Here is a 57671-nt window from a genome sequence, read left to right on the forward strand (position 1 = left end):
GTGTTGGTGTTGGTGTTGGTGTTGGTGTTGGTGTTGGTGTTGGTGTTGGTGTTGGTGTTGGTGTTGGTGTTGGTGTTGGTGTTGGTGTTGGTGTTGGTGTTGCCGTTGGTGTTGGTGTTGGTGTTGGTGTTGGTGTTGGTGTTGGTGTTGGTGTTGCCGTTGGTGTTGGTGTTGGTGTTGGTGTTGGTTTCGGTGTAGGTGTTGCTGTTTCGGTTGGTGTAGTAGTTGCTGTAGCTGTTGCTTCAGGTGTAGAGGTTGGCGTTGGTATTGGACCTCCATTACCAGAACTGCTTGAGGCTGAAGTTGCTACTGGCAGTGTCGTTTTACTAGTGTTTCCTTTCTTTAATGGCGAGCCGCCAATCGTTACTCCATCGGCTTTGTTATCTATTGAGGTTACGCTACCGCTACCTTGAATCGCTGTGCCTCCAGCGCTCGCAGTCAGGATTAACGCGGCCACCTGTGCATTGTTCTCCAGAGTCAATTGCGTTGAGCTGCCCACCGTAAGACTGGCAACAGTTCCTGAGATTCTTAGCAAAGAACCGCTGACTGCTGAGTCTGCCGAGCGAACCGCCGCAAATATCCCACGAAGTGAGATAATATGAGGAACGACGTTCATCTCAACATCCCCAAAGCCTACTCCCGTAAGATCGCTACTCTCTTCCAAGATAGCTCCGGATTGCAGCTGCACAGTACCCACAGCTGTTGAACCGCTGGCATAAATTCGAACCTTCCCGTTAGGTTTGGCTACTTGAAGCGGCCCAAGAGAAGTATTGTGTAAGCCAATACTCTGCTCACCGCCACCTCGTACAAACGTAGTCCCTGTTACCTTTACACCTTCAAGCTTCGCATTCCCTTCGGCAATCCCCTCCGTTAAATAAAGATTGCCTTGGATGACAGTATCTTTAAGAACCACATCGGCATGATTAATGATTACATTGCCCTTTACTGTTCCAAGCGAAGTCTCTCCAGATTTTAAGATGAGTCCCGAAACCATTCGATCAGCAAGCTGAGCAAGCTCTGCACGTGTAATTCCGCCCTCAGGCTTAAACAAACCTCCAGGATAACCTTTAATAAAGCCAGCACTCGATAGGGCTGCTATCGCTTTCGCAGTTTCATCACTGACTCCGTTCAAATCAGTGAATGCTGATGTGCTACTTTTGTCCGTATTGAAACGAAACACTTTCTCCAAGGATAGTGCCGCCTCAGCACGCGAAAGCGCATGTGAAGGATAAATATTGTTATTCTTATCACTGCTTAAATATCCAGCTGTAATCCCTTTGGCAATTTCACTCTTATACCAGTCTGTAGCCAGCACATCCGCTGGAAGCTTATCCGATTGCTCCTGATAATTAAATATACGATTCATAATAGCTGCGAACTCTGCTTTTGTGACTTCCTTACCCGGTCGAAACGACCCATCGTCATATCCACTTATAATCCCATTTGCGCTCCAACGCTGTAATGGACCTGCAGCCCAATGGCTTGGAGATACATCCGTAAACGCTTTCAATACATCGATTGTTTCATTTTCCACTTTCGTTGCCGCTGAATCAGGTGAGTTTCCCTTTAATGGCTCTGCCGCTGAAGCATTCATGCTCCCAACCGGTGATAGCAGCCCGGTGACAAGGAGCATAGCAGCTATTGCTGCCGTGAAATTCCTCTTCATCCTAAACATCACTCCTCGAATTTCGTAATATTCGTAATTCAAGCGAAGAATCGAAATCGGTTTCGACAATGTTATTGTTGCTTAGATTTCCATATTTGTAAAGATATAATTTTGAATTTTTTTACATTATTTTTTTTGGAATATATCTCAGTATTAAAATATCCGTTTGACTTGTTTCGGCAATAAGAATAGACTTAAAACAACTGTTTTACTCTTCACTCCATTCAAAAAAACTCATAAATAACCGCTCTACTACAGTCTTTCCCCCATATTCCAACTATTAAGCGGAGGGTGGCTTATACTACATATGAATATCAAAATGATTGCCGAAATGGCAGGCGTTTCTGTCTCGACCGTTTCGAAAATTATGAATAATTATAGCGATGTTTCGGAAAAGACCAAGAAAAGAGTCCTGGAGATCATCGAGCAAACTGGATATTCACCATCCAACTCCGCCAAGACACTTGCAACCAAAAAATCGAATCTGATCGGTGTGATTTTTGCGGGTGAGCTTAATGTAGAATTTACGCACCCTTTTTTCGTTGAGGTATTAAACTCCTTCAAGAAACAAATGGGTGTACTGGGATACGATCTCATCTTCTTTTCGAACGAAAAATTTATTAGCAGCGGAGATTACTTCGCGCGCGCTGTTCATTTTAATGTGGATGGCTGTGTCATTATATCTGGACAGAAGATGGAGCCAACGATCCACGATCTGGACATGAGCAGTATCCCTTGTATCGGGGTAGATCTCGAACTAAAAGGGAAGAAGTCAGGCTTTGTTATGTCAGATAACTTCCAAATATCCTCTAAGGTCGTAGAGCATTTTTACCTTCTTGGTTATAGGGAGCTTGGTTTTATAGGAAGTGCCGCGGATTCAGAAATATCCAATCTACGGGAAGCAGGATATACCAAAGCTATCGAAAGTTTCGGTCTCCCTTTGAACCGGCGTTGGTTTGTACATGGCGACGATTTCTTTGAGTCCAGCGGGTATACGGCTATGCAACAATTAATTCAAAGCGGCAGTTTACCAAAGGCCATTTTTGCTGCCTCTGATTTGCTGGCTTTAGGAGCCATCCGTGCATTAAAAGAACATGACCTCCGGGTCCCTGAGGATATCGCCATCATCGGCTGTGATGACATCGAAGCCTGCAAATATACTACACCAAGACTGTCTACCATCCGTCAGAACAAACAACGACTTGGTATCCTCGCTGCCCATATGCTCTATGACTTGATTAACAATCAGTCAGGTGGTGGTTCATTTGTTGTGGAGCCCGTACTTGTTGTGCGCGAGTCCTGCGGAAGCCAATTGAAATTTTAAGGTATAACATAAATAAATCCCCTCAAAGTTTACAACGTCTCAGACCTCGATAAGATGTCTAAGCATTGTCTAAATTGAGGGGATTTTTCATGTAGGGAACTTACAATTTCATTTTAGAATTTCGCAAGTAGATTTGAAATACTTTGAGCTGCCTCGGCACGGGTTGTCATCGATTGCGGAAGGAAGTTACCATCCTGATGACCCGTCAGAAGCTTAGCTTCTAGCGCACCTTGTACATAGGTTACTGCCCAAGAACTAACTTTAGAGCTGTCATTAGTCGCATGGAATGAGCTTGCTTCCGGCTTAACGCCCGTACGATATGCATAGGCTCTTACCAGCATAGCTGCCATTTCCTCACGGGTAATCTGTTGATTAGGGTCAAAACGATCCTCGGATACGCCTTGAATAATACCTGCTTCAAAGGTTGCATTGACCGCCTCTTCGTACCACGATCCAGCGGCTACATCTTGGAATGAAGTCGGACTATTCGCAGTTAAGGAAAGCGCTCTGCTGAGGAGAGCTGCATATTCTGCTCTTGTGATGGAACCCGATGGGTTAAACATAGCGTCAGATTGTCCCTTCACAATTTGTTTAGCAGATAGTTCCTGAATAGTCTTGTATGCCCAGTGACTTTCAGGTACATCTCGATAGCTGCTTTGGAACGAAAGAACAACGTATTGGCTAAAATGATTTAAATCTACGGTAAGACTGGTTTTGGATGGATTCATCGTCCCCCCTAGATAGGTAAAGCTTCCATTTTCCTCAATACGATAAATACCCGCTAGAGCTGGATTGGTTCCATTTAGAATCGGTAGTGTTATCTTCACGGGTACAGGGAATTGCTTCAGTGAATATTTATTACCGGACTCATCTGACATGAGTAATGAGAAGTCCATGATGTCACTAACCCGTGAATACGGTGGAGTTATTGTAAGTTGACTCGATTGAATGGCTTTCATCTTCAAAAGTATTGTTGCTGTCTTCGCAGTTGATGGCAGAAGCTTACGAAGCTCATTCAATACTTTGGAGGACATAACGGCACGAACCCCATTCACTTGAATCTCTAAATCCCTATTGCCGATCTGATCGAGTTGATCGATCGGAATCATAACTTGATTCTTATCCGCTTGAAGCTGCAAAATGATGTTTCCTTCAGCACTCTTCGTTAAGAGTTCATCTGGGATAACAACCACCCCTGCAGGCAGCTCCGGCTTCACTACCACTGGCGGCGTAACGCTTGATCCTGGGTTCCCCCCCCCCGTTGGTGGTGTTGTCGAGGTATCATTTTCGCGCATAACAGAAATAGTGTACATCTGTTTGGTTCCATCTTGAGCTGTCACAGTTACGGTGATCATATTAGTGCCGACATGTAAATCTCCACTGCCTGTTATCGATACAGTAGCCATAGCATCCGCTGCTCTATAGGTTACTCGCGTAACGGTTGTTGAGTAAGGTACAGTCAGTTCGTAGTTGTATTGCCCAGAGGCAAATCCACGAATCGTAGTTCCATTAACGCGAAGATCTACCAGATCTGCATTGCTTGAAGACTCCGCTTCAGGCTGACGCGTAATGATGATCGTATAAATATTTTGTAATCCGTCTTGAGCTGTCACGGTAACCTTCACGACGTTCCTACCAACCTCAAGGGCTCCACTACCCGTAATCTTAACTACGCTAGTCGGATCGTATGCCGTATAAGTAATATCCGTTACCGACGTACTATAGGGAACCGTTACGTTATAGTTCAACGTACTAGGTGCAAAAGCTGGTAGAGTTTCCCCATTCATTCGTAGATCGGACAGCAGAATTTGGTTAGGTAAGGATTCTGACTCACGGATGACGATAATGGTATACACATTCGAGCTGCCGTCTGGAGCTTGGACATGCACTTCCACCAGATTCTCGCCTACTTGCAGAGATTTACCACCTATGACATGAACGCTTAGTAAAGGATCTGCTACCTTATAAGTGACCTCTGCGACCGAAACATTATTCGGTACACGAATCGCATAGTTCATTTGATCCGGTGTGAAGCCGATCAACGATTGACCGTTTACCTGAAGATCTACTAGTGTTGCCTGAGAGATCTGTACTTCTTTAGTTGCAGTGGTCAAATTCGGCATCGTTTCATGCCCTTTCGCATCTGCAATCATCGCTTGCGTAATTTGTACAGCAGTAGCCTTTTCTTGTGGTGATACTCGTAGCTTAAGAATCGGAGCATCTGCTTGAATGCCATTCGTTGAGGTTAGAATGATTCTTGTCATTCCATTAACCGTCTCTTTGCGCACAATCTTAACGCCAGGTTGAGCCGGTTCAATCGATGAGAAGATGAGACTGCTGGAGTCTACATTCAAATCGATGGCTGTCACATCTGAAGTCGCATTGTTGATTGATACTTCATAACCGTTAACCTTTTGTGTAGCAGCATCAACTAATTTTGTGAATCGCAAGTCCGCAGCACCCGATTGTTTCTGTTCGGTTTGAGGTATGAACATACCGTCAATGACATGAGAATCTCCAATGGATGGGTTCAGGCCAAGTGCAGTTAGAACTGTTGCAGCCAAGTCTCTTGTATTCCCACCTTGCAATAATTTCTCCTTCCCGTCTTCGGTGGCTACTGTTCTACCATTCGCCGCGAAGAAGATTGTGGTGGCAAGGGGCTCATCTTGCCCATGACTTGTTGCCATGCCCAAAGTTCCGTCTGCATTCTCTTTACCCCCACCATGGTCAGGCAGCATGAGGATGAGCGTGTCTTCCAACAAATGATTGTTCTTTAAAGCATCATAGATGGTCTGGATGTTCTTATCCGTCTTCTTTATTTGCTCATAATACGACTTCGTATAGAATCCATCACCATGGCCCGCCCCATCCATATCATCCAATTGGAAGAAAATTAACGAGGTATCTTTCGCTTTGCCGCTAGCAGCGTATTGCGTGAACGCCGCTACATCAGCTTCATCTCCTAGGGAATAACCTTCGACACCAACAGAAGGTTCAATATGCCCCTGAACGATGTTGCTCCAGGTGGAGAATACCGTTTGTTTAGTAGCAGGCAATGCCTCCCTAATTTTTTTGAATACCGTTGGGTAGTCCCATGATTCACTGTATGTGTAGGCTGCGGTATCATCATTATATAGACCATGCTTTTCATAACCAACACCATTAATCATCGAACCCCAGTTTGGAGATGAGCTGGAAGGTAAAGTAGTTTTAGCCGTATAGCTAATAGCTCCATGCTCGATAATGTTCCGAATGGCTGGAATTTGCAGGCGATCGCCTACCTTTTCTTTCTTGGAGCTAGGCGTCTCCCAATAAGGCGCATCCTTGGAGACCGCTACACCCCCACCATCAATCCCGATGACAACTACACGTTTATAGGGCTGGTATTGGGCTTGGGTTGCCATATCTGCCAGCTCTTCATCCGAAATGCCTTTCGCAAGTGCAAGGTCACCTATCGTAACATAACCATCTGCATTAAGATCTTCGGAAGCTTTAGCATGGATCTGAATAACGGCAGGCGCCGAATCAAATGCCTTAATCGTTAGTTTTGTTGATCCAGTATAGAAATCCGCATGCTTAACTTCAATGATGCCTTGGCCGGAAGCACCAAGCGTATTGAATTTGAGCTCCGAGATTCTGGACTTTGCATACTCCAGCGGATTCTCGATGTTATAGACATTACCTCCTGGCAGTTCTAGTCTAACGATACCAGGGATCGAAGCGTCTGTCTTCGTTGCGCGAGATGCGCTGACAAATTCGAACTGTTCTGGATCATAGGCTATCTCAACGACAGCTTTGTCCACTTTAGTCGTCATATCAGGCGTACGCAAATCTAGATTATATCGGAATTGCGTACCTTGAACCGTGTGCTTAGCTCCAATCAGATTTAATGAACCTGAAAAATCCTCAATGGAAGCAAGCGGTGGAGCACTGTTATACATATTAGAAACTTCCTGCGCGGTTAATGTTCTTCCATACATATGAAGCTCATCAAGCTGTACTTGCAGCGCATTGCTGTAATTGCCTGTACCATCATTTCCGATCATGGTTGACAATCCTGTATCCAGCGTACCCGTTCGACCTGCAATGGTCATGGTGCTTGCTATACCCTGATAGTTCGTGCCATTAACTTTGGTCACATTTACAGGAACACCATCTTTATAAAAATCAACTCGCCCTGAAGCACGATCATGCGATATGGCGATATGATGCCAGGTGCCATCTACAACATTTGGAATTTGGGCATCTGCACGCGATTCGCCGGATGTATTAAAGTTCCATTGGAGTGCACTTCCCTTCAGCGCTAAGGCATAACCTACATTTGCACCGGAATCCCAATTTTTGTTGGATAGAATCGCAGGGTCTCCTGAGACAGAAGGCGATTTAACCCAAAATGCGAACGAGAAGTTCTTGTCCTTGCCGAATTGCAGACTTGTTGGCTTGCCAAGATCAACATATTGCAGCGCTGAGCTCTTGGAATCGATACTCAAGGCTTGTCCGACGCGACCTTTCACGAACTGTGGATCTTTAACCGGTGTTGCCGGTATAGCATTTACAGATTGATCCTCCAAATTATTCTCGAAGGACATCTGTAGAAGTGTATCCGCAGAGAGCACTGAGCTACCAGTAAAATCGATTTCACTCATACTGGTGAATAAAGCGGTTGGGTTATAGGTGCTCGTGACAACAAATTTCACATATCTACCTTGTATCGCTTTATCCAAAATATTGAAGTCTTGATAGCTCGTGCCTTTCCAGGTTTTCTGGAATGTGCCGATCGCTTTATTCGCCGGATTGCTCAGGTACGCCGGATCGGTCAAATCCGATAATTGATCCGAGGCGTAGAGTTCAAAATCCTTTGGAAATTCCAGAGCCGTCTGACTTAAGCGGCTAGTGCGCCCAATACCAGTTAAGTTCTTACTACCCTTCATGTCGATAATCACCCAATGTGGAAATGAGGCTGCAGGCTCCTGCCATTTGGAATGCCAAATCGTAGCGGTATCGTTATCTAGGATGTTCGCAGCATTGGCATTTTCATTGTCCGCATAAGAACTAAAGGAGTTGATAGTGAATGCGTTCTTAGGAATAAAGGAATATATTGCTGCCTGTTGTATTTTTTTATAGACCCACTGAAGCTCGACATAAGCAAGGTCAATTTCGGTTGGGCTATTACTTGCCGTCAGTAGTCTGGCTTTCTGAATTTGCTTCGCAAGCTCGTCTAGCTGTTCTTTCGGGTAAGATACACCACTGACTTTATCGCTGATCATTTGGAAGGAAGCAGCATCATGAATTAATGTGGTGAGCTGTTCAAAGGTAAAGAGCTGAACACCCTTATAGGAATCCGACAAAGCTTTGTTTTCCGTGGCAGTGAGCGATCTCTTCCAGATTCTCAGATCATCTATGGTAATCGTTGCTCCGCCATTTCCTTTGTTGCCATCCACACCAATCAGCGTGTTAAAGGTTGTATCTACACTTTGAGTACCAAGCGAGGCAATACTCCCCGATGCCTTCTCCGTCCCATCTACATAAACTTTTGCTAAGTTGTTTGTTCTGTCCGCTGTAATGGTAAAGAGATGCCACTCCGTTCCTACACTTGATGCTGTAATATCCGCTCTTTTCGTTCCATCACTAATATTTAAGGTCATACCATTGGTGGAGGCAGGTCCAATATACCAACCTAGATTACCGCCACTATTCCAGTTCTTATTGGAAAGGATAGTCTGATCCCCGGAAAGATTGCCTTTGTGCCAGAAAGACACGGTGAAGCTTCCTGCTCCGAATTTCAAATCATCACGCTTGCCCAAATCAATATTATTACTATTACCCGCTGCAATGAGCGCAGCTTTATTGGATTTACCATCGACATACGTTACATTGCCTGCTAGACTTGCAAGCCCTGTCACATCTTTAGCTTCATCGGATAGGTTACCATCCAATCTCATATCGACCACTAGGTCCTTCCACATGGTCGATGGATCAATTGGCGTCAGTTCAGGTGCTTCATTGCCGGCTGTGAACGATTGCTCTAGCGTTGCAGAGCGATTCCCGTAGGCATCAACAGCTGTCACTTGAACAATGTATGAAGTTTGAGGTGCAAGTCCTTCGAGTGGAATATTCATTGCATTCGGAACCGGGGAAAAGTAATAGTCAGAGAATACATTCACAGATTTGCTGCTAACTCCAGACCTTTTATCGATAACATTGATTTCATAATGATGCATAGATTGATCATCTTTCGCTTGCTTAAAGGAAAGTAAAGGTACCGTATCCTGATTCGTTATGTCGAGTTCACTATTGAATATAGGAGCAACCTTATTACGGTTAGCCGTAGTGTACTTGAAATTGCTCTTAATCGCTTCATTCGTTGAGCCTTTTAGCTGAATGACCCACTTGTCTCCAGCAACTGTACCCGCACTGTTGAATGGAGGCTGCGGCTCAGCCGTCCATTTACCGTCTGTGTAGATATCTCCAGGATCTGCGTTAAACGCAATCCGATCCACCTCAACCCGATCCGCATATACCTCAACGAAGTCGGCCTGACTGACAGGAAATTCAAAACGTCCTTCAAGTCCCTTCTTAGTCACTTGGGAGTAACCGCGATCGGATTCAATGTAAGACATGGAGCCAAGGTTAACTGAAGTGAAATCCTTCTGGTAAATGGAGCGATCATCACTAATATTCAGATGGGAATGTCCGGAGAAGGTAATCACTTGAGGATAGTCTTTGAGATCCGTATATAGATTAGGATTCGATGCCTGTTGCCCATCCATTACCGTATTCGATATAGGTTGGTGCACATTCACGAAGATGGGGGTATTCTGATTCTTCGGATCAGCTGTGAGCTCTGCAAGTCTACCCTTTAGCCAATTACGCTGACCTGTATCTGAGTTGTAGTTGTTCCCGTTTAAAAATAAGAAATGATAGCCACCGATTTCAGATTCATAATAGCCATTCGGCTGGCTTGTGAACCAGTCCGTGGGATAATGTTCGTTGACTTTAGCAACGGTGGAATCGTGGTTACCTATAGCCATTCGGATCTGGGTGTTATTCCACTGCTTTCTAGCTAAATTTTGCTCAAAAATTTCCCGAACCATCACATGGTCATTAGGCTTGTCGTTCCCATTATCATTAATCATATCGCCAACGACGAGTATCGCATCCGGGTTCGGAAAAATCGACCCTATCGTATCAAAGAATTGGGTATAACGTGCATCTGCTGAAGCATGCGAGCCCACATGTACGTCTGACATCGCTACAAACTGGAGTAATGGCTTTTCTTTGGTCTTGATGATATAAGAGAAGGTTACTCCTTTACTAGCTACACCATCTTTGATCGTAATGGCAGACAAATTCGTTGTTTTGGAAATCGAGATCGGCGCGTTATATTTTAAACTATGAACATCCGGAAGTGTGCCGTCGAGTGTATAGTAAATGTCAGCATTCTGCGTTGCAGTTGTGAGGTGGATCGTCTGTGCTTCTTCATATCGGCCGGTGGGTACAGAAGTCGTTGGTTGATCTACAGATAGAATCTCAGATTCTTCAGCTGCAAACACAGGGGTGATATTCGGCATAGTGGAACAAATCACTGTGAGTGCCAGTAATAATGCAACAAATTTCCTACCTTTTCTGAACAAAATCATCTCTCCCAAGCATTATTTTATAGTTTTGAATCCCATAAGAACTCTCCATCGACAAAAGAGCTAACTACCCTTATCTCGGATATATTCGATAACTCCTCCTTTCTTCATCCTATTCAAAGTACATACCATACTATTTTTTTTGGTAGACTGGGGTCTGCTGTGTTTATTGTAGGTATGGATTATTTGCCTAGCATTAAATATCTGTAAACTTCAAAAGATGCATCCAAAGGCTGTGATATGGGTCAAAACGCCTAACTCAATACCAAAAGATGCCTAATAAACGAATAACATCTGCATATCATTAGCCGAATATGATCACAATAGTAGCCTAATACATGCATAATATATGCCCAAAAATACTTTTAGTAATGAAACAAAAACGACCGTTCCTCGAAAAAATACCGAGAAACGGTCGTTGCTTTAACAAAGTTTTATTATTTATGTTTACCTGAACAACTCACAATAAAGTTGGCTCCCCTACTTGCTCATCCAAGTTCAGCTCTACCAGTTGACCGGCCTGCGTCAGCCCCGCACCAAAGCCATACATCAGAATCTTGTGCCCGTTCTTTACTTTGCCTTCACGAATGCCCAAATCAAGAGCTAAGGGAATTGTTGCGGCAGAAGTATTGCCAAAATTCACAAGACTATGCAGCACTTGCTCCATCGGATAGTTCATACGCTCGCAAATCGGCTCAATCATTCTCATATTTGCGCTGTGTGGAATAAACCAATCGATTTGCTCCAGACCCACTTCTGCTTTTTCAAGCAGCTGCTGTACACCGAGAGGAACGGTTCTGACCGCCCAACGAAATACCTCGCGTCCGTTCTGTACGAGCATCTGTGTATCTACCAGTTCAATATTATTCACCGTATGGGCTAGACCCGTGCGATACACATGATGCGCGCCGCTGCCATCACTAGCTAGCTGAAAGCCTAGAAATCCCGTCGATTGCTTATCACTCTCCACAAGCACTGCACCAGCCCCATCACCAAAAAGGATACATGTACTGCGATCAGTATAATCTGTAATCTTGGAGATCGTATCCGCACCAATCACTAGAACCTTACGGTGCATCCCTGAAGCAACATAGCTATGAGCTGTATGAAGTGCATATACAAAACCCGCACAGGCTGCGCTCAAATCTATAGCTCCTGCAGTCTGCGGAATATTTAAGCGGTCTTGAATCAAAGAAGCTACTGAGGGAAAGGAAAAATCAGGTGTACTAGTAGCTACAAGGACCATATCCACATCCTCAACGTTTTTTCCATAACGTTTCATTAGATCCTGTACTGCCGATACACATAAATCGCTTGTGTATTCATCCTGCCGACTAATTCTGCGTTCACGAATTCCAGTCCGCCCCACAATCCACTCATTATCAGTATCCACCATCTGCTCAAGATCGGCATTCGTCAGTCTTTTTTCCGGGACATAAGTTCCGATAGCTGTAATTTTTGCACCTGTCATTCCAATCACCTCTTCATTTAGTATCTGATATTAGTACTTGGTACTAATTATAACTCTACACCTGCTATAAAGTAAAGAAAGCCGGTAAAGCAGCATGGCTTCCCGGCACTATCAATACATATCTCGAACCATTTAAGCACGATTTGCTTTACGGTGTTTTCTTTTTCTGACGAAAAATAGAATCGCAGCAATGATCACCACCACTAGGATGATTAACACGATCACTATGTTCCATACATTTGGCACATAAAGCTGCATTTTGATCGGCTCCGTATCCCCCAGCGTAACATTCCAGGTAAGTGTTCTGCCTTCATCAACAGCTGCATTATTATCACCAATTAGATCTATTGGCAACGTTAGTTTAAAATCAAATGCAAAGTTTTTCAACACCGCCCGAATAATCGGCTTTGATAAACTCAATGTCCCCATGTTATCCATAATAGTATCCACATAGCTATTAAATTGAGGCTGTGCCTCAACATCATACGTGGTATATAACAAATTCTTTTTAGTAACGAGCTGTAGATCCACAATATCCAGCCCCATAGAGGTTGAACCTATATCCTCAAATGAAGCGTAATTTTTCTGGATTTCATAGACTGTAGACTTACCTTCTTGTCTTTTCTCTAGCTGAATTCCTTCCTCCTTCAGTTTGTCTGTCAGACTCTTCTCCATCTTATCGCTGATCAATGCTTCTGTTCGGGAATCCAATTTCACATTCATTGCTAAATCTACGCTTTGATTCTTATTCACCGTGACGTGAACGGTACCATTAGAACATCCCGATATTAGTATCATCATTAAGAGCAGTGTTAGGATCGTCAAGCCTCTCCATTTTAACGGCATTTTCCTCAAACCCTTCAGTAGTATGTATTCATAAAACAGGTACCCATGCTCTAAAGGCTAACTCATTTATATCATAGAATCAAATTCTATATGAATGAATAATCAAATTTCAGAACCATCAAACTTAAATTTTATACTCGCACAAAAAAGAGGCTAACCCTTAAGTAATTATTTACTCATGGGTAGCCTCTCTCCGAAAACATCCCCAAACACCCACAGCTCGGTGGGCGATTGCGCAGCAGATGGGGATTAGTGCTTGGCGCACTTAGGGTGCTCAGTGGTGCTTGGAATGCTTGATGTTTGTTGTCGCTCGATGTTACTTGCAGTTCTCAAACTTTCTATTGGACTCCAGAGTCGCTATTTTCGAAAAAACGGCTCTTTTGGGCAACTATCGGACCCCAGAGACACTATTGGTGCAAAAAGACATCATTAGACTCCATTGCCCACCATGGTCGGCTTATAGAGTCCCGCTCATATAGTTAACGAAGTACTTCTTTTCCCGGCTCCATGTAGTGAGGCATTCCCTTCACTCAAACCAATATCCGCCTGACGGATAACTTTCCTCCCTCTCCAGCGCATTAGAACAAGCATCCCCCGCACAAATTCATCAGCAATCATACAGCAGTAGATCCCTGTGAGCCCCCAGCCTAAGCTGATTCCAAACCAGTAAGAACATCCCACTCCAATAATGGACATAGACACGATGGAAGTATACATCGTATAACGGGTATCGCCGATGGCGTTCAGCGCATTACCCATGCCCATATTCAACATTTTGCAAGGTTGCAGTAGGAGATTTAGGGCCAGTAGGGAAATCCCAATCGCAATAATCCGCGGGTCGGAAGTAAAATAACCTAGTAGATTCCTGCCGAAAAGAAATAGCAGTAACATGTTCGCTGATACAATAGCCAAGCCGATATACAGCGTGCGATAGGCACTACGATAAGCCTCTTTCAGCTTCCCTGCCCCGAACAAATGCGCGATCTGTATCTGTCCAGCCAGCGCGATTGCATACCCTAACGTGAAGCAAAAGGACTCTAAGGTATTGAGATAAGTCCGTGCGGCTAACGCTTCTGCGCCCAGTGCGGCTAGAAAGGAATAGACAATCAACTGAGAGAACACCCAGCAGGAAGAATTAATCCCTAGAGGCCAAGCAATCCTTATAATTTCCTTGAATAGCTTGCCGTTGAATATACGGAAATCCCTAAGTCTAATCTTAATCTCGAAGGAACCTCTAAACATGGTATACAGCATGATCACACCGACCAGTCTACTGATAATACTTGAGATTGCGATTCCCGCAAGCCCTAGCTGTGGCAGACCGAACATCCCGAATATAAAGGTATAGTTCAGAATAATGTGAATGACATTTATGATGACCCCTGTGTACATTGGTCCTCTGGTGTTCCCTGTATTACGAATCGCTGTTCCAAGGGAAGCAATCATCCCCACCAAAAACAGACCGCCACCGACATACGAGATATAGATATTGGACAGTGATAATAGCTCAGGCGATATATTTAGAATCCCCGCTATTGGACCCGCATAGAAGAACAGGATGATACTCACGACAATACCAAGAATGAGACTAACCGATACGCCCATAATTGCAATCGTACGCGCTTCGCTGAAACGTTTTGAACCCATTCTTTGCGCGATCAGGATCCCCGCTCCGCCCGCAAAGGTGGTAAAAAGTGTGGTCAACGCACCAAACAATTGATTGGAAATGCCGACTACGGCGACTGCATCGTCTGAAATACGGCTGACCATGAGCGTATCCACCGTACCTAGCAGGGTCTGTAGAAACACCTCTATAAATATAGGCCAAGCCAATACCCATAGTCCAAAGCCCTGTCTTTCTTTTTTCACTAAATAAACCTCCCCTTAAACCAAACATGCATACTGGACCTAAGAAACAGCATATTTTTTCTTTAGGTCAGACTAAATTATAGATGATATACTTTTGGTGATGGTACAGATTTCAAACCAATAATTTCATTATTTCAACCTCATAAAAGGAGATCTCTCCATGAACATTATTAATTTTACCGTCCCGCCAATGCCCTATTATATCGTAAGTGGATTGCACACCTTCTCACCAGGGCATTACCACATGAGCCGCCACAATATCAAGGTTTTTGACTTACTTGTAGTCAAGCAGGGCTGCCTATATATGAATGAAGGAGGTCTCACCTTTCAGGTACGTGCAGGTCAGGCACTGCTTCTTCGTCCAGATAGCCATCATTTCAGTACGGACAGCTGCAAGGAACACACCTCTTATTATTGGCTGCATTTTCAGACAGTGGGCGATTGGAATATTTCCGAGGCTACAGCTTCAACACCAGAGACAGAACACACCAGAGTGGAGCATCCTCTTCATTCAGACGAATTTAATATACGCACTTTTACCTTACAGCTGCCCCAATATACCTCTCTGCTGCAACCGTCCAAGATGGAGGAACTGCTCTCGCAGCTGAATCAACTAGCGCCTAATTCCCATTTGAGCGATACTCCATTTCAGCAGCAGCTGCTATTCCAAGAGGTTCTCCAGCAATTATCTGCCTCTCTGCGTCATGAGCGTCCCTCTCCCTCCAAAATATGTGCAGAGCAAGCTGCCTCCTATTTGCGCAGTCATTTCCGTGAGCGCATTACAGCACAGCAGCTAGGGGAGAACCTGAACTTTCATCCTGTATATATCGCTCGTTGCATGAAAAAGGAATACGGCTGTGCACCTATGGATTACCTGCTGCACTACCGAATTCAGCAGAGTAAGCTATTGCTGATGCAGACCAGTTACACGATTGCCCGGATCGCCGAGGAGGTCGGCTTCAATCAAGCGCCTTACTTCAGCTCCAGCTTCGTCCGCATTGAGGGAACCACTCCGCGGGAATTCCGCCAGCGCTTCTCGTAGTCTCCTAGAATACAAAAAAAGGGATATTCCCCCGCCTTTATGGCTTAAGGAACATCCCTTGCTCTTCTTTATTACAAACCCTTTTCCTGTACGTAAGCATTCCATTGCTTGATATATTCCGCCTGAATTTTCTCAAGGCCGGCTTGTTTAGCCTTCTCCATGAAGGTAGCTAGACCCGCATCAACATCCTCTACCAATCCGGCTTGCAGCGGATACAGGTATTGCTTTTCTACCTGTTCCAGCGCCGCTTTTTCAGCCTGATAAGAGGTGTAATCTTCAGCAAATCCTGTGAAGATATCCGGCTTCTGAATCTTATCAAGCTCAGCGAAAATCTCTTTGACGCCATCATAGGATTTGTCGAATAACATAAATTCCGGGTTCCGCCATGCCCAGCCGTTCATCCCTTCACGAGTGAAGCCGTTCGTAGAAGCATCTCCAATAAGCTCATAATAGCCGTTTGCATCAACCTTATAATTTTTTCCCTCAACACCGTATTGTGTCAGCTGGTTATAACGTTTATCCAAAACCATCTTCTCATAAAAGGCTAATGCACGTTCCGGGTTCTTGCTGCCCTTCGGAATAGCAAATCCATTATGAATAGGATGCACCGGTGTTGCGTAACCGATCGTTTGACCATAAGGATAGTAACCCAACTCCCAATCTGGATGAGCTGCTTTAACTTTCATCAGCGTATCGTTGAAGCGAGTCGGGTTATCACCGAAGATGGATGCCGCTTTACCCGCAATAACCGGAGCCTGAAGAGTGTCCTTCACGTTCAATACATTTTTGGAGATTAGGCCTTTTTCCTGCCAACGTCTCATGGTCAGCAGTTCTTCTTTATGTTCCTCCGAGCCCCAGTAAAGATAAGCCTTCGAAGGATCGCTGTACTTGATTCCGATACCATAAGGCAGCGGACTTCCGACCATCGCGGTAAGTGTAGTGTAGACATCATGCAGATTGCCCCTCACATCACTGTTAAAGGATGCCGGCGACATCTTCGGTTCATTCTTCTTGATCCCTTCCATATAAGCCTCATAGCTGGCCAGATCTGTTGGCTCAGGCAGATTGTATTTCTTACGCAGATCCTCACGCCATACGAAACCGTTAGTTACATATTCCTTATAGGTCGCGGGTACAGTGTAAATCTTGCCATCAATCTTAACTGCATCCCACATATCCTGCGGTACAAATTGCTGGAGCGCTGGAGCAGCCGTCGGCAGCAAATCATCTATAGCCAAAAAAGCTCCTTTTTTAGCATAAGCTTGATACTGTGTCCAATCCGCAGTAAAAATCAAATCAATCGATTGTCCAGAAGATAGTAGCAATTTGTACTTCTGATCCCAGTCTGTCCAAGTCGTATAGTTGAATTTAACGGTTGCATTCAGATCTTCTTCAGCCATCTTGTTAATTTGCGATTCAATACTTGAAAGATCTTTCGGGGCATCGCCCAGCATATAAAACTGCAGCTCTACCTTCTTCGATGTATCCAGCCCCGACTTCTCCTCAGTCTCAGCATTGGTGCTCTGAGCCGTATTCCCGCCGCTATTACTCTCTTTTACCGCTGCATTTTCCCCGTTCGTGGAACTAGAATTCCCCCCACAGCCTGCCAGTAGAGCCAAGCTCAGTACTGACGTGAGCAGAATAGACATGCTCTTGCCCCGTAGCTTATTCATCTGAATCCTCCCTTTTCACTATGCTTCTATGTTAGCCGACTTTACCTAAACCCGGGTAGGGGTAAGGTTACGGTTCTAACCTTTTACAGCTCCGATGGTCAACCCTTTGACGAAGTAACGCTGAACGAATGGATACAGAAATAGAATTGGTCCAGTCACAACAATCGCCATGGCCATTTTGGTAGACTCAGCAGGGACTTCTGTAGCCAGAGACACCCCAGTTCCAGCGCCCATCTGTGCAATGAACTGCGCTGAATTGATAACATTGTACAGATAGAACTGCAGTTGATATTTATGGGTATCATTAATGAACAGTGAAGATGTGAACCAGTCATTCCAGTAATACAATGCAAGGAACAATCCGACTGTAGCAATCCCTGGCATGGAGAGCTTGAGGACGATCTGCCAGTAGATTCTGAAATCACCGGCCCCATCGATTTTCCCAGAATCAAATAGCTCCTCAGGGACTGCTGATTTAACGAAATTCTTCATTAAAATAATTAAGAACGGTGTCATCAGGCCTGGTAGCACCAATACAGCATAGGAATCCAGCAGACCGAGGTATTTAGTAATCATGATGTACCAAGGAACAAGTCCTCCACCAAACAAGGTCGTAAAGTATATATAGAAGGAAAAGGTATTGCGGTATTTGAAATCCTTGCGGGCCAGCACGTAACCAGCCATCGTCATGAAGAAGAGTCCTAATGTCGTTCCCACTACAGTGGTGACGATGGTGACCGTGTAAGCACGCAGTACTTCATCCGGGAAAATGAACACCGTCTTGTAGCCTTCAAGAGAGAACTCACCAGGAATCAGATGATAGCCATCCCGGATAATAGATTCATTGCTGGTTAATGATGCGGATATAATTAGCAGAAAGGGCAGCAGGCAAGCAACCGACAGTCCAATGATGACCACATAGGCGATTGCATGAAGCATCCGTGTATATTTATCCTTTTGAATTTTCATTTCTTGTCCTCCTAGAACAGGGCGTAGTCATCATTTATTTTGCGAATAATATAGTTAACCGTCATGATGAGGACAAAACCGAACAAGGACTGATAGACCCCGGCAGCAGTAGCCATGCCCACATCAAACGTTACTTTAAGCGAGCGATACACGTAGGTATCTAGAATATCCGTCGTATTATAGAGAAGCCCGTTGTTTCCTATTAATTGATAGAACAGATCAAACTGCCCTTTCATAATACTTCCGAGCGCAAAGAGCAGCAGCACCACAAAGGTTGATTTCAGCATTGGCACTGTAATATACCAAATCCGTTGAAAAATATTAGCGCCATCGATCTTAGCCGCTTCATAATATTCATCACTGATCCCTGTAATCGCTGCTAGATAGATAACCATGCTATAACCGAGATTCTTCCATAGATAGAAGATAATAATTAGAAAAATCCAAGCCCAGGGTTTGCTGTAAACATCCACCGGATCAAGCCCAAATTGTGTAAGCATTGTATTTAAGAAACCGCTGTCATAATTGAACAGGTTGTAGACAATAACACTTAGAATGACGAAGGATACGAAATATGGTAGAAACATTATCGATTGGCTAATCTTTTTAAACCATTTCCCATTCAGTTCACTTAAGAGAATCGCACAAGCAATCGCCAGCACATTCCCAAGTACAATAAAAGCGATGTTGTAACCTATCGTGTTCATCGTCAGCTTCACCAGTGTGCCGGATCTCCAGAGAAACTCGAAATTCTGCAAGCCGACGAACTTGGAATTAAACATACTGCTGTTGAAGTCAAATTGAGTGAACGCATAATAGATACCTACCATTGGAAAATAAGAATTTACTAAGAAAAAGATCAAGGTGGGCAGCAGCATCAGAAACATCATCCGATTGTGTATCAGTTCATAAATAAATCCCTTCTTCTTTCTTGTCGTCCGTAAGCGTGCTCTTCCATCGGCCTGGATGCCAAGTTCGACGGTTGAGATTCCTTTGGATGAGGTTTGGCTCAAGGTCTCTCACTCCCTTTAATGTAGAAACTGCATAATTCCACTATAGGGTGGTTCTTTTGAACACAGAAGTGAAGCTTCATAGCTTTCCTGCACAAACTGGAGAAACCGCTAATGAACAATAAGGATGTTTATGAAGCAGCGATGAATCGTGTTAATGCCAGTGTACATAGGGGAGTGCACTCGAATATCCCGAAAATAATGATGATATGTGCACAAATATTTATTTTCTTCACAGCTATATATTGGTAAAATACAACATTCTAGTGTTACTCCACTGTTCTGTTCACTCTAGGGCAATTATAATAAGAGGACTTCATATCTAGAGTTCATCCAGAGCCTTATCCAATAAGCCGCATACATTTTGGGGGAGGGCTATTATGAAGAATAATGATATACGGAGAAAAAGACTGCTGTATGGCAAGCTGCTAACAACGATTACACTATGTATTTCGTTAACTCTTCTGGTCTCTACAATCGTGTACTATACATACTACATCGGCGTCGAGAAGACTCAGACCTTCCGTTCCGATCTAAGAGATCTAACTCAGACTGGCAAAAAAGTAGTCAACATGGCTGAAGTCGCTCAAACGCTTTCATTTCAGCTGTACAGAACCTCCACTATTTCCCATCTGTTGTTCTACAACAAACCTTCCATTTATGAGGTTACGGCTGCAATGTCGGATCTCGGAAACTATCTGAACTCGATGCCATACATTGAATCCATCTATGTTTATAATCCGAATAATGACACTATATATATCTCAGCGGCGCAAGGGCAGAATGGTGTGTACTCCACAGGAGAGTTAGAGGACACTGAAATCATACAGATGTTGAATCATTATCAGGATTACAAAACATTCACTCCGATCCCACGCACCTATTCCATCGGCGAACCCAAATCAGAAGCTATCGCTGTCTATACTTATCTCTGCTATGATGCGATCAACTGGGACCGCGCCATCAATTCTGCAGTTATTGTTAATATATCAGCAGCTTGGATAAACAAGGAGTTGGCTAACAGCAATACCGCCGGTAGTGGTAACACTTATCTTCTTGATGACCAAGATCGGTTTCTATCGGGGAACAAGCTGACATTGGAGAAGCTCTCAGGGGATGAAAGCAGCTGGGTAGAGCATAAAGTTAAAGACCGCTCCGCAGGTTATTTCACAGCTCCTTTTAAAGGCCAGAAATCACTAGTGTCCTATACTTCACCAGATTCTCTTGGTTGGCAGTATGTTCGCATTACTCCATATAATGTGATCACAGAACAGACCAACCAAATCCGTAATACAACACTACTGATTTCTTTGATTATTTTAATATTCGGACTTATCATTTCTAGAATGCTATCCAAACGCCTCTACCTTCCTATTGATTCCATTGTAAGCCGAATGAATAGCCTTGAAGCTGACAAGCGCAACAGTATGTTTACGATTAGACAGAATTCTTTACGTAATCTTGTTCTCGGTATTAAATCACCCCACAGCAGCCGGCCAAGTGATTTGGAGCAGCTGAGTATTGCCTTCGGCTTAAACGAGAGCTATCGGCTAGTATTGCTGCGTATTGATGAATACAATACCCTGCGACAAGAGCGAGGTGCTTATCTACTTGCATACAAGTTCGCGATCATGAATATTGCTTCGGAAATTTGCGGTCAGACTTATCAAGTGGAAAGCGTAGATATGAACGACGACAGCGTAGTTATGTTACTTAGCAGTATGTCGTCCGCTGAATCTCTCGATACAGAATTGATCGAAGTGCTGCTGCGACAAATCCGTGTGGCTTGCTGCGATTATCTGAAAATAGGATTATCGCTAGTGTACAGTCCCGTTAGTGATAATCCAGATCGATTGAACCACCTATATAGCCAGGCCAAAGAAGCTTCTAAACATAGACTTTTTTATGGGCATGGCTGCCTAATCAACGCAGAGAAGATTAACGAATTGCAGAATAACCTATACTCTTACCCTGCGGATAACGAGAAAAAGCTGGTCGATGCCCTCACCAGTGGTAGAACAGACGAAGCCCGTAGCTATTTCTCTGACATCGTGCGCGAATTGGACCAATACCCCTACTATATACTAGAACTAACGCTATCCAGGGTGACGCTAACAATTAAGAGAATCATCGATAATATCAAAAAGCTCAGCTCTACATCTGTGGAAGATATCCTCAAGATACCTTCACTTGAGAATTACGAGACGATGAAGGAGCTTGAAGAAGCTTTTCACCAACTCTTCGATGATATTCAGGAATTACAGGCCGATAAACGTAGCTCTAAGCAAAGTGATCTGATCCGTCAAATTAACCAAAAAATCAATCAATCTTATATGGACCCCAGCCTGAGCCTGAACCAGATTGCTGATGAGCTTAACCTCTCACCTATATATGTCAGCCGTCTTTATAAGCAGCAAACAATGACAGCTATTGTGGATGTCATCATGGATGTACGAATGCAGGAAGTATGTCGCCTCTTGAAAGAGAGCGATCTGTCCGTATCGGATATTGCTGAAATGACCGGTTTCACGAGCAGTTCTTATCTCCATCGGATGTTCAAACGCAACTTCAGCATCACGCCGATGGAATACAGGCGTTCTAATACTCGTTCATAAAACTGAAGGCTGAGTGAGAATCCGAACGGAGTACAGATCAATAACACTACTAAACTACTCTATCAAAAAAAGACAGGCTACTGTATTAGCGGTGGCTTGCCTTTTTAATGTAGGTTCATGTGTATTGACTTCCAGAGCGATTACTGTAACAACTTCAGCTTCTCTGAATATGCTGATTGGGCAGGTTCCCAATTTTTAAAGGTATGAAAAGGAGAAGCTCAAGGAGGAGATACAGAAGCATGTCGGATCATTATCATAGACCATTTAAAGGTGACGCTATCCTAAACAAACAAGGAAGAATAAGCAGTCCTGTCAGAAAAAGAGAGTGTGCTGCACTATTAAAAATAGTCACAGAGCTTGCTACAGTGGTACCTCCCGCACTTACGAATCCCACTACACTTCATATTTCCAATCTTCAAAGAGTGTTAAGAGAGCTCATGGAATTCTTGCATGAGGCTAGGATATGCAGCCCTTTTAGAACGGAGCTTCTTTCTGTAGTAGAAATAACCATTGTATCTACTGAGGTCAGTCCCTTCTCCGTCGTGAGCGTGGGTACTAATCTTCAACAGCTGTTAGCCGAGTTATTATCTTTTATCCTCGCCACGAAAATAGACTCTCATTGCAAAGATCAGTTGGTAATTCAAATCAGACATATTCAAGCTTCTATTTCACAAGCGCTCGGCTTACCTATTAAGTGTGCGACGGGGCCACAAGGTCCTCAGGGACCCCAAGGAACTCAAGGAACTCAAGGGCCTCAAGGACCTCAAGGAGCCACTGGTGCAGGGCTGCAAGGTATTGTAGTCTTTAATCCGGCACAAAGCCCATTGTATCCAGCGGGTCAAGTAGTAACCTTTAATGGCAGCACTTATATAGCTACTGTTGCCGGACCCAAAGGAACACCAGGTAGTTCGTCAGATTATTTACTAATTGCTGGTGGAGCGACAGGCGCGACTGGAGCGCAAGGACCTCAAGGGGCGCAGGGTCCTCAAGGTCTTCAAGGACTTCAAGGACTCCAAGGACTCCAAGGTCCTCAAGGTCCTCAGGGTCCTCAAGGCGCGCAAGGAATACAGGGACCGACAGGACCTGGAGCAGGGGCAACTGGACCGACAGGGGCTACAGGCATCGCCGGGCTTGCTGGTCCGACAGGGGCTACAGGCATCGCCGGGCTTGCGGGGCCGACTGGTGCGACGGGTACTGCCGGGCTTGCGGGGCCGACGGGTGCTACAGGCACCGCCGGGCTTGCGGGGCCGACAGGGGCTACGGGTACTGCCGGGCTTGCTGGACCAACAGGGGCTACGGGTACTGCCGGGCTTGCGGGGCCGACTGGTGCGACGGGTACTGCCGGGCTTGCTGGAGCTACGGGGGCTACGGGTACTGCCGGGCTTGCTGGAGCTACGGGGGCTACGGGTACTGCCGGGCTTGCTGGAGCTACGGGGGCTACGGGTACTGCCGGGCTTGCGGGGCCGACGGGGGCTACGGGTACTGCCGGGCTTGCTGGAGCTACGGGGGCTACGGGTACTGCCGGGCTTGCGGGGCCGACAGGGGCTACGGGTACTGCTGGGCTTGCTGGAGCTACGGGGGCTACGGGTACTGCCGGGCTTGCTGGAGCTACGGGGGTTACCGGAGTTACAGGAGTTACTGGGGCAACCGGTGATGGCGCAATCATTCCACTGGCATCTGGTGGACCAATTATTATGACCACGGTTTTAGGTGGTTTGGTGGGAACAACAAGCCTTATAGGCTTCGGAAGTTCAGCCACAGGCATTTCTCTTGTTAGTGGAAATATAGATTTGACAGGTACTGTTCTTGGACCTCTTATCAACTTTGCAATGTCCGTTCCTCGTTCAGGAGTGATAACATCTATTGCTGCATACTTCAGTAATACCATTGCTTTATCGCTTCTTGGTACTACGATAAATGTAACAGCGCAATTGTACCAATCGGCCACACCAAATAACACATTTACTCCTATTCCAGGTGCAATAGTACCACTTCCATCTATCACTGGTACTATTAATTTAGGAACTTTTGTCAGCGGAATTACGAATGGTATCAATTTTGCTATAACACCGCAGACACGTCTTCTTATGGTATTCTCAGCCACTGCTACAGGTCTTACCCTTGTAAATACAGTCACTGGTTATGCAAGTGCAGGCTTTACTATTGTATAATCACTAACACAAACAAAAGCATCTTCCCTCCCTACTAAAGGAGTAACAGATGCTTTTGTTATAATATTCGATTAAAATTTCTTAATCTTTCGATCCGGAGAGACGCTATTGAGCAAACTTAGCTATCCCTGGCAATCCACTCACAACAAATACTCTTTCAGCTTACCGATAACCTCATCGATCTCCGCTTTAGTCGTATACCGTCCCACACTAAAACGAACCGCTCCCTGCCCAATACTTGCTGAGACATTCATTGCCTTTAGAACAGGTGAAATCAATGTTTCTCCAGAATGACAAGCTGAGCCTGTTGAGGCAGCCACATCTTCCAGCGAAGCAATCACTTCGTGACCCACCGCTCCAAGAAAACTAACGTTAAGCGTGTTGGGCAATCGCTTATGCCTATGACCATTCAGGTGAATTCTGTCGCCAAACGCCTTCTGCAATCTATCGTAGAAATAATCCGCTACTTCTTTCACACGCTCTCTGGATGGAGAGTCCGAAGCAAGCTCACAGGCTTTTCCTAATCCAATAATATAAGGGGTGTTTTCCGTTCCGGCACGTCTCCCCTGCTCATGACCCGCTCCGTGAATTAATGGCTCGATGTGAATGCCCTCTCGGATGTACAATGCTCCAATCCCTTTTGGCGCATATAATTTATGGCCTGCCAGCGTTAGAAAATCCACCCCTAACTCAGCCACATCAAGCTCTACTTTTCCAGCGGACTGCGAAGCATCGGTATGTACAAGGACACCCCGTTCATGGCAGACCTCAGCTATTTCTTTGATCGGCTGAATCGTGCCCGTTTCGTTGTTAGAGTGCATAATGGAGACTAGTATAGTTTGGTCTGTAAGCTGATTTTTCACATCATCTACCTGCACCATTCCATACGCGTCAACAGGTACATAAGTAATCGTGTAGCCCAACTGCTCCAGATACTGACACGGTTTAATTACCGCAGGATGCTCCACAGCAGACACAATAATGTGATTGCCTTTATGTCGATACGTTTGGGCGACGCCCTTGATGACTGTATTATTCGACTCGCTGCCCCCGCTTGTAAAAAGCACCTCACCCGGCGTACAATTCAGGAAATTAGCCACCTGTGTTCTTGCTCGCTCGATTCCGACTTTAGCTTCTTGTCCCAAAGAATGACTGCTTGAAGGATTGCCAAAATGACCATAAAGATAAGGAATCATAACCTCTGCTACTTCCTTATCTACAGGTGTTGTAGCGTTATAGTCTAAATAGATCATTTGTTAAGCCGAGCCTCCTCTAAACCCCTCATACTTTACGATACCTAAAGCTTATACCTTCTGATTACTTAAAAAAGAGATCACCGCAGCCTCAGCCTCATCCAAATTGTTCACCTTAAAGGTAACTCTCTCAATGCCTTCATACTGAGTAGACGTATAATCGTATTTAGGATCATAGTAGTATTCTAACAGCAGCGCAACAGCCTCTCCGAACATATCAGCTTGCAAGCACCGCTCGATTTCCGCCGCAATGGGGATATGAATTCGCGATTTGATACTTCGAAATGCTGAAATGCACTGTTCTTTATATTCTTCTGGTCGATAATCCTCAAGGATTTGCTGCACTCTGGCTTGTAGTGGCATCTCAATCCAAATCTGTGTTCCGATCTCTTTCTGCTCGGCCATGAATGGGGGCATTACGACCTTCCCAATCTTTTTGCTCTCCGCTTCAAACAGTACATAAGGAGCATCCCCAAGCTTAATTAATTCCTCCATAAGAAGACTATCGAACGTTTTTTGATTGTTTGCATGAAGTCCGATCTCGCCAAAGATAGAACCGCGGTGACCTGCCATTCCTTCCAAATCCAAAACAGGATAGCTCTGTGCCTTCAGGCGGTGCAGCAGGTTTGTTTTACCTGTACCCGTATTTCCATGAATGACATAAGGCTTCGCCTTGAATTCATAGGACTCCAGTTCATCGAGTACCCATTTACGGTAAGCTTTATAGCCGCCAATTAATCGGTAAGCGTGAATATCCATTAAAGAAAGTACGGTCGCAGTTGTACGGCTGCGCATACCTCCCCTCCAGCAGAATACAGCCTTGTCCCCTTGAATCGCAGCAAATTCTTTGACAAAGGTAGGTAGCTTCGCAGCAGCAATCTCCAAACCGCGTTCTTTCGCAGCCTGCACACTTGTCTGTTTATACAACGTACCTACTTCAGCCCGTTCCTCATCGTCAAAAAAGGGAATATTCAAGCTATCCGGCAGCGTTGCATCTTTATATTCAGAAGGAGATCGAACGTCGATAACGGTGATCTGCTTCTTATTCTTTAACACTCTTAGTTCTTCCAATGTAATATCCTGAAACAATGCGCTCTCTCCTCTGGTGGCTAACTTCTTAGGTCGTCTCTAAGCTGAACTCCAGCGTTATTGCGCAGCTATAACTGCAATCTGACCCGGATGTTCTTCCGTTACCTCTCCGATCAATGCTGCTTCTACACCTGCATCTACTAACTCTTTTAGCAAATCCTCACTTTGTTCAGGAGCAACAGAGATCAGCAATCCACCGGAAGTCACAGCATCACACAGAATATAGCGGCTTAATTGGTCCATCTCTTCCGGATAAAGAATACTGCCCTCCAAATGGGCAAAGTTATTCTTAGTGCCGCCTGGAACAAAGCCCTGCTCCGCGAGCTCTCTTACTCTTGGCAGCATCGGTACATCGCCTTGACGAATAATCAGTCCGTGATTGCTCCCCTTTGCCATTTCCGAGGCATGTCCAAGCAACCCGAATCCGGTAACATCTGTACAAGCATGTACATCATAGGGCTCCATGATTTCAGCCGCTTTTTTATTCAGTGTAGACATGACTGTCGTAAGGCGTGTAGTTTCTTCTGGGGATAGCTGATCCTTTTTAATAGAAGTCGTTAAGATGCCCACACCGATAGGTTTGGTCAAAATCAGCTTGTCTCCTACCTGCGCACCTGCATTCGTTCTTACTTTGTCCGGATGCACAAGGCCCGTAACGGCCAATCCAAATTTAGGCTCTTTATCGTCGATGGAATGTCCGCCCACAAGCGTTGCTCCTGCTTCCTGCACTTTATCTGCTGCACCGCGCAAAATGTCACCGAGAATGCTTTTGTCCAGAACAGAAATAGGGAAGGCCACAATATTAAGCACCGTAAGCGGCTTACCGCCCATAGCATAAATATCACTTAACGCATTAGCTGCTGCAATTTGCCCAAAGGAATAAGGGTCGTCCACGATCGGCGTGAAAAAATCAACAGTTTGCACTAACGCCAGATCATCACTTAATCGATATACCCCAGCGTCATCACTGGTATCCAGACCCACAAGTAAATCCGGATTAGGAACGGTTGGTGGTAGACTGCGAATAACCTGCATGAGATCGGCGGGACCGATTTTGCAGCCGCAGCCCCCTTTTGAAGATAATGAGGTCAATTTTATGGTTTCGGCTTGAGACATCATGACTCAGCTCCTTTAGATAGTTAGTATCGAATAACTTTAATCTTACATCAGTAGACAGCATTGTACAAAATACAGACATACAGAAGAACGCCCCGTAGCCAGTACATACTCCCCGGCTATGGGACGCCTCTCATTTCTCACTTACCATTAAGATTAACTAATCTGCTGAGTTTCCTGCTGTTTCTCCAAAAACCGCTGAAGTATAGCATTAAATTTCTCCGGCTGACACAGATTACTAGGATCTAATGCGTTAGGGATAATCACTAACTGAGCATGTGGCAGCTGAGACACCATATCCTTCATACAATTAACTCCAAATTCACTAAAGTCACCTACAATACATAAGGCGGGACGCTTAAAAGACTTTAAGCATCTAGTGTAATCCACATGGCTCGTAGCCAGCCTTTGCCGATACAATTCCCGTGGACGTTTATCGAGAAGTCCTCTTCTAATCTCGTTATAAGCCAGATTCCAGCGTTCCCGGTACATCATACGAATCGAAGGCAGTACAAGCTCACTTGGAGCGTAATACATTAACCAACTACAATAAGCAGCCATAAGCTGGATTTTACCGATTATCGTTGACGCATGACTTCTACAAAAGCTATCCGCGACAACAATCGCTTTTACTCGCTCTGGATATTGTTTCGCAATATGCTGAACGACGAGCCCCCCATAGGCACTCCCAACAAAAACAGCCTCACGAATACCCAAATCATTCAATAGCATTATTATATCTAGACATTGGGTTTCAATAATCTCGTTTGGGGCCTGCAGTAATTCACCTGATTTGCCATTCCCCCGTAAATCACACAGAATCACTTTATATTTATCAGAAAAATACTCCAATTGTGGCTTGAACATACTATGTGTTAATCCATGTCCATGGATAAACACAACCGGAGCCCCTGTTCCATTGATTTCGTAATAGAGCGAAGTTCCATTCAGTTTAGCAATAGGCAAAGTTAACACCTCTTTCATAGATAGGTTCTACAACTATATCTGCTTTTTAACGCAGCAAAAAACCACAGAGGGATTCTCTGTGGCTATTCATCATCAAATACGCCATTCATCCTCTCTCCATACGCTTACGAGGTTAGCTGTCGGATTCGGGCAGTGAGAGTTGCCCTACCTGCATGGATGCATTTATGCACCTGGAACAGGATTCACCCCATAACTAGTACCGATTGTTACACTGGTTCCCAGTTGTTGGTTCCCCCGCTTTCCTTAACGGAAATTAAGCGGACTTCTTATGTAATTGTCAGTTATGTGATGAATCATACTCCGTGTAAGGTTTCTTGTAAAGTTGAGCCGTGGGCAAAATAATGTTGAAAGCCATGCTTTTCATTTCATATTGAGCATACACTTCGTTTTCTCTTTCTTTTGCTCTTGTTTACTCAATATATCTAAAAAAAGCCGAGCGGCCATCAGAGATCAATCCCTGAACCACTCGGCTTCGTTATACAATCATATGGCTACAACAGATCGGCGTTTTTCAATGCATGCTCCCAGCTCGGAAAAAAGAACAGCGCACTTCTCATAAGATCAGGATCGCTTTGCTTCACTTGTTTTTTGCTGATCGAGCTTCCATCGGTTTGAAGCTTTTTGATACGACTTAACACTTCATCAGCCTCCAAAGGAATTTCCATTGAAACACTCCTTTCTCAGTGACCTGGTTTCCAATCATTTTCTCCATAATATGCAAATTTATTCTTCATTTCGGTTTATACGAATTAAACCAGCTGATAGACCGGTTGTTCAGCAATAAAATAAGTAGGAATCATTGGGTATTTCTGTGCCAGAACTTCAGCTAAATATTTCATTCCTGGAGCTTCACTTTCCGCATGTCCTAACATAATCAGTGCTTTTGATCTGCCTTGGTGGACAGCATCCCTCACATATTCTGGAGTTTCCCATTCGGGGCCCTCGCCAGCAATAATTAAATCAAGATTATGCTGATTAAAAAGAGGAATAGCCATCGTCCCACCTCCTCTGTAACCTACTAATATCCCCACATGTCTGCATATCTGGGATACGTCTCCGGCAGCACGTAAATAGGAGATACCTAGCTTTCTTTTTATATACTGTGCCGCTTCACTTACCGTCATAGCTGGAATCGATAGGATTGTAGCAGTGGATTGCTGCTCAACCACATAGGCTGACCATTCAAGCTCTCGTAGCAAGCCCACCATGATCCCGTCTGGTTGATGCCTATGCCAATAATCATGATAACGAAAAATAGCTAGTTCAGAACGCTCGATTAAACTCAGTTTCGCAAGATAAATAGGGTCATCCTCTAACCACTCACTCGTCTCATGATGACTGTAAAACACACCTTCATGTGTGATCAACAAATTGGCGTTCATAGCAACCGCTCGCTCCACAACATATTGCGTAGCGCAAAATGCCGTAACCATCCCTGTAATCACCATTTCTGGATTCCCCGGCTTAAGAGTATCCACAGTCCCATCTATCTGTTCCATGGCTCCTATTAAATCTTCCAGAATCCTTCTAATTGTCACGCTCACTTTAATCCGCCCTTTGAGATCTATTCTACTAATCTATCAACGTATAAATAACCCGCCCTTAATCGATATAAGGACGGGTTCACAGTTCATTATTTGAGCAGCTTGCCCACTCTATGATTTCGTGGCAGAGGTGATAATTCGATGGAAAGCTGGCTTCGACTTATGCCCTTCATCGAATAGGAACGGCCAGTTCTTCCGCCCACGAACAGGGAAATCATCCAGCCAGGTATAGTCATCCGCTGCTCCCCAGAACGTAACCGAACTAATCACGTCCCGGTATTCTCTCAGCAGTGCGAACATCGCTTCATATCGATCTGCTTGAAGCTCGAGCAGCTCAGCAGGTACTGTCTTTAAGTCCATTCGTTTGTCATCGAAACGGAACATGGATACATCCAGCTCTGTCAGTTGGAGCTGAAGTCCTAACGATGCATATTTTTCGATCGCTGCACGAATATCATCCAGACTAGGATCGTATAAATTCCAGTGTGCCTGCAATCCGACGCCATGGATCGGCACGCCTTGTTCCAATAGCGACTTCACCAGTTTATAGATTTTGTCACGCTTTAATGGATGGGATTCGTTATAGTCATTGTAGAATAATAATGCCTTAGGGTCAGCTTCATTGGCGAATTCAAACGCTTTGGCGATAAAATCCGGGCCAACAATGTCGAGCCACTTCGAATGGCGAAGAAGCTCTTCTCCTTCATCGGCTATAACTTCATTGACAACATCCCAAGCATAAATATCATCCTTATAACGTCCTACAACGGTCTGAATATGTGATTTGACTCGTGCAAGCAGAATCTCTTTGCTTACAGGTCCTCCGCCCTTATCCTCAAACAGCCAGTCCGTTGTCTGGTTGTGCCAAATCAAGGTATGTCCGCGCATCGCCATATGATGTTCCCTGGCGAAGGCAACCAGCTGGTCTGCTGCCCTAAAGTTATAAGCGTCCTCAAGTGGATGCAGACTTTCAAATTTCATCTCGTTCTCAGCGGTAATACTGTTGAAATGATAAGCAAGCAAATGCTCCTGTGATTGGATAGTTAATGGGTTGACGGCTGCGCCAATCTTGAAATCCTCTGCGAACACTGTCTTTAGTGCAGGCTCTGTAAAATCACTAGCTTGTCTCAACAAGTTCCCTCCTAACAAACGCTATTCATTATGACCGATAATCGAACCAATCAAAGTGGGCAGGTACCTCAGCTACTTTACCATGACCTGTCGCATATAAGCCAACAAGAACACCGGTAAATCCGTTTCCTTTGACAGCTTGAGGGGATAATGGATAGGCTAGAGCCCTAGATAGCTCGATCCATTCCTGACCATCCAAAGAATAAAGTAAAGTGTATTCCGTTAGCTCCGCCCGAATTTTCAGATATAAACATCCAGCAATCGTTGGAATCTCTGCAGCCACATGTGTTGTTCCATCAACAGTTAAATAAGCTGTAATCACTCTATGTCCATTTCTTTGCGATAGTGCAATTTCATAATGTGCATTCTCGTCCAATCTAGCACAGAGTCCAGCCTCTTCACCGTCCACGGTAGGGTTAAAATCCAGTAATGTACTCCATTCAGCTGAAGTATGCTGCTGTCTTCTGCCTATAAAGGCTACCTGACCCACTTCATTAAGGTCTTTCGATTGCCCTCGAAGAGCTAGAAAACCCGGACGTTGGCTTAGTGACCAGCTTCCCTCTGCCGGATTCCGCAGAAAGGATAATCCCAACGGCAATACAGGGTCATCAAAATCATATCTTCCGCTAGTCTCAGGTTTTGGCGAATGACCCGGTACACGCGGAACCTTCATCTCCAGCCCGACAGTGTCCTCATTATTATCAATCATCGGCCATCCGTCTTCATTCCACGTTACAGGGGCAAGAAAGGTCTCTCTTCCTAGCACTGTATACTTGGAATCTACTAGACGTACTCCAAGGAATACGGCCCACCAATCCCCGTTACGATCTTCGATCAGATCAGCATGTCCTAGATACTGAATGGGACTATCAGTCCCGCGATGGGTCAATATCGGTTGCTCTAATCTTTCAAAAGGACCGTAAGGGGAGGAAGAACGACCGATAATTTCTCGGTGTTCCTTTGCCGTGCCGCCTGAAGCAGACATGATATAATACATTCCGTTAATTTTGTACAAATGTGGTCCTTCCGTCCAAGGTCCACCATCCCCAGTCCAGATGACAACAGGTTCTGTTAATGCTGCTCCTGTAGCAATGTCTATCTCATATTGAATAGCGTGGGAATCATAATCTGCTCCCTGCTGGGTGGTTACATATACCTTTCCATCCTCATCAAACATTAGGGAAGGGTCAATTCCTCCATAAGGAATACTAATCGGGTCTGACCACGGACCCGCTGGGTCCGTAGCCGTAACATAGAAATTCCCCTTCCCGTGTATTTCGGTCGTTATCATGTAAAACGTTCCTTCATGATACCGGATGGTTGGAGCAAATATACCTCCAGAGCTTTTGCTCTTACGTGTATCTAGCTGACTTACACGATCTAATACATGACCAATTTGTGTCCAGTGAATCAAGTCCTGGCTGTGAAAGATAGGCACCCCAGGAAAATATTCGAAGGAGCTACACACCAAGTAGAAATCATCCCCTGCTCGAGTGATGCTAGGATCTGGATAAAAACCTGGAAGTATTGGGTTCGTGTATGTGATTGGAGATGGAGTCATAATTCAACAAACAACCTTCCTATTATTTAATAGTGGGTGCAAGCTACTTATTCCTTCACGCTTCCTACGTTCATTCCAACTACAAAGTACTTTTGCATGAATGGATAGACTAGCAGAATCGGAACCGAAGCAACGATAGTAACGGCTGCACGAATGGACTTTGGAGTTACCATTGACCCCGCTGACTCCGCAGTTACCCCTGCCCCGTTAGCTACACTTGCGCTACTGTTCGCATTCATACTAGATTGTATTAGTTTCATTAATTCATACTGCAATGTACTCAAGTGCTGGCGGGAAGAGGTGTAGATAAAAGCATCAAACCATGAGTTCCATGCACCTACCGCGACAAAAAGGGCGATGGTAGCCAGAACAGGTTTACATAAAGGGAAGACTACTTTCATGAAAATCTTAAATTCCCCGGCACCGTCGATTCTCGCGGATTCCATAAGACTTTCATGTATGCTACCAATATAAGTACGGATGACGATCATATTAAATGCACTTATCATAGTCGGTATTACATATACCCAAAATGTATTAAGCAAATGAAGATCCTTAATTAGGAAATAATTTGGAATCAGACCCGCATTAAAATACATGGTTAGGACGAAAACAAAGGTAATCTGCTTGCGGAAAACATATTCTTTCCGGCTTAAAGTATAAGCAAGCATTGTGGTTAAAAATAGATTCAGGATCGTAGATATCACTGTTCGTGCTACCGAAATCCAAAAAGCAGGAATAATTGTACCAGAGGCAAAAACAGCTTTGTAGTTCTGTATAGTCCACTCCCTAGGCAATAGATAAATGCCGCCGCGGATGGTATCATTTCCCTCATTTAAGGAAACTGCTATAGTATTCAAGAATGGATACAAGGTAACAATGACTAGACATATCATAAAGATAGTATTGAAGGTACCGAACACTACTGGTTCGATCCCTATAATTCTCATACGTTTTCTACTATTACTTTTTGGAGATTTCTGAGGTATTAATTGAGTTTTTTCCATGATTATAACAGCCTCTCTTCCCCTAGCCGCTTCGACGTCCAGTTAGCTAAAAGCAGTAACGTTACACTTACGACTGTTTTAAATATGCCTCCCGCAGTGGCTAAGGAGTAATTCCCTTGCCCAATCCCGTATTTCAATACAAATATATCAATCGTATCCGACCAGTCTACAGTAAGCCCGTTCCCTAACAAGTACGGAACCTCAAATCCGACATCCAATACATGTCCTATGGACATTATCATCAGGATTACAATGGTTGGTTTAATTCCCGGCAATGTTACATTGAACATTTTTTTGTACCGGTTAGCCCCATCAATCTCAGCAGCCTCATATAAAGCTGGATCTATAGAAGCCATAGCAGCCAAGTAAATGATTGTACTCCATCCAACCTCTTTCCAGACGGTTGAAGCACCCACAATACCCCAGAAATACTTCCCTTCACTCAACCAAAGGATTGGTGAATCGATAAGATGTAATTTCATGAGCACGATGTTGATAATCCCGTCGTTAACCGAGAGGGAGACACCTACAATCCCTGTTACAATAATCCAGGAAAGAAAGTGAGGTAGGTAGGATATGGTCTGCACGGTTCTTTTCCAAAATACATTTTTGATTTCATTAAGAAGTAAGGCCAATGTTATCGCGGTTATAAATCCTAGAAAGAAATTAATTAATCCCATAGCCAGTGTGTTTCGTAGTACCCTTAAAAAGGTATCATCCGTAAATAGAAACTTGAAGTGTTTCAAGCCGACCCATGTCTGTTCGCCAAATGCCTTAGCTGGTTTATAATCCTGAAAAGCCATTGTCCATCCCCAAACAGGTACGTACGCAAATAGTACAATATACAGCAGCAATGGAACTGACATCCAAATCAGCTGTTTCTGATTCTTAATCAAGGTCAGAGTAATCGGTTGCTTCTTTTTTCTTTTAGGATGCCGGTTAACTTTTTTTCCCGTTAAAATCTCATCCATATATTTTCTCCCCACATCATCCATATATTTCAGAAAGTGGTTGGCTAATAAGCCACCACTTTCTGATTTTTAAGCAAGCTCTAACTATTTAACACTCCAAGTATCAAATCTCCATTTAAGCTGTTCATTGATTCTGTCTTCGTAAGCTTTAATATCCGCTTTATGAAGTTCTCCAACAAATTCAGTCCAAACTTTATCGAAATCGGAAGGGCTAGCCAAGATTGCTTTTGGCAGGTACTTGGTCTTAACTTCTCCCATCTTCGTATCGGCAATTTTTGCTGGAGAATTTTCAACAAGATCTATCGACCAAGCAGGATAAGCCACTGGGTTCGGTCCAGGCTTACTGAAGAAATCTACATAACTGTTGAATCCATATGCGTCAAGAACTTCCTTGTCATACGCTTCCAACCCTGCTTTATATTCTTCTGGTTGGGCTGCCGCATCCGTTGAGTTACCGTCTGCAAAGTACCCTTGCATTTTCGGAGCGGTAGCATACCAAGCTTCTGCTTTGTTACTTAGCTTCCATGTAGCATCAACTGCGTTATCCCGTTGCTCCTGGTTTCTTATAAAGCGACCGTCTACCACTTGATAATCTTCGCCTTCAATCCCCCAAGTGAGGGTTCTTTGCCAATCTTCTTGAATCAATGTGTCCATAAGTTTAAGGATTCTCACTGGATCCTTAGCATTGACAGTAATCCCGAATCCATTATTCAAGTTAAGAGCAGGACGATCCAGATAATAATCTTTGGTGTTAGTATCATACACAAGAGGCAGACCTACATAAGTGCTCATATCTTTCCCTTGTGTCTTGAGTGAATCTTCTGCTTTACCAAAGTTCCAGTGCTGATCAAACATTCCCAGTACGGCTCCGCTAGACAATTTAGCTAAATATTGGTCATAATCCATTACAAATGCTTCTTTATCAATAATACCCAACGCATTCATATCATTAAGTTTTTTATAGTACTGCTTTGCATAGTCTTTATCCGCAAAGATTTCTGCTACGTTATCCTTAACTACTACTCCGCCATCATTAGGATGACCAATCAGATGCTGAGGAGCGTTAAACAATCCCCAGTTTCTCCAGTCTTTGTTATGAATCTCAAACCCAATTGTTGGTTGACCATCAATGGTTGGATTTTTCTCTTTATATTTCACGATAAGATCAAAATACTCGTCCAAAGTTTTAACCGTTGGATAACCGGCATCTTTAAGTACAGCTTTCTGAATCCAGAAAGCTGGGCCAGAGTAATAGGTTGTATTCATCTCACCATTGTACGCACCATAGTTTGGAAGTGTATAAATGTGTCCATCATTGGGATCCTTCATCATGTTCCAGTAAGCTGCGTAATGCGCTTTCAAATTCGGAGCGTGTTCTTCAATTAAGTCCTCGAGAGGAATAAATGCACCTGCTGCCGTCAGTTGGGTATTGGAACTCATCAGATCTGGATAATCCGAACCGGCAATCATAACGCCAAGCTTCTGTTTAAGGTCTCCAGCCAAGAATTCAAAATTGAATGATGCGCCTGTTTTTTCTTTGATCATCTTGTAAATTTTGTTATCTGGTGTGGGTTGCTGACCTGCTTCTCCAAGAAAGATACTAACTTCAAAAGGCTCTACCTTCTTGTCATCGGTTCCAGCTGCAGTTGCAGCTGTTGTTTCTGCCGGTTTGTTTTCCCCCTTAGCAGTATTACCGCTGTTATTTCCACCGCACCCTGCTAGAGCAAAACTTAGGGATAACACAGCAATCAGACTAAGTTTGAACTTTGATATTGACTTGCCCCCCATAAAGCACCTCCATATTTTGTTGGTGTAACCATATTGTAAGCCCTTACAAGTTAAATTATAGAGGTGATGATGCCATTGATAATACACCAGAACTAAAGGTGTACCCCCAAAAAGTTTAGGTATTCGTATGTTTAAATTCATTAGGGCTCATCTTCATCTTCTTTTCAAATTGTTTGAGAAACTGACTATAATTGGAATACCCTACTTTCTCGGCGATCTCACAGTTTTTCAGCTTATTGTGTTGAAGTAAACGCGCAGATTCCTTAATCCGGAGGTCATGCAGCTGCTCATTAAAATGAATGCCATTCTTCTTGATCAATAATTGTCCCAGATACACTGGATGCAGGAAGAATACCTCCGACAGCTTTTTAATTGTAAGATTTTCGTGATAATGCGCTTCAATATAGTTGTTGATTTCCTGTACAATCCCCTGTGATTTTTGGATTTGTTCTTTTAGAAGAATATCAATACTCGCCTCACCACATGATAAAAGATTACGCATTAAATCGTTCAATTTCATCATCGAGTCCCGCATTTCGGGGATTGTTATTTGGGTTAACAAGGAGGATACTTGAACTTCACTAGCTTTCGAAGTAAACTCAACGATCTTATACATAATATGAATAACGATCTTCTTCACAACCTCTGGAGCGATGCGCATCTCACGAAAACTACGAGAGGCCAAGCCCACAGCTTGTTTAAAGCCTTTTATGTCCAGTGTGTTAATGGGTCTCATTAAGTCATCCATCAGTTGAATTTGATCATAGTGATAGCTGAATTGACTATCTTTGGTTCCCTGATAGGTCAAGAATCCTGAATGATCCGAATTATAAAAATAATACATTAGCGCTTCTTTCGCCGTTCGGTAGCTATTCGCAATTTGAAGCAAAGAGCCCTCGCTATCCCCTACTGCAATATACATGGCTTGCTTAGGGTGTTCATTCAGCAAGGGAGCTACTGCAGGATATATTGCGGCACCCTCATCAGACTCCGAAGGATAGCCGTATACGATTCCAAAGCAATAAGCCTCCAGATCGATCAGAAACATCGATTCCGTATTCGTTAGGAGAGCTACTGCTTTCTCTCTGATTTCCGTATACATCGTCGGGTCTGTCTGCAGTAAACAAATATTCCAAAGGCTTTTGCCTTCCGATAGACGTGTAAGTACTGTAAAGTCTGACTTATCTTCTGCCTTCTCATTCAGAATGCTCTTAAGAAGAGAGACAACCTCCTCTGAGTTTGCCATTTGATTTAAGCTTCGCTTCTGAGTCTCCTGTTCTAATTCCCGATATATCTCCTTCAATTCTTCTGACGCCTCTTCTTCGAAAAGCGGCTTCATCAGATAATGGTTAATGCCATAACGTATAGCTGTCTTAGCATATTCAAACTCACTATAACCGCTTAGTATGGCAAACTTAATCGGTTTAGTCTCCTCTTGCTGCCAGGCGGAAACCATTTCCAGACCATTCATTAGCGGCATATTTACATCGGTAATGACAAGATCCGGCAGTAGCTGCTTTATTAACTGTAAGCCCTCTTTGCCATTACTGGAGGTTCCACATACTTCAAAGCCAAGCGCCTGCCAGTCTATCCATAGCTGCATCCCCTCAAGAGCACTAGGCTCATCATCGATCAACAATACTTTGTATTTCATAGGCTCCCTCACCTTCTAGCTATTTTTTCGTTCCAGGAGCTTTAGCGGAATGCCAAACGTGACAACGGTCCCTTCATTTGGGACACTGCTGATTTCAAAGCGAACCTGATCTTCATAATATAGCTCCAGTCTGCGATACACGTTGCGGATTCCGATATTCGTTCCTGAGGAGGCTTCTTCATTTTGAACATTAAATAAAATTTCTTTAAGCTGGCTTGGTTCGATCCCTTTACCGTTATCTGAAATTGTAACTTGCAAACGACTATCCTCGATTTCCGTCTTTACTTTAATGATACCGAGTCCTTCTATGGCCTGCAGACCATGCTTACAGGAATTTTCTACTAAAGGCTGCATGCTTAGCTTTGGAATTTTATATTGCAGCGACTGCTCATCGATCTCAAATTGATAATCAAATTTATCTCTGAACCGGAATTTTTCTATTTTCAGATACATCTCAATGAACGTCATTTCTTCTTCCAATGTAACGAGATCTTCTTTCCAGCTAAGTAGTCTTCTGAGCAACTTGGATAAACTCTTAATGATGTCTGTAACGTCTGAATAATTATTTTTGGTACAGACCACTAAAATGGCATTTAAAGTATTGAAGAGAAAATGGGGATTCATCTGACTTTGCAAAAAATTCAGTTCAGCCCTTACTCTTTCCATCTCCAGATTATTCTTTTGAATCTCTAGTTTGTATACATCGTTAATTAGAGAATTAATTTTAGTGGTCATTCTATTAAAGTTATGAATCAAGTCACCAATCTCATCTTGTCCTTCATCGATTTGAATAAGATCGAATTTCTCATTCGTTACTTTCTGCATATGCCTAGACAAACGTTTCACCCGATAATTGTAGGATCTTAACATCACATATAGAAAGGCGGTTGTGAGCAAGGTGACAATGGACGCCAAAATACCCGCATAAATTCGAATCTCCAGAATGGCCTGAGCAATACGCTCCCCCTGCGTAACCCCTATAATTCGCCAGCTTTTTATATAACTAGCCCCGCCAACGGGTACAATATGTATGTCTTCCTTGCGCTCATCATCCTGAAGCTCGAATACAGGATAAGGATCCTTCGTACCTCTCTGATACCCGCTCTGAGCAGACATAATGATTTCATCCTGCCCGTTAACCAGGTAAAGACTCAAATAATCCTTTTCTCTAATTATAATGTCATATATTTTACTGATATCCAGGTCAATTCTAAGCAGCTTCTCATAGGTATTCAGTGAGCTGTATACATCCATTCGTTCAATTACACTTAAATACGGGGCATTAGAAGCCACATTAGGCGCTGAGCTCATTTGATAAGCAGCAAGAAACATATGTTTATTCGCAGCACTGAACTGCTTATACCACTCACTCTCCCTTACCTTGTCCGTGATGACCTGATAGTTACTCCCGGAAACAATAGAGTCATTATTCGTAAATACAGTAATTCGTTCAAGCTGATTGTTAACTGGCATATAACTGTTCATCCGATCTCGAAGCTGTTCGTCGAAGGTGTCATAAAATTCAATCATGTTCCCATACCTCCGCTCTAGCAATTCATACAGATTCTTATCGGAGGACAGCGTATAGCTAACTGCTACTCCACCCTCAATGAAATCCTGAATATCCTTTCTGGCCCTCTCTAAAGAGATTTCTAAGTTTTGCTGTTCTCTGGATTTGATCAAATCGGAAATCCGATCCAAAAAAACAAGGTTGATAATAATGATAGGGAGAAGCACACCAATAATATAAATGAGGGAAAATTTATAGTTCAGTGGAATGTCATTGACTATTTTTCTAAATCTGAATTTTTTTCTCTCCATACGAAACACCTTGCTTCCCCTAGAGCTATTGGTTTTTATTTTCATTTTTATAGACGGATGGGACTACCCCTACAATCAGCTTGAACTTGTCTATAAAATAGTCTGTATTTGAAAATCCCACCTGCACCGCAATATCCGATATTTTCAGCTGCGTTCGCTTAAGCAGACTTTTGGCTTCCTCAATCCTTTTGGCATTTAAATATTCACTAAAGCCCTGACCCGTTTGTTTCCTGAAAAGCTGTCCCAAATAGGTAGAATTGATATGAAATTGCCGCGCTAAATCCTGAAGCTTCAATTTATTCCGAAATTCACGATCCACATACTGAATCACCTTGTAAATCGTATTTTGTTCATTCTGCTGCTCTAATTCAGATAAATAGACCGTCGCCAGCATAGATAGACTTTGAACATAGCGGCTTAATGCAAAATAATCATTTAACTCCCCTAAATTCCCATATTCTTGCTGAATCTTTATCATCATCGTATCTGGAGTACCATTCATTTGGGCTATAAGTGTACAAATTGTAAGCTCCAAATGAGCCACCTGAGCTTGCACGATTTCAATCGTCAATAGATTCTCTACGAAAAAAGCAAACGTTTCTTTTACACATGGCTGTATCTGTTCTATATCGTTTGCCAGAACCTTATCCAGCAGCAGTTTGAAGTGATCCTCATGGTGTTCATTCTTCTTTAGAGCCCTAAGCTCACAATAATAAAAAACCCCCTTCTTCTGCTGATGTGTCTTTCGTTTCCATACATCAAGTGCTTGCATATAGATTTCTCGAATCGAACATATGCCTACCATTCTAGTGCTAATCGCTAGAAGTACCGGTTCATATAATTGTTCAGCGAAATCCGAACGAATCTGGTTGACGATAGCGTCCAGACTCTCATTCCCAATAGAAGCAGACTCAAGAATGATCCCTGTTCTTCCCGATCGATCTTGAAAGAAATGTATACTTTCCTGAGGAAAGTAGTCGACGGTTCGTGGAAGAAATGGATTCAAAGATGTGGCTGGTTCGATAAGAATACACATTAACTCTGCATTCGCTTGAAGCTTCAACGTGCTCTGGGTTAGAAGCTCTAAATTTTCGTTATACTCGCCTTGTATTAGGCGGTTGACGATATTGTTTACGACAAAGAATTGCTTCTTATCAAGCTCCTCATTGGAAGCGATTTCATTTTGAATCATAGGCGTAATCCTGCTTAATAAGGACTCTATTTCTTCATCATCAATAGGTTTTAATAAATAGTCATTCACTCGTTGCTGCAATGCCGTACGTGCATATTTAAAGTCATCATACCCAGTCAATACCACAAATTTCGGAGGCTTTGTCATCACTTCATTCAATTTTGCGATAAGCTCGAGACCGTTAATAACCGGCATATTAATGTCCGTTAGGACCAATTCCGGTTTATATTCTTGTATAAGTCTCAATGCTTCTGAGCCATTATGGGCTTCCGCGCACACTTCAAATCCATATTTTTCCCAGTTAATCATCGTTCTCAGCCCTTCAAGCACCCAGGGCTCATCATCCACGATCAGAACCTTCAGCATGATGTTCACTCCAATCTCCTAAGATAAGGCTCGCTTTCTTATGAAAATATATATTATGCTAACACAATTGGATATTATTGTGAATTCATAATTTTTCCTTCTTTTGCTTAAAACAGTACTTTTAAATCTGGAAAAAGCATAAAAAAACGACGTATCCAGACTTTCAGACACATCGAGTTCAGTATGGTTTTAGTTAATAAGCTACCTTCGAACTAAGGTTGTTCTCGTGATTGATTAACCATTCTTTTCTTGCAATGCCGCCGCCATAACCCCCTAATTCACCATTACTATTGATCACGCGATGACACGGAACCAAGATCGATAATTGATTCGCTCCATTAGCTCTGGCTACAGCTCGACAAGCCGAAGGTTCGTTTATGTTCTCTGCAAGCTCCTTGTAAGAGACCGTCTGGCCTACAGGAATTCTTCGAAGTTCATTCCATACCTTTTGCTGAAAATCAGAACCTAAATAACGAATCGGTGTTCTGAATTCTGTAAGTTGTCCTTCGAAATAAAGACTTAATTCCTCTTCAATTTGCTCTAGCACAGGAACCTTTTCAGGCAAAATCGTTGCATTTAAGCGGGTGCGTAATTTCTTGATTTCATTCTCAAGTCCCTTTCGGTCTACAAACTCCAGCAGTAAAAGGTACTCTTCCTCTGCGATCGCAAGCATAGACCCTAATATCGTTTCTATCCAGGTGCAGTGCAGCACTTTAATCTGCTTGGAGTGATTCGGGACGGTGCCCATCGTTCGTGAAAAAGCATCCCTAAATCCATTACTCGAATCGTACCCGCTATCCAGTTGTGCGTTAATGATAGAATCCCCATTCCTGATATGTTTGAATGCCAGTCCTAAACGTCTGGAACGTGCATATTCAATAAAGGTCATTCCGAATTGCTTCTTAAATTGTCTGCGTGCAGTATTTGCACTAATCGACAGCTCATCAAAATCTTTATCTGTCCATTTCCTTTCCGGATTACGCTCTATAGCTTCAACAAGAAGCTTTACTTCTGAGGACATTTTTGTCGGATTGGACAAAGGCTGGCATCTTTTACACGGTCTATATGAAGCTAACAAGGCTTCTTTGGCTGTTGCGAAAAACTCACAGTTTTCTTTATATGGCTTTTTAGCCGGACAAGTTGGCCTGCACATGATGCCTGTTGTTTTTACGCCGACAAAAAATACACCTTCATAATTGGAGTTTTTTTCGACTAACATCTCATAATATTTATCGATTTGCTGTTTATTCGTGATCATAGTGTCGTTAGCTCATTTCTAAATAATGTGCGGGTGGCTGCAGAATGGACCGGGTATCGTCTTGAAGATGATGCAGTGCTTGAAAGTAACTATATGGACCATAGCTAATTCTTTTTACGCCAAGCTCCTGCAATTCAGCATTTGAAATCATACCATCCATCACCATAACATTTACAGGCAGTGGCGACTGCTGCACAAAATATTCAATCAAGTTTCGATCGGTGAGTCCTGGTATAAAAATTCCATCCGCTCCAGCAGCAGCGTAAGCACAGGTACGCTCAATTGCTTCATTCACTAAATCCAAAGAATGCTTCCCATTTTTGAAAAAGAGATCGGTTCTGGCGTTAATAAACACCTTCTTCTGAAGTTTGGCTGCCACTTGCTGTATAGTTCGAATACGATGAATTTGTTCCTCGATTGCCCATAATTCATCGTCCGGATGATTCACCTTTTGATCCTCAAAATTAATCCCACAGATGTCTAGCTGGAATAATTGTTCTATGTTATTGGCTAAGGACTCTTCATTTACAGCATACCCACCTTCAATATCTACCGTCAATGGCACAGATACATGTTCTGCTATTCTCGTAACAGCCCACAGTAGCTGCTCAAATGAGAGCTGTTCACCATCCGAATACCCCCATGAATCCGCCATAGCGAAGCTGCTTGTGGCTATAGCCTTTGAACCGGCTTTTTCTATCGCTTTAGCCGAAGCTACATCCCAGCAGTTATATAGCATTAGCGGATCTTTTTGATCGTGCAAAGACTTAAAATAGTCATAGTCATTTCTGTTCATCAGTGGTCATCTCCATTAAATAGAATAGCACCACTATATAATAGACAATGATTCGCCATACCAGAAAAATTAACACCAATCTTTTTTCGCAAAAAAAAACACCGATTGATGATCTCATCCTATAAGGACCTGATCATACCATCGATGTTAGTATACAGTTTAAAGTTCTACCTTACGAAGTGATGGTTTGGAGGATGGTTTGGGTGACTTTTCCCCTGTTCGCATCGGTATGATTTGTGGTGCAGCAATTCCGATCAGAACAACGAAAATTCCAACCCAGCGAAGTAGGGATACTTCTTCTTGCAGGACTAACACGGAGGCTACTACAGCTGCCGGCAACTCCGCCGCACCAAGAATCGTTCCCAGACCTGATCCCAGTTTCGGAACACCAATAGAAAAGAAAAGCACAGGAATAACTATGCCAAGCAACCCTAAAGGAAGACCATACTTCCAAAGTCCATCTGTAAGTGCTCCGTCATAAATAAAGGAAGGGGAAAAAACAACCATAATAATAATCATTGCACTTGTAGTCATATACAAGCTTTTATTCACAGCAGGTACCTGAGTAGCTACTCTTCCACTAACAAAAATATACAAGGCAAACGACACCGCAGACATCAAACCGAAAACAATACCACTCGTAGTCATTTCGCCTACACTAGGTTCTAGAATCCCCCCAGCAAAAATTGTTCCTATCAGAAGGATAACCATCGAAATTATTTTCTCACGACTAGGCCATTTTCTATCTACAACAGCCTCCAGAATCACACCAATCCAAGTAAATTGGAATAAGAGAACGATCGCAATCGAAGCAGGTAATTGTTCAACGGCAAATCCATAGAAAATCCCCGTCATACTAATGGTAATCCCGGCGCCTAATAACGAAGCACCTACTTTTAACCCGAGTTTTTTTCGGGAAAATAATACAACTAACAAGAGCAGCATGCACCATCCAAAAAAGTATTGCGACCCGACCAGTTGCTGCATTCTAAATCCATCGTTCATTCCAAGCTTGACGATCGTTGACAGCGATCCATAACTACATGCTCCTATAAATACTAGTAAAGCATATTTGAGTAACTTCATATCCATCGTAATCTTCTTTCCTTTCTGTTGAACCATCCTATTGAACCGTCCAAATCACATAATAAAGCCCCTTGTCATCGAAATGACAAGGGGCGACTGAAACCAAAGAATACATCTTTGACAAAATTCCGCCACTCCATCCACTGGATAGAGTTTGGTTTATTTACTTATAACAATACGAATTATAATATGATAAATCACACAGGGTGTCAACTTGAAATGTTTACAATAACTTAATTTCGGTTATATTTCAAATTCTTCTGTTGAATTTGAAAGACCGCCATTCTGTACACCACTATTATTGGCTACAGCAAGAACATACACCTTATATTTGACACCTTTAACAATTGCATTGCCATTAACATCCCTTGTCGCAGTGAATGTTGAAGGATTCGTCCCGTTAGGGATTACCGACGAATAATAAGAGGAATTCACCGCAAGAGCATCCGCCGTACCAAACCCTTGTTTAGACGGAACCACCAATACTCGGTATTCCGAAATATTGCTCTCATTGGCGGATTTGTCGAAACTGATCAGGATTCTACCATTGTCCTCTCTATACGTTACATTTGTTACAGAGATCACCGGACTTTTATTCGTAGATAACGTAATGGCTGATGATTCCCCAGAAATTGCATTTGGACCCGCATAATTTCCGTTGCCGACAGATAATACATACACTTTATAACTAATTCCAGCCTTTATTAAATTACCACGTACGTCTCTGGCGGAAGAATCTAATACTTGACTGGTACTGCTGCCTGATGTACTTACCGAGGTGTAATTAGCACTGGATACATTATTTGCATCAGACAGGCTAAAGCTGCTGTAATTAGACGTAGGTACCACCATAATCCGGTATTGGTTGATGTAAGTTTCATCTGTGGCGTGGTTAAACGATACCTGCAAATCCCGGCCGTCGCCGTAGTCATTAACATCGCTAACATTCAAGTTTGTAACAGCCTTTAGGCTGGAATTATTAAACAATGTAACTATCGGTGAAGCGGAAGAGAGCTCATTAGAATCCGAATAACCTCCGCTTCCAACAGATAACACATACACTCTATAGCTACTACCACTCTTAATCAGATCACCGAGAACATCTCTAGTTGACGAATACAAGACCTGATTTGTAGAAGACCCACTTGTACTAACAGCTGTATAGTTGCCACTTACTACATTATTAGCTGCGTATAAATCAAAACTGCCATAATATGACGTCGGAACTACCATAATTCGGTACTGACTGATATAGGTTTCGTCCGTTGCATGAGTAAATGACACTCTCAAATCTCGGCCATCTCCATAATCATAAACATCACTGACACTCAAGTTAAAGACTGTGCTCACACTGGAATCATAAATTAATGTAATTACTGATGAAGCATTCGAAAGAACATTCCCTCCTGAATTACTTCCGCTTCCAATAGACAAGATATATACTTTATAGCTGACTGCATTCTTTATCAAAGCTCCACGTACATCTCTGGCTGACGAGCTCAATGTTAGGCTGGTTGAAGTACCATTTGTACTAGCCGCTGTATAGTTGGCATTTGTTACATTATTGGCTTCGGCTAAACTAAAGCTACTGTAATATGACGTTGGAACCACCATGATCCGGTACTGGCTGATATAGGTTTCATCCGTCGCATGAGTAAATGACACCCTTAAATCTCGGCCATCATTATAGTTGCTGACGTCGCTGACAGTTAAGTTAGAGACACCTATGTTGGTCAGTGTTATTACAGAGGAAACAGAAGACAATACATTATTAGCTGCATTACTGTTATCAATCGCCATAACAAACACTCTATAGCTTACGCCTGTTTTAAGAAGTGCTCCGTCTGTATCTCTGGATGCTGAAGATAAAATTTGAGTGATATTATTCCCTGTCTTACTGACTAGCGTGCTGTTCGCACTAGATACATTATTGGCTGTGCTTAAATTAAAATTCGAATAATTATTACCTTTAACAACGAATATCCGATAAGAACTTATCTTCGACTCATCTGACAGCTTATTGAAGCTGACCGATAAATCTCTTCCATCCCCATAATCACTTATATCATTTACTTGTACATTATTTATTGCTGTTACAGTCTTATTCACTAGTGTTATAGAGGAGGACCCAATAGAAAGTGCACTGGTATTACTTCCTTTGCCAACCGTCAAGACATACGCCACATATGCTTGATTATTCTTAATTGAATCACCATCGATAGTCCTCATGCCAGACGTCAACTTGACCGAAGGATTCGTACCTGTTGGTAATACAGTAGAATAATTATAAGAAGTTATCGTTTGTGCAGAAGACAAGTTGAGAATATTCCCTGATTTCACAATTAGAACACGGTAATGATCCACTAGTGACTCATTTGCCGCTCGAGTAAAGCTAACCTGAAGATCACGACCATCCCCGAAATCACTTACATCCTGCGCTATTACGTTCGATACTGGACCAGCATTTCCAACGTTCGAGGCTGAAGTCGTTATCGTTACAACCTGCGTCTTGGGGTTCCAGCCCACTTCATGGCCCAGTGCTTCACTGACGAATCTTGTTGGAACCATCGTTCTGCCCTTCAGATTCAAACCAGGCACGTCTAGCGTTACAGCCTTATTGTTAATGGTTGCTGTCTTTGAGCCAATCTTTAACATAATCGTTGTATCATCTTTAGTTGCCGTTACAGTTTGTGCTTTTTGATTCCACTTGATGGTGGCATTAAAGGCTTCAAAAATAGCCCGCAGCGGCACCATCGTCCGCCCGTTCACCATCACGGGTGCTTGATCTGTTGACAATCGAACCCCGTCAATAATAATACTGATCGGAGTAGCAGCCTTCACAGAGGATTGAAACATCATCGGAATGACTACTAAAACTACTAAAATTGAAATCCATAACTTCTTCACAGATCCACCCTCCTGGAATGACGAATACATTTTTTACCTACTCATTTGACGCTTCTAAGTATATAAAAGTTTCATGATTTATAGGTTACAAAAAAATAATCTTGACACCCATCACCCCATGATGAAAGACGAGCTAAGCACTCAGAGAAATAAAAAAGAGAGAGTAGTATTTCCACTCTCTCCCCAAGGTTTACACCTTTCTAACCTGAGACCGATACATTAAAAATAGGAAATATGGAGCACCGATCAACATTATAATCAGACCCGACGGGATTTCTTTCGGCGCCATTATGGTTCTTCCCAGCGTATCCGCAATCACGAGCATCAATCCGCCAAGTAATCCTGACAGAACAATAGATCGTCTCGTGTGATGCCCAATCATCATCCGTACAGCATGCGGCGCCATAAGTCCGAGAAACCCAATGGTTCCTACACTTGCAACGGCTCCTGCTGCAAGCATCACACCAATAATCATCGCCCAAAGCCGAGTTCCGCGAACGGGTAAGCCCAGACCTGTTGAACTCTCATCGCCAAATGCTAGTAAATCGAATCTACGTCCTAAATAATAAGCAAAAGGAACGAGTACTATCAGGAAGATAAACAAGCTATTAAATTGATTCCAGCTTCGCCCGTAAGTCGAACCCGTTAACCAAATTAAGGAGCTGCTGCTCCATAAACTGCCCTTGACGATCATGACCTGTATTCCCGCAGAAGCAATTGCTGATACTGCAATTCCAAGCAGGATAAGGACAGATGGATTCAAGGCTCTACGCCATGCCATAACAAACACAAAGGCTGCAGCCAAAGCACCACCCGCAATTGCTGCAATAGGGACTGCTAATACCGTCAATGCCGGAAAAGCGACCATTACGGTTAACGCCCCCAATCCAGCACCCGAGGTCACACCAATAATGGAGGCGTCAGCCAGCGGATTTCGGACAGCGCTTTGAATCAAGACACCACTAATGGCAAGCGCGATACCGCCTCCAGCCGCAACGAGTGTACGCGGAAGCCGTAAATTCAGCAGGACGGAATAAGATCCATCTCCGCTGTGGATAAGACTGCTCAGTAGCTCGCTAATCGGTATTCTCGTTCCCCCAAGTGACAAACTCACAAGGATAACCGCAACGAGCAGTACGGTCATGGTTATCACCGCCGGAACAAAGCGCATCCGAAGCGCAGTTCCACCTATATTCATAGATGACTGACCTGAGCCTGAACCCGATATATTTTTCATCTTGGTGAGCACCAGCCATATGAGCCAAGGCGCTCCAATAATCGCCATAACCGCCCCAACTGGCATCTCACCTACACTGCTACGAACCATACGCGCAAGCGTATCCGCTGCCGTAATGAGCAGTGCTCCCCACAGCGCACTTGCAGGAATGAGCAGGTGGTGCTTTCGAATACCGCTAAGCCGAACCAGATGAGGAGCCACCAGACCCACAAATCCGATCGGACCGACCACGCTGACCACGACCGCAGCCAACAATACAGATAAACCTAGACCTAACCCCCGTGCCAATCCAACACGTTGCCCGAGTGAACGAGCAGTGGACTCATCAAGCTCCAACGCGTCAAACTGCCTACCTGCGAGCATAGCTGCTATTAGCAATGGAATAACAAAAGGCCAGGCATACTTAACACCGTCCCAATCTAGCTGAATCAGTGAGCCGGAGCCCCATAAAAATAGGTTTTGCGTTTCGTTCTTGTTAAAAATATGTAGGGCCGATGTAAACGCGCCGAGAACCATAGACACGATCATACCTGACAAAGCTAATCGGACAGGTGTGGCCCCCTTACCACCACTCAACAAATAGGCAGCCAGTGCAGCAAACAGCCCCCCTGCTACTGCAAGCAAAAATGGGAATTCATGCTGCAAAGCTGGAAAAGTAACCATACCTAGGACAACCATAAAATAAGCTCCAGCATTAATCCCCAATGTATCTGAGGAAGCAAGCGGATTCTTCGTTATCGTTTGCAATAATGCTCCAGCCGCAGCTAGAGCGGCCCCAGCCAGTAGGCCAATCACCGTACGCGGCATCCGGATATCCCATAGCAGATTATGTTCCATCACATCCTGGCGATTTAGCAATCCCTTCAATACCGTAGCTGCAGGAATTTTGGCTTCCCCGAAGCCTAGGCTTAGAATGGACAGAACAAAGAGGACGGCAAGGCCGCCCCCAAATATTCCAATGATTCGCCAAGTCATTCCGCTTGAGGCTTCTTTGCTGCTCTTCCCGTTCATAAAAGCACTCATTTCGTTAATGTATTTATAACTTCATCCACGATAACTTTAGAGGATATCGGACCGCCGAACACCCAAGTAGTACTGCTCAATCCGAAGGTACGATTTTCTTTCACAAAGTTAAGGCCGTTCCACACGGAATTATCCTTCAGCTCTTTCGTGAAAATATTATCATCCTTCTGGACGATATACATCAGGTTAGTATCCTGAACAGCCGGCAATGCTTCAACCGTTGATGTAGTGAATCCGTAAGCTTCGAATTTTTCGGGTTTCCAGTCGTTCTTCAAACCAATCCGTTCCAATGTTTGTACAGCAAGTGAGTTATCTGTAAAAAGACGCAATGTTGCCGCATTCTGATAGCTGTAAGCTTGCGTCAGCACGTAATTCAAGCCTTCTTTACCTGCTTCAGCCAGCTTTGCCTTCGCTTCCGCATAATGTGCATCCAGGTCAGCAAGAACCTTATCGCCTTCCGCGGTTTTACCTACAGCCGCTGCAATCGTTTTGAAAGTATCTTCCATCAACGTATACTGATTGCCTTGTCCTTCTTCCGGATACAGACCGAAAATCAGTGTTGGAGCGATGCCTTTTAATTGATCATAAATTCCTTCGTGTCCACCCGTATTCGCAATAATCAAATCTGGTTTTAATGAAGCAATGGTCTCTAGATCGGGCTCGTCGCGTGAACCAACATCCATTACGCTTGCATCAAGTGGTACTTCAGAAGTTACATATAACTTGTAGTTTTCGTTATCGGCGTTCCCCACCGGCTGCATTCCGAGCGCAATAATATCTTCCGTAAATGTCCACTCCAGAACTACAACCTTTTGCGCAGGTTTATCCAACTTAACCTCGCCTTTAGAATCTTTTAATACGATCGGACCGCTTGTAGATTCACTACTTGCATTTTCAGAAGCTGGTTTGTCATTTGCTCCCGCGTTTGATGTTGAATTATTCTTTTGGTTAGTACCACAGCCCGATACTACCAATATGATAGCAATAACCATAAATAAACTAATTAACCTTTTGTGCATTCTCTTTATCCCCCTGTATATAACGCTCGAAGTTATATTCTATGATAATTGTTATCATTCTATTGATAATGATTATCATAGATAACATAATAGTTATCTTATACGTGATTCCACTGAAAGTCAAAGTTAAAATTTTATATAGCTGAACTTTTTTCTAAAAAAAATCCTAATAAATCAAGGGCTTCCTTGATCATTAGGATGTTTGCTACTCCATTTTTTGGTTTGTAATTCTTTCAATGTGTATGGTGAGATACAACATTTCATCATTTGTTAATTCACGATTGTATGTTTTATCAATATAGATTTTTATTTTCTCAACGCTGGCGAAAGCTTCTTTGTATTGCTCCTTCACTAAATTAAATAAGCCATTCTCATTATCCGGAGGTGGAGTGCCGTTGATGAGACGTTGGGCAAAAAATTTCAAGTGAGTGATAAACCGATAATAAGCGAGGGACTCCTCATCATACTCTAGTCTAAAATGATGCTTCACTATATTTAAGATGTCATTCATAATCTTCGTAATATTGACCATATTCGGCATCTCTTCATTCAGTTCAGCATTCACCAGATGGAGAGCAATATGTCCAGCCTCATCCTCGGGAAGCATAATGCCAAACTTTGAATGAATAATTTGAAGTGCAGCTTTCCCAACCTCATATTCTTCCTTATAGAACTTTTTGATCTCCCATAGCATGGCGTTTTTAATCTTCATCCCTTTTGAGAATCGCTCTAACGCAAAGCTGATATGATCGGTCAGACTGATGTAGATACTATCATCCAGCATTTTACCTAGTTGCAGCTTGGCGAAATTGATGATCTCTTCTGAAAGCTCCATATGCTCTATTGGAATCTCAGAAAGCAGTGTTTTTAGCTTATCTGAAAGCTTTTGATTGCTTAAAGTGAAGATCTTTTCAATTTTGTCTTCTTCTAGATAGTCCCCTTGTTTTTTCTTAAAGGCAAGTCCTCTTCCCATGACTACCAGTTCAAAATTAAGATCATCTATGACAGTAACAACATTGTTGTTTAACACTTTTTCGATCCGCATACGGCAACCCCTTGTACCAGAAATTAAAAAAGGCAAAACCAAAAGTAACCATTAACAAATGGCTAAACTTCGGGTTTTGCCTGCACGACCAGTAACAATCCACAATTATTAATTTATAAAAATCATACCATGGACTTATTTAATCGACAAGCATCTAACAATCCTTTCCATTATGCGCAGCTAGCTATATTTTTATTATGTTTTTCATAAAAAATCGACCTCTCAGCATCCATACTAAGAGATCGATTTCGTTTTAATTCTTATGACCTACCACTAAATCAAACTACTACCGTCAACAAATCTTCGCCCGGTGTGATCGCTGCTTTTTTAGTGCCAATGACGTCACTATAGTTAGCTGTATTGGTGATAATGATCGGCGTTGTGCTTTGATAGCCTTCATTTTTTATTTGTTCGAGATCAAATTCAATCAGTAGGTCACCCTGCTTAACCGTTGCTCCTTCTTCCACTTTCACATCAAAGTATTTCCCTTTTAACTTCACAGTTTCTATACCGATATGGATTAGAACTTCAACGCCATCATCCGATACGACTGCAATACAATGGCCTGTTCTAAAAATGGTGGATACAACCCCGCTTACTGGGGAGTACAGCTTACCTTCTGAAGGTTCAATTGCCATCCCCTTACCCATTGCTTCAGAAGCAAATGCAGCATCATCTACGGAGGACAAAGGGATTACGTTACCGGCAAGAGGGCTTACAACAGTTGTACTTTTCACAGCGTGTGGGAGAATATTCTCGCTCTTTTCAGTATTCATATTCGTCTTTTCTTCTACACCATTCGATGTTTCTTCCACAGCATTCGCTTTCTTTTTGTCTTCAAAACCAAAGAACATCGTAATCACCGTAGCCAATATAATCGTCCCAAGAGCTATGATCGCTTGAATAGCCAAAGGTGAGAATGCAGGAAGACTTAATACGCTCACAAATGCGAATACTTCCATTTTTACACCAGCAAGACCTGACATCGCTCCACCTAGACCACCGGCAATAGATACATAAATAAAAGTCCGTTTGTAACGTGTCAACAATCCGTAAATAATAGGTTCAGTTACGCCTGAGAGCGCGCCAGGTAAAAAGGTACTTCCGGCCAATGTTTTCAACTTTTTGTCTTTTGTTTTCAAGAAAATCCCTAAGGCTACACCAAGTTGGGCGAAAATAGCCATACCTGCCATTGCATAGATCGGATCTCCACCCTTAGCAATGTTTTCAAGAATAATCGGAACGAGTCCCCAGTGCAAACCGAGCACGGTCAGGTACGTCCAGGAAATCCCCACAATTGCACCCGTAATAATACCACTCTTACTGCTGAGGAACACAATAGCGTCTCCGATTAAGTTCCCTACATTTACTCCAAACGGTCCGAAAACCAAAATGGTCAAAGGAACAATCAACATCAAACATAACATAGGTACCAAGAACAATTGTAAATCCTTGTGTATAAATTTTCTTAGTTGCTTATCTAATAAAGCATATATACAGATGGCGATGAAAATCGGAAAAACGCTCGATGAATAATCCGACATTACTAAAGGAATACCTAGAAAATGTGGAGATTCAACACTGGCTAATCCCGTAATATTAGGTTCGAGTAAAGCCGCACCGATAGCGCCCCCTACATAAGCATTTACACCAAGTCTAATCGATAACGTAATGCCTAGGAAAATTGGCAGAAAGTAAAACACAGCATTACTAGCGCCGGCTAATACTTTGTAAGTCTCTCCATCCGCCGCTAAAATATTTAACGAAGTCAGTACGGTTAACAGCGCTTTCAACATACCTGCACCCGCTAAGGCACCAATTAAAGGCGAGAAGCTTCTAGAAATCACATCAAAAATCAAGGTTCCTATAGGTTTCTTAACCGTATTATCGCCAGAATTACTATTAGGGGATATGGATTTGCTTATCTCTTTATAAACATCAGCAACATGGGTACCCACAATGACTTGGAATTGTCCCCCTTTGCTAACTGCACCAATAATCCCTTCCATTTTATCCAGCTTTTCTTTATCAACTTTCTGTTCATCATTAAGCGTGAATCTTAGTCGAGTAGCACAGTGAATTACGTTGTTAATATTTTTCTCTCCACCGACAGATTGAATGATGTCTTTACCCAGCTGTTCATAACTCATTATCCTACACCCCTTTGGTAACCGATATATTAATCAATCGAGAAGGAATGAACGCAAAAAAACCTAAATCACATTCATGCACGAGAGAGAAATCTCCCGTAAACATAAATGAAACTTAGGTTTTGCCTGCTATGCAGTAGCAATCCTGATATCCGATTAATTGTTACTTACAAATTAACATGTTCAATTCATGATGTCAACCGGCATACTAGAACAGGTTCTGCCCGTTGGATTCAATCACTTCTTTGTACCAGTGGAAGGACTTTTTCCGGAATCTCTCAAGAGTGCCCGAGCTATCGTCATGACGGTCCACATAAATGAAGCCATAACGTTTCTTTAGTTCGGCGCTCGTTGCGCTAACCAAGTCGATGCAGCCCCAGCTTGTATAGCCCATGACTTCCACTCCGTCGGCAATAGCCTCCGCGACCTGAACCAGATGATCTCGTAAATAATTGATCCGATAGTCGTCGTTTATTACCTTTTCGCCGTTCCCATCTAATACCAGCTGATCGACAGCGCCAAGACCATTTTCCACGATAAACAGCGGTTTCTGATATCGGTCGTAGAACATATTCATAACATAACGCAAGCCTTGCGGGTCGATCTGCCAGCCCCATTCGCTCGCTTCCAGATACGGATTAGGCACCCCACCCAGCAGGTTCCCTTCTCCTCTGATCTGTTTCTCTGGATCAGCCGTTTCACAAGTGCTCATATAGTAACTGAACGATATGAAATCCACAGTATGCTTCAGAATCTCTTCGTCCCCTGGCTCAAAATGAATGTGAATCCCATTTTCTTTGAAGAACCGCTTCATATAGCCGGGGTAATACCCTCTAGCATGAACATCCGCAAAGAACATATTTTTGTGATCACTTTGCATCGCCTTGATCAAATCGTCCGGATGCGGAGTGAGCGGATAAATCGGCATGCTAAGCACCATACACCCGATTTGGAAGTCTGGATTAATCTCATGTCCGATCTTCACAGCCAGAGCACTTGCTACGAACTCATGATGAATAGCTTGATACAGATCCTGCTTACTCAATTTCTCTAACGGCGTATTGATCCCTCCACTCATAAATGGGAACTCAAGAATGGAGTTAATCTCGTTAAAGGTCAGCCAATATTTAACCTTGTTCTTGTAACGATTATATATCGTTCTCACATAGCGCTCATAAAAATCCACCATCTTACGGTTAACCCATCCATCATATTCTCTTGCCAAATGCAGCGGAGTTTCATAATGGGAGATAGTCACCAGTGGCTCGATGCCGTATTTATGACACTCATCGAATAGGTCGTCGTAAAACTGCAGACCTTTTTCATTGGGCTCCAGCTCGTCCCCTTTCGGAAAAATCCGGGACCAGGCAATAGACGTCCGAAACACTTTAAAGCCCATTTCCGCGAACAGCTTAATATCTTCTTTATATCGGTGATAGAAATCGATTCCCACCAGCTTCATATTATCGTCGGTAGGAACCTCTGTAGGCGCAGACTTAATCCCCTTCGGCATAACATCTTGGGTGGACCATCCTTTACCATCCTCCTGATACGCCCCTTCAAGCTGATTGGCTGCTACAGCACCGCCCCATAAGAATCCTTTTGGAAATTGCAATTCCATATTTCTTCCCGCCTTTGCTATTGTGATAGTATAGGATTACTGCTCTAATTCGAATCCTAAACCTTGGAACGCGTTACATGTCAAGTACTAATCATGCGAAGGAGAACAAGCCGATGTCCACTCTTGACGAAATCGCTAAACTGTCAGGCTTTTCCAAAGCCACGGTATCCCGCGTCCTAAACGAATCGCCCCATGTTAGTAAGGAGACTCGTGAGAAAATTCTCGCCATCATGAAGGAGACGGACTATGTCCCTAACCGCAATGCCATTTCTTTATCCAAAGGTCAAACGCAGCAAATCGGCATGATCACCATGGACCTAAACGAGCTTATTCTGAGCTTTATGAACAGCTTCGTCGAAATCTCCGATCATTATGGTTATCAGACGATTATTTATACTACCGGCGGGGATAAGCAGAAGGAGCTTCAGGCCTTTGAGGATCTCAAAATGAAACGAGTCGACGCCCTGCTCATCCTGACCTCCGTCAACGCACAGAATGTTATCTCTTCCTACTGCAAATACGGGCCAATCGTATCCTGGCAGCGTATGGACCATCCTGAAATACCGTCCGTTGCCATGAACCAGTATGATGGATATGCACTTGCTCTGGAGCATCTGATAGAGCGAGGTTATAAGCGCATCGCTAATGCTTTCGGCCGTCCTAGCAGCATCAATACCCACAGCAGACGCCTGGCCTATGAGCAAATCATGACCAAATATAATCTGCCCGTTATGGAGAAATGGTATTACTCTACGATTTACAGTATCCACGACGGAGAGCAGTTGCTGCGCTCCCTTATGGATGAAACAGACCGGCCAGATGCGATTCTGTGCTCCAATGATTTGGTGGCAGCGGGTATTCTCAACGAAGCACGCAGGCACAAATTGGACGTACCCGGGGATCTCGCCATCGTTGGTTTTGATAATTCAGAGCTGTCGCGAACTCTTGGAATCACGACCATTCTGAATCCGATTGCGGGACAAGCGGAGAATGCTTTTCTTCTGTTGGCTCCAGCGCTGCTTGGTAGGGACATGGAGCTGCAGCCGCTGTCGTTTCAACTAATTCAACGGGAGACAACTAGTTTGCCCAACCGCTAAGGATTTTGTCTTTAGCACTTTTATCAATTAGAATTATGGGAACAAGCGGTCAAAACCAGAACCTATTGGAGTGAAACCATGATTAAGATCCTCGTTGTGGAAGACGATAAGCATGTCAGAAAGTTGATGAACGCTGTCCTGAAACGGGAAGGTTATGAAGTGTTAACAGCCGAGAATGGAATCCAGGCACTGGAAGTTCTTGAAATCCAGCATATTGATCTAATTATTCTCGATATCATGATGCCGGGGATGGATGGTTATGAATTTGCCGAGGAGCTAAGGAATGCGAACAATATGATCCCGATCCTCATGGCCACGGCCAAACAGCTTCCAGAAGATAAGAAAAAAGGCTTTCGCCTCGGAACCGACGATTATATGACCAAACCTGTAGATACAGAAGAAATGCTGTTGAGAATACAAGCCCTTCTGCGCCGCTCGCAGATTGTAAGCGCCCGTAAGCTTGTAGTCGGTAAAATTATTCTTGATTTCGATACGTTAACAGTAACTCGAGACAATGAAAAACAGACACTTCCCCAGAAGGAATTCCATCTCCTTTATAAGCTTTTATCCTATCCGGAGCGCATTTTCACTCGAATCCAGCTGATGGACGAAATCTGGGGGATGGACAGCGAGACTACGGACACTACGGTTAATGTACA

General features: G+C 43.4%; 37 protein-coding genes and 1 riboswitch (1 of these 38 running past the window's edge). Of the genes, 6 read left to right on the forward strand and 31 right to left on the reverse strand.

Annotation, left to right across the window (positions count from 1 at the left end; genetic code table 11):
- A partial coding sequence (locus ACFWMP_RS26555) for an S-layer homology domain-containing protein (RefSeq protein ID WP_379425227.1) occupies positions 1-1666 on the reverse strand: 1666 nt, incomplete at its 3' end.
- 307 nt (positions 1667-1973) lie between these two features.
- On the opposite strand from ACFWMP_RS26555, the gene ACFWMP_RS26560 reads away from it, so the two are divergent.
- Positions 1974-2990, forward strand: coding sequence for a LacI family DNA-binding transcriptional regulator (locus ACFWMP_RS26560; protein WP_076285281.1), 1017 nt, complete (start codon positions 1974-1976; stop codon positions 2988-2990).
- A 113-nt stretch (positions 2991-3103) separates the two neighbouring features.
- Here the strand turns inward: ACFWMP_RS26560 and ACFWMP_RS26565 are convergent, their stop codons facing one another.
- The 4 genes from ACFWMP_RS26565 to ACFWMP_RS26580 all read right to left on the reverse strand — a co-directional run bounded on the left by ACFWMP_RS26565 (position 3104) and on the right by ACFWMP_RS26580 (position 14813).
- Positions 3104-10624 (reverse strand): S-layer homology domain-containing protein, encoded by a 7521-nt coding sequence (locus ACFWMP_RS26565; protein ID WP_379425230.1) that lies wholly within the window; start codon positions 10622-10624, stop codon positions 3104-3106.
- A 463-nt stretch (positions 10625-11087) separates the two neighbouring features.
- Positions 11088-12098 carry a ketoacyl-ACP synthase III gene (locus ACFWMP_RS26570; RefSeq protein ID WP_042191683.1) on the reverse strand — a complete coding sequence of 337 codons (1011 nt, stop codon included), beginning with the start codon at positions 12096-12098 and terminating at the stop codon, positions 11088-11090.
- A 132-nt stretch (positions 12099-12230) separates the two neighbouring features.
- Positions 12231-12944, reverse strand: a complete 714-nt coding sequence (locus ACFWMP_RS26575; protein ID WP_379425232.1) for a hypothetical protein — start codon at positions 12942-12944, stop codon at positions 12231-12233.
- 471 nt (positions 12945-13415) lie between these two features.
- Entirely contained in the window at positions 13416-14813 is a 1398-nt protein-coding gene (locus ACFWMP_RS26580; protein ID WP_042191684.1) for an MATE family efflux transporter, read from the reverse strand.
- 160 nt (positions 14814-14973) lie between these two features.
- Between ACFWMP_RS26580 and ACFWMP_RS26585 the strand changes: the two genes are divergently transcribed.
- Positions 14974-15855 (forward strand): helix-turn-helix transcriptional regulator, encoded by an 882-nt coding sequence (locus ACFWMP_RS26585; RefSeq protein WP_379425235.1) that lies wholly within the window; start codon positions 14974-14976, stop codon positions 15853-15855.
- A 71-nt stretch (positions 15856-15926) separates the two neighbouring features.
- Here the strand turns inward: ACFWMP_RS26585 and ACFWMP_RS26590 are convergent, their stop codons facing one another.
- The 3 genes from ACFWMP_RS26590 to ACFWMP_RS26600 all read right to left on the reverse strand — a co-directional run bounded on the left by ACFWMP_RS26590 (position 15927) and on the right by ACFWMP_RS26600 (position 19387).
- Positions 15927-17528 carry an extracellular solute-binding protein gene (locus ACFWMP_RS26590; protein WP_042191689.1) on the reverse strand — a complete coding sequence of 534 codons (1602 nt, stop codon included), beginning with the start codon at positions 17526-17528 and terminating at the stop codon, positions 15927-15929.
- Positions 17529-17603: 75 nt separating this feature from the next.
- Positions 17604-18497 (reverse strand): carbohydrate ABC transporter permease, encoded by an 894-nt coding sequence (locus tag ACFWMP_RS26595; protein ID WP_339798540.1) that lies wholly within the window; start codon positions 18495-18497, stop codon positions 17604-17606.
- An 11-nt stretch (positions 18498-18508) separates the two neighbouring features.
- On the reverse strand, positions 18509-19387 hold the full coding sequence (locus ACFWMP_RS26600) for an ABC transporter permease (protein ID WP_143759548.1): 879 nt from the start codon (positions 19385-19387) through the stop codon (positions 18509-18511).
- Between the two features lie 500 nt (positions 19388-19887).
- Between ACFWMP_RS26600 and ACFWMP_RS26605 the strand changes: the two genes are divergently transcribed.
- Positions 19888-22122 carry an AraC family transcriptional regulator gene (locus ACFWMP_RS26605; RefSeq protein WP_379425238.1) on the forward strand — a complete coding sequence of 745 codons (2235 nt, stop codon included), beginning with the start codon at positions 19888-19890 and terminating at the stop codon, positions 22120-22122.
- Between the two features lie 239 nt (positions 22123-22361).
- Positions 22362-24293: an exosporium glycoprotein BclB-related protein gene (locus tag ACFWMP_RS26610; protein WP_379425240.1), complete on the forward strand. Its 1932-nt coding sequence runs from the start codon at positions 22362-22364 to the stop codon at positions 24291-24293.
- A 140-nt stretch (positions 24294-24433) separates the two neighbouring features.
- On the opposite strand, the gene ACFWMP_RS26615 is transcribed toward ACFWMP_RS26610, so the two are convergent.
- The 23 genes from ACFWMP_RS26615 to ACFWMP_RS26725 form a co-directional block, all read right to left on the reverse strand.
- Entirely contained in the window at positions 24434-25546 is a 1113-nt protein-coding gene (locus tag ACFWMP_RS26615; protein WP_379425242.1) for a cysteine desulfurase family protein, read from the reverse strand.
- Positions 25547-25597: 51 nt separating this feature from the next.
- Positions 25598-26635 carry a tRNA 2-selenouridine(34) synthase MnmH gene (gene mnmH / locus ACFWMP_RS26620; RefSeq protein WP_339243451.1) on the reverse strand — a complete coding sequence of 346 codons (1038 nt, stop codon included), beginning with the start codon at positions 26633-26635 and terminating at the stop codon, positions 25598-25600.
- Positions 26636-26692: 57 nt separating this feature from the next.
- On the reverse strand, positions 26693-27751 hold the full coding sequence (gene selD / locus ACFWMP_RS26625; protein WP_042191699.1) for a selenide, water dikinase SelD: 1059 nt from the start codon (positions 27749-27751) through the stop codon (positions 26693-26695).
- A 156-nt stretch (positions 27752-27907) separates the two neighbouring features.
- Positions 27908-28717, reverse strand: a complete 810-nt coding sequence (locus tag ACFWMP_RS26630; protein WP_379425244.1) for an alpha/beta fold hydrolase — start codon at positions 28715-28717, stop codon at positions 27908-27910.
- Between the two features lie 106 nt (positions 28718-28823).
- A riboswitch (cyclic di-AMP (ydaO/yuaA leader) is annotated at positions 28824-29008 on the reverse strand.
- A 221-nt stretch (positions 29009-29229) separates the two neighbouring features.
- Positions 29230-29403 (reverse strand): hypothetical protein, encoded by a 174-nt coding sequence (locus ACFWMP_RS26635; RefSeq protein ID WP_170880375.1) that lies wholly within the window; start codon positions 29401-29403, stop codon positions 29230-29232.
- A gap of 84 nt (positions 29404-29487) precedes the next feature.
- Positions 29488-30282, reverse strand: coding sequence for a Nif3-like dinuclear metal center hexameric protein (locus tag ACFWMP_RS26640; protein ID WP_339267117.1), 795 nt, complete (start codon positions 30280-30282; stop codon positions 29488-29490).
- A gap of 111 nt (positions 30283-30393) precedes the next feature.
- A complete protein-coding gene (locus tag ACFWMP_RS26645) occupies positions 30394-31413 on the reverse strand; it encodes an endo-1,4-beta-xylanase (RefSeq protein ID WP_379425247.1) in 1020 nt (339 codons plus the stop codon).
- Between the two features lie 28 nt (positions 31414-31441).
- The gene (locus ACFWMP_RS26650) at positions 31442-32974 is read right to left on the reverse strand and encodes a glycoside hydrolase family 43 protein (RefSeq protein WP_339798550.1); all 1533 of its coding nucleotides are present in this window, start codon (positions 32972-32974) and stop codon (positions 31442-31444) included.
- Positions 32975-33021: 47 nt separating this feature from the next.
- Positions 33022-33924, reverse strand: coding sequence for a carbohydrate ABC transporter permease (locus ACFWMP_RS26655; protein ID WP_143759544.1), 903 nt, complete (start codon positions 33922-33924; stop codon positions 33022-33024).
- A gap of 59 nt (positions 33925-33983) precedes the next feature.
- Positions 33984-34952, reverse strand: coding sequence for an ABC transporter permease (locus ACFWMP_RS26660; RefSeq protein WP_042191710.1), 969 nt, complete (start codon positions 34950-34952; stop codon positions 33984-33986).
- 84 nt (positions 34953-35036) lie between these two features.
- A complete protein-coding gene (locus tag ACFWMP_RS26665; protein ID WP_042191712.1) occupies positions 35037-36740 on the reverse strand; it encodes a type 2 periplasmic-binding domain-containing protein in 1704 nt (567 codons plus the stop codon).
- A gap of 115 nt (positions 36741-36855) precedes the next feature.
- Positions 36856-38394 carry a response regulator transcription factor gene (locus ACFWMP_RS26670; protein WP_379425250.1) on the reverse strand — a complete coding sequence of 513 codons (1539 nt, stop codon included), beginning with the start codon at positions 38392-38394 and terminating at the stop codon, positions 36856-36858.
- Between the two features lie 15 nt (positions 38395-38409).
- The gene (locus ACFWMP_RS26675) at positions 38410-40215 is read right to left on the reverse strand and encodes a sensor histidine kinase (protein WP_339243455.1); all 1806 of its coding nucleotides are present in this window, start codon (positions 40213-40215) and stop codon (positions 38410-38412) included.
- Between the two features lie 25 nt (positions 40216-40240).
- Positions 40241-41773 (reverse strand): response regulator, encoded by a 1533-nt coding sequence (locus ACFWMP_RS26680; RefSeq protein WP_379425311.1) that lies wholly within the window; start codon positions 41771-41773, stop codon positions 40241-40243.
- Between the two features lie 193 nt (positions 41774-41966).
- Positions 41967-43031, reverse strand: a complete 1065-nt coding sequence (locus tag ACFWMP_RS26685; RefSeq protein ID WP_379425253.1) for a bifunctional transcriptional activator/DNA repair enzyme AdaA — start codon at positions 43029-43031, stop codon at positions 41967-41969.
- Positions 43032-43038: 7 nt separating this feature from the next.
- Positions 43039-43827, reverse strand: coding sequence for an isocitrate lyase/PEP mutase family protein (locus tag ACFWMP_RS26690; RefSeq protein ID WP_379425255.1), 789 nt, complete (start codon positions 43825-43827; stop codon positions 43039-43041).
- Between the two features lie 159 nt (positions 43828-43986).
- Positions 43987-44913: an EamA family transporter gene (locus ACFWMP_RS26695; RefSeq protein ID WP_379425313.1), complete on the reverse strand. Its 927-nt coding sequence runs from the start codon at positions 44911-44913 to the stop codon at positions 43987-43989.
- Positions 44914-45156: 243 nt separating this feature from the next.
- Positions 45157-47820 carry a stalk domain-containing protein gene (locus ACFWMP_RS26700; RefSeq protein ID WP_379425257.1) on the reverse strand — a complete coding sequence of 888 codons (2664 nt, stop codon included), beginning with the start codon at positions 47818-47820 and terminating at the stop codon, positions 45157-45159.
- A 190-nt stretch (positions 47821-48010) separates the two neighbouring features.
- Positions 48011-50080: an iron ABC transporter permease gene (locus tag ACFWMP_RS26705; RefSeq protein ID WP_379425259.1), complete on the reverse strand. Its 2070-nt coding sequence runs from the start codon at positions 50078-50080 to the stop codon at positions 48011-48013.
- On the reverse strand, positions 50077-51099 hold the full coding sequence (locus tag ACFWMP_RS26710; protein WP_379425261.1) for an ABC transporter substrate-binding protein: 1023 nt from the start codon (positions 51097-51099) through the stop codon (positions 50077-50079). Before ACFWMP_RS26710 ends, ACFWMP_RS26705 begins: the two co-directional genes overlap by 4 nt.
- A gap of 205 nt (positions 51100-51304) precedes the next feature.
- Positions 51305-52144, reverse strand: coding sequence for a BglG family transcription antiterminator LicT (gene licT, locus ACFWMP_RS26715; protein WP_042191726.1), 840 nt, complete (start codon positions 52142-52144; stop codon positions 51305-51307).
- Positions 52145-52422: 278 nt separating this feature from the next.
- Positions 52423-54294 (reverse strand): beta-glucoside-specific PTS transporter subunit IIABC, encoded by a 1872-nt coding sequence (locus tag ACFWMP_RS26720; RefSeq protein ID WP_379425264.1) that lies wholly within the window; start codon positions 54292-54294, stop codon positions 52423-52425.
- Between the two features lie 208 nt (positions 54295-54502).
- On the reverse strand, positions 54503-55915 hold the full coding sequence (locus tag ACFWMP_RS26725; protein ID WP_379425266.1) for a glycoside hydrolase family 1 protein: 1413 nt from the start codon (positions 55913-55915) through the stop codon (positions 54503-54505).
- Positions 55916-56028: 113 nt separating this feature from the next.
- Between ACFWMP_RS26725 and ACFWMP_RS26730 the strand changes: the two genes are divergently transcribed.
- On the forward strand, positions 56029-57012 hold the full coding sequence (locus ACFWMP_RS26730; RefSeq protein WP_042191732.1) for a LacI family DNA-binding transcriptional regulator: 984 nt from the start codon (positions 56029-56031) through the stop codon (positions 57010-57012).
- 78 nt (positions 57013-57090) lie between these two features.
- Positions 57091-57671 carry the 5' portion of a response regulator transcription factor gene (locus tag ACFWMP_RS26735; protein WP_042191734.1) on the forward strand. The gene runs 91 nt beyond the window's last position, so the window shows 581 of its 672 coding nt (coding positions 1-581); the start codon lies at positions 57091-57093; its stop codon lies beyond the right edge, outside the window.

This window comes from Paenibacillus sp. NPDC058367 (assembly GCF_042723305.1).
Lineage (GTDB): Bacteria > Bacillota > Bacilli > Paenibacillales > Paenibacillaceae > Paenibacillus_AQ.

Bases quoted from the DNA above. Each gene is read 5' to 3' on its own strand.
- ACFWMP_RS26685 (WP_379425253.1), bottom strand. From the start codon at position 43,031: ATGATCACGAATAAACAGCAAATCGATAAATATTATGAGATGTTAGTC.
- ACFWMP_RS26605 (WP_379425238.1), top strand. From the start codon at position 19,888: ATGAAGAATAATGATATACGGAGAAAAAGACTGCTGTATGGCAAGCTG.
- ACFWMP_RS26655 (WP_143759544.1), bottom strand. From the start codon at position 33,924: ATGAGAATTATAGGGATCGAACCAGTAGTGTTCGGTACCTTCAATACT.
- ACFWMP_RS26600 (WP_143759548.1), bottom strand. From the start codon at position 19,387: ATGATGTTTCTGATGCTGCTGCCCACCTTGATCTTTTTCTTAGTAAAT.
- ACFWMP_RS26680 (WP_379425311.1), bottom strand. From the start codon at position 41,773: ATGCTGAAGGTTCTGATCGTGGATGATGAGCCCTGGGTGCTTGAAGGG.
- ACFWMP_RS26690 (WP_379425255.1), bottom strand. From the start codon at position 43,827: ATGAACAGAAATGACTATGACTATTTTAAGTCTTTGCACGATCAAAAA.
- ACFWMP_RS26615 (WP_379425242.1), bottom strand. From the start codon at position 25,546: ATGATCTATTTAGACTATAACGCTACAACACCTGTAGATAAGGAAGTA.
- selD (WP_042191699.1), bottom strand. From the start codon at position 27,751: ATGTCTCAAGCCGAAACCATAAAATTGACCTCATTATCTTCAAAAGGG.
- ACFWMP_RS26725 (WP_379425266.1), bottom strand. From the start codon at position 55,915: ATGGAATTGCAATTTCCAAAAGGATTCTTATGGGGCGGTGCTGTAGCA.
- ACFWMP_RS26650 (WP_339798550.1), bottom strand. From the start codon at position 32,974: ATGACTCCATCTCCAATCACATACACGAACCCAATACTTCCAGGTTTT.
- ACFWMP_RS26585 (WP_379425235.1), top strand. From the start codon at position 14,974: ATGAACATTATTAATTTTACCGTCCCGCCAATGCCCTATTATATCGTA.
- ACFWMP_RS26660 (WP_042191710.1), bottom strand. From the start codon at position 34,952: ATGGATGAGATTTTAACGGGAAAAAAAGTTAACCGGCATCCTAAAAGA.
- ACFWMP_RS26560 (WP_076285281.1), top strand. From the start codon at position 1,974: ATGAATATCAAAATGATTGCCGAAATGGCAGGCGTTTCTGTCTCGACC.
- ACFWMP_RS26590 (WP_042191689.1), bottom strand. From the start codon at position 17,528: ATGAATAAGCTACGGGGCAAGAGCATGTCTATTCTGCTCACGTCAGTA.
- ACFWMP_RS26610 (WP_379425240.1), top strand. From the start codon at position 22,362: ATGTCGGATCATTATCATAGACCATTTAAAGGTGACGCTATCCTAAAC.
- ACFWMP_RS26730 (WP_042191732.1), top strand. From the start codon at position 56,029: ATGTCCACTCTTGACGAAATCGCTAAACTGTCAGGCTTTTCCAAAGCC.
- ACFWMP_RS26575 (WP_379425232.1), bottom strand. From the start codon at position 12,944: ATGCCGTTAAAATGGAGAGGCTTGACGATCCTAACACTGCTCTTAATG.
- ACFWMP_RS26710 (WP_379425261.1), bottom strand. From the start codon at position 51,099: ATGCACAAAAGGTTAATTAGTTTATTTATGGTTATTGCTATCATATTG.
- ACFWMP_RS26695 (WP_379425313.1), bottom strand. From the start codon at position 44,913: ATGAAGTTACTCAAATATGCTTTACTAGTATTTATAGGAGCATGTAGT.
- ACFWMP_RS26635 (WP_170880375.1), bottom strand. From the start codon at position 29,403: ATGGAAATTCCTTTGGAGGCTGATGAAGTGTTAAGTCGTATCAAAAAG.
- licT (WP_042191726.1), bottom strand. From the start codon at position 52,144: ATGCGGATCGAAAAAGTGTTAAACAACAATGTTGTTACTGTCATAGAT.
- ACFWMP_RS26570 (WP_042191683.1), bottom strand. From the start codon at position 12,098: ATGACAGGTGCAAAAATTACAGCTATCGGAACTTATGTCCCGGAAAAA.
- ACFWMP_RS26675 (WP_339243455.1), bottom strand. From the start codon at position 40,215: ATGGAGAGAAAAAAATTCAGATTTAGAAAAATAGTCAATGACATTCCA.
- ACFWMP_RS26670 (WP_379425250.1), bottom strand. From the start codon at position 38,394: ATGAAATACAAAGTATTGTTGATCGATGATGAGCCTAGTGCTCTTGAG.
- ACFWMP_RS26595 (WP_339798540.1), bottom strand. From the start codon at position 18,497: ATGAAAATTCAAAAGGATAAATATACACGGATGCTTCATGCAATCGCC.
- ACFWMP_RS26665 (WP_042191712.1), bottom strand. From the start codon at position 36,740: ATGGGGGGCAAGTCAATATCAAAGTTCAAACTTAGTCTGATTGCTGTG.
- ACFWMP_RS26705 (WP_379425259.1), bottom strand. From the start codon at position 50,080: ATGAGTGCTTTTATGAACGGGAAGAGCAGCAAAGAAGCCTCAAGCGGA.
- ACFWMP_RS26720 (WP_379425264.1), bottom strand. From the start codon at position 54,294: ATGAGTTATGAACAGCTGGGTAAAGACATCATTCAATCTGTCGGTGGA.